This is a genomic window from Cellulosimicrobium sp. 4261, from assembly GCF_040546915.1.
GTDB lineage: Bacteria > Actinomycetota > Actinomycetes > Actinomycetales > Cellulomonadaceae > Cellulosimicrobium > Cellulosimicrobium cinnabarinum.
The window spans coordinates 113,778-161,417 of the sequence record NZ_JBEPOQ010000009.1; the positions used below are offsets into that span (position 1 = coordinate 113,778).

34 protein-coding genes, 1 tRNA gene and 1 pseudogene are annotated in these 47,640 nt (G+C 74.1%); 14 read left to right on the forward strand and 22 right to left on the reverse strand.

The window, feature by feature from the left end; genetic code table 11:
• Positions 1–80: 80 nt before the first annotated feature.
• Positions 81–1,538: a resuscitation-promoting factor gene (locus tag ABIE39_RS12910; RefSeq protein ID WP_354052050.1), complete on the reverse strand. Its 1,458-nt coding sequence runs from the start codon at positions 1,536–1,538 to the stop codon at positions 81–83.
• Between the two features lie 341 nt (positions 1,539–1,879).
• The gene (locus ABIE39_RS12915) at positions 1,880–2,857 is read right to left on the reverse strand and encodes a WYL domain-containing protein (RefSeq protein WP_175008938.1); all 978 of its coding nucleotides are present in this window, start codon (positions 2,855–2,857) and stop codon (positions 1,880–1,882) included.
• A 126-nt stretch (positions 2,858–2,983) separates the two neighbouring features.
• Between ABIE39_RS12915 and ABIE39_RS12920 the strand changes: the two genes are divergently transcribed.
• Entirely contained in the window at positions 2,984–3,382 is a 399-nt protein-coding gene (locus tag ABIE39_RS12920) for a VOC family protein (RefSeq protein ID WP_354052052.1), read from the forward strand.
• 32 nt (positions 3,383–3,414) lie between these two features.
• Here ABIE39_RS12920 and ABIE39_RS12925 read toward each other — a convergent pair whose 3' ends face one another.
• From ABIE39_RS12925 to ABIE39_RS12945, 5 genes are all read right to left on the reverse strand, one after another.
• Complete coding sequence (locus ABIE39_RS12925; RefSeq protein WP_031316670.1) at positions 3,415–4,581, reverse strand: resuscitation-promoting factor; 1,167 nt, start codon at positions 4,579–4,581, stop codon at positions 3,415–3,417.
• Positions 4,582–4,758: 177 nt separating this feature from the next.
• On the reverse strand, positions 4,759–5,745 hold the full coding sequence (locus ABIE39_RS12930; protein WP_354052054.1) for a TatD family hydrolase: 987 nt from the start codon (positions 5,743–5,745) through the stop codon (positions 4,759–4,761).
• Between the two features lie 2 nt (positions 5,746–5,747).
• The gene (gene metG / locus ABIE39_RS12935) at positions 5,748–7,541 is read right to left on the reverse strand and encodes a methionine--tRNA ligase (protein WP_175008940.1); all 1,794 of its coding nucleotides are present in this window, start codon (positions 7,539–7,541) and stop codon (positions 5,748–5,750) included.
• Between the two features lie 143 nt (positions 7,542–7,684).
• Positions 7,685–8,926: an aggregation-promoting factor C-terminal-like domain-containing protein gene (locus ABIE39_RS12940; RefSeq protein WP_175008941.1), complete on the reverse strand. Its 1,242-nt coding sequence runs from the start codon at positions 8,924–8,926 to the stop codon at positions 7,685–7,687.
• A 401-nt stretch (positions 8,927–9,327) separates the two neighbouring features.
• Entirely contained in the window at positions 9,328–10,581 is a 1,254-nt protein-coding gene (locus ABIE39_RS12945) for a PQQ-dependent sugar dehydrogenase (protein ID WP_354052057.1), read from the reverse strand.
• Positions 10,582–10,793: 212 nt separating this feature from the next.
• On the opposite strand from ABIE39_RS12945, the gene ABIE39_RS12950 reads away from it, so the two are divergent.
• A complete protein-coding gene (locus ABIE39_RS12950) occupies positions 10,794–11,603 on the forward strand; it encodes an SDR family oxidoreductase (protein WP_114553889.1) in 810 nt (269 codons plus the stop codon).
• Here the strand turns inward: ABIE39_RS12950 and ABIE39_RS12955 are convergent.
• Both ABIE39_RS12955 and ABIE39_RS12960 read right to left on the reverse strand, forming a co-directional pair.
• Positions 11,587–12,771 carry an aminotransferase class I/II-fold pyridoxal phosphate-dependent enzyme gene (locus tag ABIE39_RS12955; RefSeq protein ID WP_114553888.1) on the reverse strand — a complete coding sequence of 395 codons (1,185 nt, stop codon included), beginning with the start codon at positions 12,769–12,771 and terminating at the stop codon, positions 11,587–11,589. The two genes, ABIE39_RS12950 and ABIE39_RS12955, sit on opposite strands and share 17 nt — an antisense overlap.
• A 126-nt stretch (positions 12,772–12,897) precedes the next feature.
• Positions 12,898–13,362: a winged helix DNA-binding protein gene (locus ABIE39_RS12960; protein WP_114553887.1), complete on the reverse strand. Its 465-nt coding sequence runs from the start codon at positions 13,360–13,362 to the stop codon at positions 12,898–12,900.
• A gap of 85 nt (positions 13,363–13,447) precedes the next feature.
• Here ABIE39_RS12960 and ABIE39_RS12965 point away from each other — a divergent pair, with 85 nt between their 5' ends.
• Positions 13,448–14,047, forward strand: a complete 600-nt coding sequence (locus ABIE39_RS12965; protein WP_114553886.1) for an isochorismatase family protein — start codon at positions 13,448–13,450, stop codon at positions 14,045–14,047.
• A gap of 48 nt (positions 14,048–14,095) precedes the next feature.
• Here the strand turns inward: ABIE39_RS12965 and rsmI are convergent, their stop codons facing one another.
• The gene (rsmI, locus tag ABIE39_RS12970; protein WP_114553854.1) at positions 14,096–14,986 is read right to left on the reverse strand and encodes a 16S rRNA (cytidine(1402)-2'-O)-methyltransferase; all 891 of its coding nucleotides are present in this window, start codon (positions 14,984–14,986) and stop codon (positions 14,096–14,098) included.
• 34 nt (positions 14,987–15,020) lie between these two features.
• Here rsmI and ABIE39_RS12975 point away from each other — a divergent pair, with 34 nt between their 5' ends.
• Positions 15,021–16,787, forward strand: a complete 1,767-nt coding sequence (locus ABIE39_RS12975) for a phospholipid carrier-dependent glycosyltransferase (RefSeq protein WP_175008944.1) — start codon at positions 15,021–15,023, stop codon at positions 16,785–16,787.
• Positions 16,788–16,800: 13 nt separating this feature from the next.
• On the opposite strand, the gene ABIE39_RS12980 is transcribed toward ABIE39_RS12975, so the two are convergent.
• The 3 genes from ABIE39_RS12980 to ABIE39_RS12990 all read right to left on the reverse strand — a co-directional run bounded on the left by ABIE39_RS12980 (position 16,801) and on the right by ABIE39_RS12990 (position 21,785).
• Positions 16,801–18,471, reverse strand: coding sequence for a hypothetical protein (locus tag ABIE39_RS12980; RefSeq protein WP_354052061.1), 1,671 nt, complete (start codon positions 18,469–18,471; stop codon positions 16,801–16,803).
• 94 nt (positions 18,472–18,565) lie between these two features.
• Entirely contained in the window at positions 18,566–20,050 is a 1,485-nt protein-coding gene (locus tag ABIE39_RS12985) for a beta-N-acetylhexosaminidase (protein ID WP_354052063.1), read from the reverse strand.
• A 106-nt stretch (positions 20,051–20,156) separates the two neighbouring features.
• On the reverse strand, positions 20,157–21,785 hold the full coding sequence (locus ABIE39_RS12990; protein WP_175008946.1) for a hypothetical protein: 1,629 nt from the start codon (positions 21,783–21,785) through the stop codon (positions 20,157–20,159).
• 186 nt (positions 21,786–21,971) lie between these two features.
• Between ABIE39_RS12990 and ABIE39_RS12995 the strand changes: the two genes are divergently transcribed.
• Entirely contained in the window at positions 21,972–22,487 is a 516-nt protein-coding gene (locus ABIE39_RS12995) for a DUF4190 domain-containing protein (RefSeq protein WP_074808066.1), read from the forward strand.
• Between the two features lie 256 nt (positions 22,488–22,743).
• Complete coding sequence (locus ABIE39_RS13000) at positions 22,744–22,902, forward strand: hypothetical protein (RefSeq protein ID WP_209829465.1); 159 nt, start codon at positions 22,744–22,746, stop codon at positions 22,900–22,902.
• 101 nt (positions 22,903–23,003) lie between these two features.
• Here the strand turns inward: ABIE39_RS13000 and ABIE39_RS13005 are convergent.
• From ABIE39_RS13005 to ABIE39_RS13025, 5 genes are all read right to left on the reverse strand, one after another.
• Positions 23,004–23,076 (reverse strand) — tRNA-Ala (locus ABIE39_RS13005).
• A gap of 64 nt (positions 23,077–23,140) precedes the next feature.
• Complete coding sequence (locus ABIE39_RS13010) at positions 23,141–24,373, reverse strand: hypothetical protein (protein WP_175008947.1); 1,233 nt, start codon at positions 24,371–24,373, stop codon at positions 23,141–23,143.
• Between the two features lie 61 nt (positions 24,374–24,434).
• Positions 24,435–25,085, reverse strand: coding sequence for a GNAT family N-acetyltransferase (locus ABIE39_RS13015; RefSeq protein WP_021479886.1), 651 nt, complete (start codon positions 25,083–25,085; stop codon positions 24,435–24,437).
• A gap of 156 nt (positions 25,086–25,241) precedes the next feature.
• Positions 25,242–27,698: a glycoside hydrolase family 94 protein gene (locus tag ABIE39_RS13020; RefSeq protein ID WP_354052066.1), complete on the reverse strand. Its 2,457-nt coding sequence runs from the start codon at positions 27,696–27,698 to the stop codon at positions 25,242–25,244.
• 74 nt (positions 27,699–27,772) lie between these two features.
• Positions 27,773–30,013, reverse strand: coding sequence for an NTP transferase domain-containing protein (locus ABIE39_RS13025; RefSeq protein ID WP_354052068.1), 2,241 nt, complete (start codon positions 30,011–30,013; stop codon positions 27,773–27,775).
• Between the two features lie 180 nt (positions 30,014–30,193).
• On the opposite strand from ABIE39_RS13025, the gene ABIE39_RS13030 reads away from it, so the two are divergent.
• On the forward strand, positions 30,194–30,826 hold the full coding sequence (locus tag ABIE39_RS13030) for a 5-formyltetrahydrofolate cyclo-ligase (RefSeq protein ID WP_034654285.1): 633 nt from the start codon (positions 30,194–30,196) through the stop codon (positions 30,824–30,826).
• A gap of 64 nt (positions 30,827–30,890) precedes the next feature.
• Here ABIE39_RS13030 and ABIE39_RS13035 read toward each other — a convergent pair whose 3' ends face one another.
• A complete protein-coding gene (locus tag ABIE39_RS13035; RefSeq protein WP_502914868.1) occupies positions 30,891–33,434 on the reverse strand; it encodes a penicillin acylase family protein in 2,544 nt (847 codons plus the stop codon).
• Between the two features lie 289 nt (positions 33,435–33,723).
• Between ABIE39_RS13035 and ABIE39_RS13040 the strand changes: the two genes are divergently transcribed.
• The 3 genes from ABIE39_RS13040 to mscL all read left to right on the forward strand — a co-directional run bounded on the left by ABIE39_RS13040 (position 33,724) and on the right by mscL (position 35,580).
• On the forward strand, positions 33,724–34,032 hold the full coding sequence (locus ABIE39_RS13040) for an FmdB family zinc ribbon protein (protein WP_175008951.1): 309 nt from the start codon (positions 33,724–33,726) through the stop codon (positions 34,030–34,032).
• A gap of 195 nt (positions 34,033–34,227) precedes the next feature.
• Positions 34,228–34,953 (forward strand): SAF domain-containing protein, encoded by a 726-nt coding sequence (locus tag ABIE39_RS13045; RefSeq protein ID WP_354052070.1) that lies wholly within the window; start codon positions 34,228–34,230, stop codon positions 34,951–34,953.
• A gap of 138 nt (positions 34,954–35,091) precedes the next feature.
• A complete protein-coding gene (gene mscL, locus ABIE39_RS13050; protein ID WP_354052072.1) occupies positions 35,092–35,580 on the forward strand; it encodes a large conductance mechanosensitive channel protein MscL in 489 nt (162 codons plus the stop codon).
• 41 nt (positions 35,581–35,621) lie between these two features.
• On the opposite strand, the gene ABIE39_RS13055 is transcribed toward mscL, so the two are convergent.
• Positions 35,622–35,876, reverse strand: coding sequence for a hypothetical protein (locus ABIE39_RS13055; protein ID WP_354052073.1), 255 nt, complete (start codon positions 35,874–35,876; stop codon positions 35,622–35,624).
• Positions 35,877–35,903: 27 nt separating this feature from the next.
• A complete protein-coding gene (locus tag ABIE39_RS13060) occupies positions 35,904–39,941 on the reverse strand; it encodes a PDDEXK-like endonuclease domain-containing protein (RefSeq protein WP_354052075.1) in 4,038 nt (1,345 codons plus the stop codon).
• Between the two features lie 769 nt (positions 39,942–40,710).
• On the opposite strand from ABIE39_RS13060, the gene ABIE39_RS13065 reads away from it, so the two are divergent.
• Positions 40,711–41,784: a hypothetical protein gene (locus ABIE39_RS13065; protein WP_354052077.1), complete on the forward strand. Its 1,074-nt coding sequence runs from the start codon at positions 40,711–40,713 to the stop codon at positions 41,782–41,784.
• 85 nt (positions 41,785–41,869) lie between these two features.
• Here ABIE39_RS13065 and ABIE39_RS13070 read toward each other — a convergent pair whose 3' ends face one another.
• A complete protein-coding gene (locus ABIE39_RS13070; RefSeq protein ID WP_255437211.1) occupies positions 41,870–42,499 on the reverse strand; it encodes an ANTAR domain-containing protein in 630 nt (209 codons plus the stop codon).
• A gap of 294 nt (positions 42,500–42,793) precedes the next feature.
• On the opposite strand from ABIE39_RS13070, the gene arr reads away from it, so the two are divergent.
• From arr to ABIE39_RS13085, 3 genes and pseudogenes are all read left to right on the forward strand, one after another.
• Positions 42,794–43,204 carry an NAD(+)--rifampin ADP-ribosyltransferase gene (arr, locus tag ABIE39_RS13075; RefSeq protein WP_354052079.1) on the forward strand — a complete coding sequence of 137 codons (411 nt, stop codon included), beginning with the start codon at positions 42,794–42,796 and terminating at the stop codon, positions 43,202–43,204.
• 478 nt (positions 43,205–43,682) lie between these two features.
• A complete protein-coding gene (locus ABIE39_RS13080) occupies positions 43,683–45,431 on the forward strand; it encodes an ATP-dependent nuclease (protein ID WP_354052081.1) in 1,749 nt (582 codons plus the stop codon).
• A 1,060-nt stretch (positions 45,432–46,491) separates the two neighbouring features.
• Positions 46,492–47,546 (forward strand): annotated as a pseudogene (locus ABIE39_RS13085) (IS3 family transposase); the annotation flags it as partial.
• Positions 47,547–47,640 lie beyond the last annotated feature (94 nt).

The following is a 47,640-nucleotide window of genomic DNA, read 5'->3' on the forward strand; positions in this document are numbered from 1 at the left end:
AAGGGCGGGGCGCCGTGCGCCCCGCCCTCCGCGGTGTTCGTCGGTCCGCCGTCAGGCGGCCGCGTGCGTGCCGTGCGGGCTCAGAGGAGCCCGAGCTTGCGCGCGCACGCGGGCCACTGGCCCCAGCCCGAACGGGCCTGGAGCGCCTGGGCACGCTGCGTCTGCTCGGCCGCCGAGGCCTCCGAAGGGAGGCCGGAGCCGCCCATCGCGCGCCACGTGGACAGCGAGAACTGGTACAGGCCGTAGTAGCCGTTGCCCGTGTTCGTCGCGGGGTTGCCCCCGGACTCGCACTGCGCGAGGGCCGACCAGACGCCCGCCGGGGCCGACCCGAGGTCGGCGGCCGGGGTCGGCGCCGGGGCGGACGAACCGCCCGACGACGAGCCGCCGCTCGACGACGAGGACGACGAGCGCTGCGACGCAGCGGGCTTGGGCTCCGGCTTGGGGCGCTCCTTGGTGCCCTGCACGAGGATCTTGTTCACCGGGGGCGTCGTGACGCCCTCAGAGACGAGCTCGCGGGACTCCTCGACGCCGTCGACCGTCGTGACGCGGTGCACCGTCGTGTGGACGCCCTCGGCGCCCTCCTGCTTGACGACCGGGTCGAGGTCCTTGAAGCGGTCGGCGTCCTCCTCCGTGACCGTCTCGAACGGGACGGCCTTGTCGGTGGGCACCTCCTCGACCTTGACGCGCTGCACGACGAGGGAGACGGGCGCGGCGTGCGCCGCAGCCTCGGCGTCCTCGGACGTCGCGACGGCGGCAGGCTCCTCGGTGGCTGCCGCGTCGGCGGCGGGCGCCTCCTCGGCCGGGGCCGCGGCGGCCTGGGCCGCCTCGACCTGCTCGGTCTTCTCGACGTGGACACGGTCGAGCTCGCCGAGCTGGACGCCCTGCTGGTCGAGGATCGCGTCGATCCCGATGCTCCCGTCGGGAGCGACCTTCGTCTCGCCGTCGACGACGACGTTCACGGGGCCGTCCGCGTCGAGGCGGATCGGGAGGGAGGCACGCTCGCCGGAGCGCGACGCCACGAGGCGCACGTCGCTGCCGCGCGAGGCGAGGGTCGTGAGCGCCTCGTCGGCGTCGAGCGACGTGAGCCAGACGGAGGACTGGGAGCCGTCGACCTGCACGGGCACCTCGCGCCCGTAGCGCACGACGACGTCGCCGCCGCCGCGCAGGGCCGAGTCGACGTCCGGGACGACGAGGTCACGGTCGCCCACGGCGACGTCCTGCTCGGCGAGCAGGCCCTCGACGGATCCGGCGAAGGTCGTGACGGTGGTGATCTGGCCGTCGACGTCGAGCTCGACGGTCTTGCGCGCCTGGCCGTAGGCGACGGCACCGGTCGCGAGGAGCACGACGGTGGTCGCGCCGGCGACGAGCGGCCAGCGGCGGCGACGGTGCGCGGTGGTGGTCGCGGGGCTCTGGGGGCTCTCCGCGAGGGTCTCGGTGGTGTCGGGGGTGATGTCGGCGCCCTCGGGGGCGCCGGCCGCGTCAGCGGTCCGGTGGAAGGGGTTCTTCACTCGGGTCCAGTCGTCGTGCGTCCCGGGCACGGAGGCTCGACGGCGCGTAGCACCACCCGTGGCCCACGGCGGACTGTCGTCCTCCGCGGCGGGCGCACACGTGCGACCACGGGTCTCGAGCGGCCGATCCGGCTGCCGGCGCCACCCTCGGCACCCCTTCCCCAGGGCCCGTCGACGGCGCACCGCTCGCGTCGGTCCGGGCACGTCCCGCCGGTCCGGGTGGACCGTCGGAGCACGCCGTTCACGCGCGAGCGACGATCGACCGTAACCGATCTGTTATCGAAGTCCAACCCCTGGGGGGATACGCTAGTGAGTTCTGTCCGTATTTCGCCGTGAATGTCGTGCGTCCTCCACGACTCCCGCACGCCGTCTCACGGGCCCTCCCCCTCCGCGCGCGCACGCCCGGCGCGCACGCCGCGCGCCCCGAGCCGGGCGAGGACGACCGCGAGCTCGGGCGGGTCCAGCACGGTGAGGTCCACGTCCAGGCTCAGCAGGAACCCCGCGACCTGGGCGAGCGACGTGCCGCCGGTCTCGAGCAGGCACGCGTCGGGGCCGTCGTCGGCGAGCGCGCCCGCGACCGGGGAGAGCCGCTCCGCCACGACGACCGCCGGGGCGTGCAGCCGCACCCGCACCGGCCGGGCCCACGCGGCCGAGCCGACGCCGCGCACGACGTGCGCGACGGCGTCGCCGCCCGGCACGGCGCGCGGCACGAACCGCGGGCCGCCGGGCGTGCGCAGCGCGAGCCGGTCCACGCGGAACGTGCGCCAGTCGTCCCGGTCGAGGTCGAACGCGAGCAGGTACCAGCGGCGCCCCACGTGGACGAGACGGTAGGGCTCGACGGCGCGGGACGTCGTCGAGCCGTCGTGCGCGCGGTAGTCGAGGCGCAGCCCCGTGCGCGCGGCGATCGCCGCCGCGACGTCCGCCAGCACCTGCGCCCCGACGGCCGGCCCGCCGCCGGGCGCGCTCACCACGGCGGCGCGCAGGGCGTCCGCCCGGGCCCGCAGGCGGGCGGGCAGGACCGTGTCGAGCTTGACCAGCGCGCGTGCCGCGACCTCCTCGACCCCGACGATCGACCCGGCGGCGGCGGCGCGCAGCGTGACCGCCACGACGGTCGCCTCCTCGTCGTCGAGCAGGAGCGGCGGCAGCGCCGCCCCCGAGCCCAGCCGGTACCCGCCCGCGGCCCCGGGGGCCGACCGCACCTCGTAGCCGAGGAGGCGCAGGCGCTCGACGTCGTTGCGCACCGTGCGGGTCGTCACGCCCAGGCGCTCGGCGAGCTCGGGCCCGGACCACGACGGGCGCGCCGGCAGGAGCGCCAGGAGGCGCAGGAGCCGGACCGAGGTGTCGAGCACGTCCCCATCGTGCCGCACCATGCGGAACCGCACGTTCCGCAGAGGGTCCTACGGTCGAGGTGTCGGCCCCGCCGGGGACGACGGGACGACAGCACCGGGCACCGCCCGACGACGAAGGAGACGACGATGCTGCGTGGGATGGCGACGCTGAACCTGTGGGCCGACGACCTCGAGGCCGCGTCCGCGTGGTACGCGGAGGTGCTGGGGACCGAGCCCTACTACGTGGTGCCCGGCGGGTACGTCGAGTTCCGGGTGGGCGACCGGCAGGACGAGCTGGGCATCATCGCCCGGTCGTGGTCGCCGCACCCCCAGCCGGGGACGCCGGGCGGCGCGATCGCGAGCTGGCACGTCGACGACGTGCGGGCCGCGTGCGCCCGGCTCCTGGCGCTCGGCGCGACCGAGTACGAGGGCGTCGTCGAGCGCGGGCAGGGCGAGGGCTTCGTCACCGCCTCGGTCGTGGACCCGTTCGGCAACGTCCTCGGGATCATGCAGAACCCGCACTACCTGGAGATGCTCGGGCGATGACGGGCCGGTAGCGGGGCGACAACGGGGAGCGGTCAGTACCAGCCCTTGGCCACGGAGTGGGACCACGCCGAGCACGGCGTGCCGTAGCGGCCCTCGATGTACCCGAGGCCCCACGTGATCTGCGTCGCCGGGTTGGTGCGCCAGTCGGAGCCGGCGCTCGCCATCTTGGAGCCGGGGAGGGCCTGCGGGATCCCGTACGCGCTCGAGCTCGGGTTGTCCGCGTCGACGCGCCAGTTGCTCTCCTTGGTCCAGAGCTTGTCGAGGCACACGAACTGGTCGTCGCCCCAGCCGCGCTGCGCGGCGAGGGAGCGGCCTACGGCGCGGGCCGAGCCGGGGTCGACCGAGACCGAGACGTCCATCGTCCCGACCTTGATGACCTCGTTGCGCGGCTCCGTCGTGACCGTGCGCGTGAGGACAGTGCGCGACACCTCCGCCCCGCCGAGCGTCTGCACCGAGTAGGTCGTGACCGCCTCGCCGACGCGACCGGACTGCACGACGACGCGGTGCCCCTGCGGGAGCGTGGGGTCCTCGCGCTCCTCCGTCTCGAACGGCAGGACCTCCGTGACCGTGTCCGCGGTGGCCGCCGCGCGGCTCACGAGCACGAGCATGCCGTCCACCGCCGCGGCGTCGAGCGGCGCGGACGTGCCGTCGCCCTCGGCGAGCACGATGCCCGCGGTCGCGAGGACCCCGCGCACCGTGGGCTCGGCCGTCGTGATGGGCATGACCGCGCCGTCCACCGCGACGTGGACCGTCTTGAGCGTGGAGACCCGGATCGGCTCGCGCCCGAGGGCCTGCGTGCGCGACACCTCGGTCACGGCACCCTCGGCACGCGGGCCGAGGTACGTGAGCAGCTCGCCCACGGTGCGGGCCGTCGTCGGGATCGTCTGCACCTGGCCGTCGATCTCGACGGTGACGTCGTGGCTCGTGCGCACGACGATCGTGCCGCCGTCGCGCGCCGGGTCGGCGAGCGCCGGTTCGACGAGGTCCTGCTCACCGACCGCGACGCCCTGGTAGTCGAGCACCGCGGCGACCGTGCGCCCGTACGCGGAGACCTGGTGCAGCTCGCCGTCGACGTCGAGCGTGACGTCCTTGTGGAGCGTGGCGAACGCGCCGGTGACCCCGACGAGGCTCGCGACGACGAGGCCCTGGGCCGCGAGGCGCTGCACGCGCCGCCGACCGGTTCCGTCAGGTGCGAGCACGCGGGCGGTCCCTTCTGCGGGAGGACGCCCGTCGGCGAGCGCCGAGGGCGAGGTGCGGGACGTCGTCGGCGCGGGGCGCACGACGCACGGACCCGACCGTAGCCGAAACGTGACCTGGGGCGAAACCTCGCAGCCCTCGCGCACCGGACGCGGTCCGCCCGCCCGGACGCGTCGTCGTCACCAGGGTCCGTAGACCGCGACGGAGGTCGCGGCCAGGCGCTCGCACACGTCCGCGAGCGGTCGGTCCACGACCTCGGCGACGGTACGGACCGTCGTCGGCAGGACGTACGGAGCGTTGGGACGCCCGCGGTACGGGTGCGGCGTGAGGTACGGGGCGTCCGTCTCGACGAGGACCTGCGCGAGCGGGACGGCGCGCAGCGCCGCCCGCAGCTCGTCGTTCGCGCGGAACGTCACCGGACCCGCGAAGGACAGGTACCAGCCCTGCTCCGCGCAGAACCGGGCCATCGCGGCGTCTCCCGAGTAGCAGTGGAAGACCGTCCGCTCCGGGGCGCCGTCGCGCGCCAGGACGTCGAGCACCTGCGCGTGGGCGTCGCGGTCGTGGATCTGGAGCGCGAGGCCGAGCTCCTTCGCGAGCGCGACGTGCGCGCGGAACGCCTCGCGCTGGACGGCCTCCCCCCGGGGGCCGGTCCGGAACAGGTCCATCCCGGTCTCGCCGATCGCGCGCACGCGGTCGTTCGCGCGGGCGATCGCCGCAATCTCCGCGACCGCGACGTCGAGCGGCACGTCGTGGTGCGGCCGCGGGTCGGGCTCGAGCCCGTCCGGGCCGACCTCCCGCACCCCACCGTGCAGCACGGCCTCGTTCGGATGGATCGCCACGGCCCCGAGCACCTTCCCCACCCCGGGGCCGAGCACGGGGTTGTCGCCCGTCACGGCCGCCGGGCGGGCAGCAACCCCATGCTCGGCAGACGCCGGTTCCCTCAGGAGGGCGTCGGTCCACCGCGCCGCCGGCAGGTCGCAGCCGACCTGCACGAGCCGGTCCACGCCGACGGCCGCCGCCCGGGCCAGGTGGTCCGCGACGGTCGGGGCAGGGGTGCCCTCGGGGAGGACGTGGGCGATCGAGTCGAGGTGCGTGTGGTTGTCCACCACCGGGACCGGCAGCGGCTCCGGGTCCGGCGGCCAGTCGCGCTCGCGCTGCTTGGCCACCGTCAGGCGTTCTCGCGCAGGCGGTCGAGCTCCTCCTCGACGATCGAGTCGTCGAGCTTGGTGAACACCGGCGTCGGCTTGCCGACCGGGGTGCCGGGCACGACGGCCTTCGGCTCCCACGTCGCCAGGCCCTCGGCGCGGTAGTCGCCCGTGATGACCGGGTAGTGGCGCGAGTCGTCGTCGAGGTCGGTCACCTCGTCGATGCGCGGCTGGGCGGCGAACGTGCCCGTGCCGCCGAACGCCTCGTGCACCTGCTGCGCCGAGTGCGGCAGGAACGGGGACAGGATCGTGTTGAGGTCGCTCACGGCCTGGGTCACGGTGTGCAGCACGGTCGCGAGCCGGTCCGGGTCGGTCTTGAGCTTCCACGGCTCGGTGTCCGACACGTACTTGTTCACCTCGCCGACCGTCTTCATGGCCTCGGCGACAGCCGCGCGCTGACGGTGCGTCGCGATGAGCTCGCCCACGCGCCCGAACGCGGTCGTCGTCGTCGCGAGGACGCCCTCGTCGATCGGCTGGCGCTGCCCCGGCTCCGGGATCGCCCCGAAGTTCTTGTGCACGAGGTTCGCCGTGCGGTTCACGAGGTTGCCCCAGCCGGCCACGAGCTCGTCGTTCGTGCGGCGCTGGAAGTCCGCCCACGTGAAGTCGACGTCCTGCGTCTCCGGCCCGGCCGACGCCACGTAGTACCGGAACGCGTCCGGCTGGTAGCGGGCCAGCATGTCGCGCACGTAGATGACGACGCCGCGCGACGACGAGAACTTCTGGCCCTCGACGTTGAGGAACTCGCTCGACACGACCTCGGTCGGGAGCTGGAGGTTCCCGTACGGGCCCGGGGCGCCGCCCTTGCTCCCCCGGCCGTCGTAGCCGAGCAGCTCGGCCGGCCAGATCTGGGAGTGGAACGTGATGTTGTCCTTGCCCATGAAGTAGTACGACCGCGCCTCCGGGTCGTTCCAGAACGCGCGCCACGCGTCCGGGTCGCCGCTGCGCCGCGCCCACTCGATCGACGCCGAGAGGTACCCGATCACCGCGTCGAACCACACGTACAGGCGCTTGCTCGAGTTCTCCTCCCACCCGGGCAGCGGGACCGGGATGCCCCAGTCGATGTCGCGCGTCATGGCGCGCGGGCGCACGTCGTCGAGCAGGTTGAGCGAGAACTTCAGGACGTTCGGGCGCCACGCGGTGCGCGTGCGCAGCCAGTCCCCCAGCGCGTCGACGAACGCGGGCAGGTCGAGGAAGAAGTGGTTCGACTCGACGAACTTCGGCGTCTCGCCGTTGATGCGGCTGTGCGGGTTGATGAGGTCGATCGCGTCGAGCTGGTTGCCGCAGTTGTCGCACTGGTCGCCGCGCGCGCCGTCGTAGCCGCAGATGGGGCACGTGCCCTCGATGTAGCGGTCGGGCAGCGTGCGGCCCGTCGACGGCGAGATCGCGCCCATGGTCGTCTGCTCGACCATGTACCCGTTCTTGTGGACCGTGCGGAACATCTCCTGCACGACGGCGTAGTGGTTGCGCGTCGTGGTCCGCGTGAACAGGTCGTACGACAGGCCGAGCTGGTGCAGGTCCTCGACGATGACCCGGTTGTACCGGTCCGCGAGCTCCTGCGGGCTCACGCCCTCCTTGTCGGCCTGGACGAGGATCGGCGTGCCGTGCTCGTCGGTGCCCGAGACCATGAGGACGTCGTGACCCGCCATCCGCATGTGCCGGCTGAAGACGTCCGACGGGACACCGAAACCTGCGACGTGGCCGATGTGGCGCGGCCCGTTGGCATACGGCCACGCCACGGCCGAGAGGATGTGGGTCATGGTGCCCGATCCTAGTCGGGCCGCGCCGCGCTCCGCGGCGTCGTCCGCCCCCCGGAGTTCGAGCGACGCCGAGAACGGGGTTGCCGACGTTCTCAGCTCCAGAACGTCGGCGACCCCGTGCTCGGCGGAGAGAAAGCGCGTGCTCAGTACCAGTTGACGGCCTGCGAGTGCGACCACGCGCCGCACGGCGAGCCGTAGGAGCCGGCGATGTAGTCGAGGCCCCAGGCGATCTGGGTCGCGGGGTTGGTGGCCCAGTCGGCGCCCTTGCTCGCCATCTTCGAGCCGGGCAGCGACTGCGGGATGCCGTAGGCGCTCGACGTCGGGTTGTCCGCCGTCGGGTTCCAGTTGGACTCCTTGGTCCACAGGCTCTCGAGGCACGTCCACTGCGAGCCGGTCCACCCGCGCTCGGCGGCCATGGCCTGCCCGATGGAGCGCGGGTCCTTCGGGCGCTCCTTCGTGCCGGTCGCGACGACCTCGTCCACGGGAGCGGTCGTCACCTCTTGCGAGAGCTGCTCGCGCGACTCCTCGACGCCGTCCACGAGGGTGACCTCGAACGTCGTCGTGGTGACGCCGTCGGCGCCCGCCTGGGTGACGGCCGACTCGTCGGTGTACCTGGCGTCGTCGGGCTGCTGCACGGTCCCGTGCGGCACGGGGGTCGTCGTCTGCTGCTGCTCGACGACGACGCGCTGCACGACGAGCGACACCGCCGGTGCGCCCGGCTCGGGCGCCTCGACGCGCTGGACGCTCACGCGGTCCAGCTCGCTGAGCTCGATGCCCTGCTGGTCGAGGATCGCGGGGATGCCGATGCTGCCGTCGGGCGCGACCTTCGTCTGCCCGTCGGCGACCACGTTCACCGGCCCGTCGGTGTCGAGGCGCAGGTCGAGCGACGCGCGCTCGCCGGACCGCGACGCGACGAGGCGGACGTCGCCGCCGCGCTCCGCGAGGGTGTCGAGCGCCTCGTCGGCGTCGAGCGCGGTGAGCCAGACGTCGGACTGCGCGCCGTCGGTCTGGACGGTGACCTTCTTGCCGAGGCGCACCACGACGTCGTCGCCGTCGCTGAGCGCGGAGCCGGGGTCGGGCGCGACCTGGTCGCGCGCGCCGACCTCGACCCCGGCGGCGTCGAGCGCGCCGCCGACGGAGCCGGCGAGCGTGCTGACGGTGGTCGTCTCGCCGTCGACGTCGATCGTCACGGTCTTGCTGGCCTCGCCGTAGGCGACGGCACCGGAGCCGACGAGCGCGACGGCGGTGGCCGCCGTGACGATCGACCAGCGCCGCCGGCGCGTCGACCGGAGGCTCCGGGCCGCGCGGGCGGACCGACGGGTGGGGTTCTCGGGGCTCTCGGCGGTCGGCACCGCCTCCGGGGTGGTCTCGGGGGTGTGCGCCATGACGTCGGCCGTCTCGGGCGCGCGGGAACGGAAGGGGTTGTGCACAGTGGTCCAAGTCGTCGGGGGCTCCCGGGCACGGGGGTCGACGGCGCGCACGCGCCTCCGGGGTGCTCCGCAGCGTGGCGGGCGCACCCGGCTCGACCGGCCGATCCGGCGTCCTGCGGCCCTCGGCGCCCTGGGCGCCCGGGAGAGGCCGCGTCCCACGGCCGGCCAATACACCTGTCCCCGGTGAGCGGCTACGCGAGACACTCGACCGTAACCGATTCGTTATCGCACACCAAACCGCCTGGTCACCCCGCGCGTCCCCGACATCGGCCCTGCGGTCTCCCGATCGGCCCTCGGGAGGTCGATCCCGGACGCCCGGGCCGATCTCGCGGCCGGGCGCCGGGCGGTCTCGGTGCTCACCTCGTCGGCGTCACCGTGACGCGCAGGAGCCGGTCGTCCCCGTCGCGCGGGTCCCCCCGACCGTCCGTGCTGCCCGTCAGCACGTAGAGCACCGCGCTCCCGTCGGCACCGGGCGGCGTCGCCGGGTCGACGAGGACCGCGCGCAGCCGGCCGCGGTCCGTGAGCACCGCCTGCGGCGCGCCGAAGGCGGCGGCGTCGGTGCCGCCGTCGGGCGACGTGAACGGCACGCGCCACAGGCGCTCCCCGCGCAGCCCGGCGAGGTACGCGCCCTCGCGGGTCACGGCGAGCCCGCTCGGCGAGGCGTCCGACGTCGGCCACGTCGCCACCGGGTCGACGAACCCGGCGGCCTCCCCGCCCGTGCCCTCGACGTCGGGCCAGCCGTAGTTCCCGCCGGGCACGACGACGTTGAGCTCGTCGAACGTGTCCTGGCCGAACTCGGACGCGAGCATCCGGCCCGTCGCGTCCCACGCGACCCCCTGGACGTTGCGGTGCCCGAGGCTCCACACCGGCGAGGCCGGGTCCGGGTTGCCGGGCGCGGGGTCGCCGTCCACCGTGACGCGCAGGATCTTGCCCGCGAGCGCGCCCGGGTCCTGCGCCGCGCCGCGCTGCTGCGCGTCCCCCGTCGTGACGTAGAGGTGGCCGTCGGGCCCGAACGCGAGCCGTCCGCCGTCGTGCGTGGACGCCGCGGGCACGCCCTCGACGACCGGCGTCAGGGCGGAGAGCTCGCGCCCCGCGAGCGTCCCCCGCAGCACCTCGTTGCCGTCCGGCGCGGTCCGGTACACGAACACCTCCCCCGCCGCGGCGCCGCCCGCCGGGCCCACCGCGACGCCGAGGAGCCCCGACTCGCCGCGCGCGACCGTGCCGTCGCGCAGGTCGTCCGCTCCGGGCCCGGTCACCGGCTCGACGTCGCCCGTCGCCGGGTCGACGACGACCAGCCGGCGCTCGTCGCGCAGCGAGACGAGCAGCGTGCCGTCCGCGAGCGCCGCGAGCCCCCACGGCGCGGGGAGACCGGTCGCGACCTCGGCGACGTCGACGCGCACCTCGGGCACGACGAGCAGGCCGTCGGCGGCCGGCGCCTGCGACGAGCCCGACGCGTCGGGCGTGCCGGGTTCGGCCGGCGCGGACGTGGCGGTCGTGGCCGACGGCGCGGGGGCGGGCGCGTCGTCCGGCGCCCCGCCCGTGCACGCGCCCGCGCCGAGCACGACGGCGAGCCCGACGGCGAGCGCGGGCACGCCGGTCCGCGCGCGCACGGCGGGACCTCGACCTGAGGCCCGGGTCCTGTGGTGGCGTCGCACCCGCCCATCGTCACCCGCAGCGGCGGGTCGTGCCGGGCGACGATCGGCAGGGGCGACGGACCTTCGGCCCGCGCCACCGGTCCTTCGGCGGCCGTCGGGGGCCGGACGACCAGGCATGCTGGAGGTGTCCCCGAGATCCGGGGACGTGGGCGAGGAGGCGTGTGCACATGTCGCGGACGTACGTGGTGACGGGATCGGCATCGGGCGTGGGGGCCTGCGTGGCCGGGTTGCTGCGCGAGCGGGGCGACCGGGTCGTCGGCGTGGACCTGCGCGACGCCGAGGTCCAGGCGGACCTCAGCACCGACGAGGGTCGCGAGCGTGCGGTCGAGGAGGTGCTCGCCGCCACGGACGGCACGGTCGACGCCGTCGTCGCGTGCGCCGGGATCTCCGCACCCGTGCCGACGACGGTCGCGGTGAACTTCTTCGGCGTCACCCGGTTCCTCACGGGACTCCTGCCCGCGCTCGAGCGCTCGCAGGCGCCGCGCGTCGCCGTCGTGTCGTCGATGGCGACGCTCCAGCCCGTGTCCGAGGCGATCGTGGACGCGTGCCTCGCGGACGACGAGGAGGAGGCCCTGCGCGTCGCGGGCACGCTCGCCGAGCAGGGCCCGCAGGTCGGGTACCTCGCCTACCCGTCGTCCAAGCGCGCGCTGTCGCGCTGGGTGCGGCGCGAGTGCGTGACGCCGGCGTGGGCCGGGCGGGGCGTCCCGCTCAACGCCGTCGCCCCCGGGACCGTGCTCACGCCCATGACGGCCCAGCTCCTGTCGACCCCGGAGTCGGTCGCCATGGTCGACGCCGCGGTGCCGATGCCCCTCAACGGGCACCAGTCGCCCGAGTCGGTCGCGTCGCTCCTGCTGTGGCTGACCGACGTCGCGAACACGCACGTCACCGGGCAGACGATCTACGACGACGGCGGCGCCGACGCCGTGCTGCGCGGCGACGACGTGTGGACGGGGACGGTCCCTAGCCCAGTCGCGTGAGCCCGCGGCGCAGGCCCCGGACGGCCTGACCGATGCGGTGCTCGTTCTCGATGAGCGCGAACCGCACGAACTCGTCGCCGCCGGGGCCGAACCCGACGCCCGGGGACACCGCGACGTCGCACTCCTCGACGAGGTGCGTCGCGAACTCGATCGAGCCCATGTCGCGGTACGGCTCGGGGATGCGGGCCCACGCGAACATCGTGCCGCCGGGCTTGTGGATGTCCCAGCCGATGCGCTGCAGGCCGTCGTGCAGGGCGTCGCGTCGCGACTCGTAGACGGACGAGATCTCCCGGGGGAACTCCGTCGCCTCGTTGAGCGTGACGGTCGCGGCGATCTGGATGGGCTGGAACGTGCCGTAGTCGAGGTAGCTCTTGAGCTTCGCGAGCGCCCCGACGACGTCCCGGCGCCCCACGAGGAACGCGACGCGCCAGCCCGCCATGGAGAACGACTTCGTCATCGAGTACAGCTCGACCGCGACCTCGCGCGCGCCCTCGCACTCCATGATCGACGGCGGCTCGAACCCGTCGAACGTCATGTCGGCGTACGCGAGGTCGTGCACGAGCACGACGTCCTTGTCCCGCGCCCAGTCGACGAGGCGCTGGAGGTCTTCCTTGGTCGCGACGGTGGTCGTCGGGTTGTGCGGGAACGACAGCACGACGACGCGCGGCTTGGGCCAGCCGAGCTCCCACGCCTCGATGATGCGGTCGATGTACCCCGCGGCGTCGGTCCCGTCGCCGATGGGGACCTGGCGCGCGTCGGCGCCCGCGAAGTAGGGGCCCCAGATGTGGATCGGGTAGCTCGGGGTGGGGACGAGCGCGACGTCGCCCGGCTGCAGCAGCACCCACATGAGGTGGCTGAAGCCCTCCTTGGCGCCGATGGTCGAGATGATCTCCGTGTCCGGGTCGAGGCTCACGCCGAACCGGCGCTGGTACAGCCCGGCGACGGCCTCGCGGAGCTTCGGGATGCCGCGCGACGCGGAGTAGCGGTGGTTGCGCGAGTTCTGCGCGGCCTCGGCGAGCTTGTCGACCGCGACCTGCGGGCTCGGCAGGTCCGGGTTGCCGAAGCCGAGGTCCACGACGTCGCGCCCCGCTCGGCGTGCCTCGATCTTGAGCCCGTCGATGATCGTGAAGACGTAGGGCGGCAGACCGGGGATCCGGCGGAACTCCATCGCAGTGCTCCAGCTCTGTGCGGCGCTCCCGGGCGCGGGGGTGCGCACGGGTCGCGGGTCTCGCAGGGTACGCCTGCCGCCCGACGGCGCGACACCGCGTCTCGCGACCGGCTCACCGGCCGCGGGTCAGCCCGACCAGCCGAGGTTGCGCGCCATGCGCTCGAGCGTCGCGACCGTCCGCGCGTACTCCTCGCGGCTCACGCCCTGCGCGACGCGCTCGCGCGCGACCGACACCGCGTCGAGCAGGTCGTGGTACGCGTGGTTGCCCGCGACCGTCACGGACAGACCCTGGTCGCCGCGCGCGACCCAGCCGCGGCGCACGAGGTCGTCGATCTCCGCCGTCACGGCGCTCGCGCCGCCCGCCGCGGCCCCCGTGAAGGGTGACAGCACGCCGTCGACGCTCGTCTCCTCGCTCACGCCGTCGCGGATGGTGTTGAGCACCTGCCAGTGCCGGCGCGTGAGGCCCGAGTGCTGGAAGACGCCGTCGAGGTTCTCGTCGATGAGCCGGTCCACGAGCTTGAGCCAGTACCCGATGGGGCGTCCGGCGTCCGCGCCGGAGGGGGTCGTGGGCGGTGTCTGGTCCTCGGTCATGGGCTGCCTCCCGGTCGGATCACGGCTGGCCCCACTCTCGCACCCGCGCTCCCCCGGTGCCCGCCGGGGGTGGCAGAGTGGGCGCATGACCGAGAGCACCCCCGCGCCGCGCCGCGCGCTGATCGTCGTCGACGTCCAGCCCACGTTCTGCGAGGGCGGCGAGCTGGGCGTCGAGGGCGGGAACGCCGTCGCCGAGCGCATCGCCGAGCACGCGCGCGACCACCGCGACGCGTACGACCTCGTCGTGACCACCCAGGACTGGCACGTCGACCCGGGCCAGCACTGGAGCCCCGACCCGGACTTCGTCGACACCTGGCCGCCGCACGGGATCGCGGGCACCCCGAACGCCGAGCTGCACCCGGCGCTCGCCGACCTGGCGCCCGACGCCGGGGTGAAGAAGGGCGAGTACCAGGCCGCCTACTCGGGCTTCGAGGGCGTCGACGTCGCGGGCCGCCCGCTCGCGGACCTGCTGCGCGACGCCGGGATCGAGGCGGTCGACGTCGTCGGCATCGCCGAGTCCCACTGCGTGCGCGCGACCGCGCTCGACGCGCACGCGCTCGGCCTCGCGACGCGGGTCCTCACCGACCTCACCGTGCCGGTCACGCCCGAGCTCGGTGCCGCCGCGCGCGAGGAGCTCGCCGCGGCGGGCGTCGCGCTCGTGCCGAGCGACGCCGTCGGGCGCTGAGCACCGCGGGCGCGGGCCCGGCCACCCTGCGGGGCGCCCGGCCCGCGCTCACCCGCGGCGTGCGTCGAGCGCCGCGGCGTACAGGTCGCGCTTGGGCACCCCGGCGCCCTGGGCGACGTCCGCGACCACGTCCTTGAGCCGCTCCCCGCCGTCGACACGCGCCAGGACGGCGGGGACGAGCTCCGCGAGCGGCACGGGCCCGCGCGGCGGCGCCCCGCCGACCACCACGCAGATCTCCCCGCGCAGCTGCTCCTGCCCCGCGTGCTCCGCGAGCTCGGCGAGCGGACCGCGCAGCACCTCCTCGTACGTCTTGGTCAGCTCGCGCGCGACGGCGGCCGGCCGGTCCGGGCCGAACGCGTCGGCCATCGCGACGAGCGTCTCCGCGACGCGGTGCGGCGCCTCGAAGAACACGAGCGTGCGCGGCTCGTCGACGAGCGCCGCGAGCGCGCGTGACCGGTCCCCCGCCTTGCGGGGCAGGAAGCCCTCGAAGCAGAACCGGTCCGTCGGGAGCCCCGAGAGCGCGAGAGCGGTGAGGACCGCGCTCGGGCCGGGCGCCGTCGTCACGGGGAGACCGCGCTCGACCGCGCGGCCCACGACGCGGAAGCCCGGGTCGGACACGCTCGGCATCCCCGCGTCCGACACGACGAGCACCGTGCCGCCGCCGTCGACGACGTCGAGCAGGTCGTCGGCGCGCTCCGCCTCGTTGTGCTCGTGGAAGCTCACGACCCGCCCGCCCACCTGGACGCCGAGGCGACCCGCGAGCGCGTGCAGGCGGCGCGTGTCCTCCGCCGCGACGACGTCGGCCTCCGCGAGCAGACGGCGCAGGCGCGGGCTCGCGTCCTCCGCGTTCCCGATGGGCGTGCCGCCGAGGACGAGGTGCCCGGCCTCCCGCCGGGTCGTGGGCGCGTCGGGGCCGGGCACGTCGGTCGAGGAGGACATGGCTCCCAGGGTTGCACACGTGCGCGGCCCTACGATGGCCAGCGTGTCCCAGCCGCCCGCCGACGCGACCCCCGGCCCTCGTCCCCCGGCCGACGCCACCGACGCGCCGCCCGGCACGGGCGACGACGCCGAGCCTCGGCCGGTGCCCGACCTGCCGGTCGACGAGCACCCCGCGGGTCACGACGGTGCTCCGCCGTCGGCCGTGACGACGGACGACGGCCCCACGCAGAGCCACCGCGAGCGGCTCCTCCTCGCGCTGCTCGGCCCACGACGGCTCGCGCTCGGCGCGACCGCGCACGACCGGCTGTGGGGGTGGCTCGGGGTCGCGATCGTCGCCGTCGTCGCGGCGGTCCTGCGGCTGTGGAACCTCGGCCGGCCCGGAACCCTCGTGTTCGACGAGACGTACTACGTCAAGCACGCGTGGACGCTGCTCCAGGTCGGGTACGAGGCCGACTGGCCCGAGGAGCCGAACCCGGCGTTCGAGGCCGGGGACGTGAACTCGTTCCTGCCCACGGCCGACTACGTGGTCCACCCGCCGCTCGGCAAGTGGATGATCGCGCTCGGCATGAAGGCGCTCGGCGGGGCCGAGAACCCGTGGTCGTGGCGGATCGCGTCCGCCGTCGTCGGGGTGGTCGCCGTCGTGCTCGTCGCGCGCATCGCGCGCCGGCTGTTCGCCTCGACGGCGATGGGCATCGTCGCGGGTGCGCTCATGGCCGTGGACGGCGAGGCGATCGTCCACTCCCGCACCGGCCTGCTCGACAACATGCTCATGCTCTGGGTGCTCGTCGCGTTCGGCTGCCTCCTGCTCGACCGCGAGCAGGCGAGGCGACGCCTCGCCGAGCGCTGCGCGGCGATCCTCGACGCGGGCGGGCGCATCGGCCGCTACGGCCCGGGGCTCGGGTGGCGGTGGTGGCGGTTCGCCGCGGCCGTCGCGCTCGGGCTCGCGTGCGGGGTCAAGTGGTCCGGCCTGTACTTCCTCGCGGTGCTCGCGGTCGTCTCCGTGCTCTGGGACGCGACGGCGCGGCGCACCGCGGGCGTCGGGCGCTGGTGGGAGGACGCGCTCGTGCGCGACGCGATCCCGGCCGCGCTCGTCATGCTCCCCACCGCCGCGCTCACGTACGTCGCGACGTGGACGTCGTGGTTCCGGTCCCCCGGCGCGTACATGCGCCAGTGGGCCGTCGACCACCCCGGGGAGGGCGTCGGATGGCTGCCCCCGGCGCTGCGCTCGCTGTGGGAGTACCACCTGAAGATGTGGGACTTCCACACGGGGCTCACGTCCGAGCACACGTACGAGGCGCACCCGCTCGGCTGGATCCTCCAGTGGCGGCCCACGTCCTTCTACTGGCGCTCGTACGAGGCCGGCGAGGCGGGCTGCGAGGTCGAGCGGTGCGCGCGGGCGATCACGTCGCTCGGCAACCCCGTCCTGTGGTGGACGGCGGCGCTCGCGATCCTCGTCGCGCTCTACGCGCTCGTCCGGCTCAAGGACTGGCGCGCGCTCGCCGTGCTCAGCGGGCTCGTCGCCGGCTGGGCGCCGTGGTTCCTCTACGCCGAGCGGACGATCTTCACGTTCTACTCGATCGTGTTCCTGCCGTGGGTCGTGCTCACGCTCGTCTACGCGATCACGCTCGCGCTCGAGCGCACGGAGGGCCGGGCCGTCGCCCGGGCCCGCGTGCGCGTCGGGATCACGGTGCTCCTCACGACGATCGGCGCCGTGAGCGTGTTCTTCTACCCGATCTGGACGGCGTGGCAGGTGCCGTACTGGTTCTGGCGCATGCACATGTGGCTGCCCACGTGGATCTGACGCGCTGCCGGCCTCACTGGTAGCTGACGAAGTCCGGGGTCGGGCTGATCCCCCACGTCCGCTCGGGCGTGAGCATGGGCGCGTCCTCGTCGTAGAAGTTCTTCCAGCCCCAGAACAGCCCCGCCGGAGCGTCCCGGTGCAGCGTGGACCACGTGGCGGCCTTCGCCTCCTGGCCGCCCTGGCCGTCGGCGTGGACGACGGTCGCGAGCTCGGGGTGCGCGGTGTCGAGGCGCGCGCGGTCGGTGATCATCGACGTCCGGAACTGGTGCAGCAGGAAGACCTTCTGCGGGAGGTCGCGCTCGCGCACGAGGCCCGCGAGGTAGTCGCCGACGGCGTTGACCTCGTCCACCCCGACGGAGCCGATCTGGGCGAGGTGCACCTGGTCGGGGCCGAGGCGCCACTCCGGGTCGAGCGCGACGCCGACGTGCGGCTGCGCCACGAGGTCTTCGTACGCGCGCACCTGCGTGAGGAAGTCGGTGCGGCCCGGCTGGAAGTCCAGCACGACGTACACCCCCGCCTCGCGCGCGGCGTCCACGTAGGGGCGCGCGAGGTCGGCGGCACGCTCGTTGGAGTAGTTGCCGTCGGAGCCCGCGGAGCCGGAGGCGACCGTCGTGATGATCTCGAGCGTCGGGACCACGGGCTCGTCCGTGAACCCCTGGTACCAGGCGGCGTGCTCCTGGGCGCGAGCGATCGTCGCGGCGACGTCCTGCTCGCCGAGCACGCCGAGCACCGGTGCCCCCGGCGACCCGTAGAGCGCCACGTAGCGCTTGCCGGGCAGGGCGAGCTGCCCGCCGCCGGGCAGCTCCGTGCCCGTCGCGGCCGCCTCGACGCGCCACGCGAGGTCGTCCGGGCTGCCGAACGACGCCCCGAGGCCGACGGTCGCCGTCGCCCCGGCCGCGGCGACCGCCTGGACGGCCTCGGACGTGGTGCGGGGGTCGCCGCCGGGGGCGTCGACCACCGTCGCGCCCGACGCGCGGGCTGTCGCGGCCGCCGGTCGGGCCGCGCTCCCGGTCGCGGGGTCCGTGAGCGCGAGGACGCCGGTCGACGTCTCGGCGGTGCCCGTCGCCGGCACGTCCTGGACCGCGAGGTCGGCGGCGCCCGCGAGCGACTCCTCGTCGACGGCCCCGTCCGGCGCGACGGCCGCCGGGTCGACGTGCACTGCGGTGACGTCGCCGAGACCGGGGACGCTCGTCCCCTCCGGCGCGACGACGACCGCCGCGGCGGCGTCGAGACGCGCCAGCTCGTCGGCGAGCGCCGCGTCGTCCCCGGCGACGAGGACCGGGGCGACGACCCGCTCGGCCAGCGCCCCGGCGACGCCGACCGCGACGGCGTCCTCGGCGACGTCGGCCGGCACGACGACCGCGACCGGCGCGGTCGTGAAGAACGTGCGGCTCGCCGCGAGGGCGAGCGCGGCGGGGTCCTCCTCGGCGAGGGTGACGACGCCCTCGGGCGCCGCGGCGCGCGCGCCGTCGGCCTCGACGGCAGGTGCCGCGGTGCTCGCGGCGGGGTCCGGGTCCCCGCCCGTGCACGCGGCGAGCGCGGTCGCCAGGGTGAGCGTGGCGGCGAGCGCGACCGCACGACGGCGGGCGCCGCGCCGACCCGTGCGGGTACCGGGACGCGCGGTGGAGGAGGGAGATCCGGTCGGGTCGTCGTGGCGGGAGGCGGACAGGGTCACGAAGGCCATCGATCGATGGTCCGTCAGCGGTCACCCGCCTCGCGACCGCTGGCGGGGTTTTCCCCGGTGACGTCCGCCACCCCGCGGGCGTCGCCCGCCTGCGTCACCAGTCGACCTGCTCCGAGGGGTGGAACGCGGTGCCGGTGCGTCGCCACGCGTGCGCCTCGCGCGCGACGCGGCGGCGGTAGTCGTCCCAGTCCTTGCGGTCGGGGGCCGTCCACGCGACCTCCGCGACGGCGGTCAGGCGCGGCAGGAGCATCGTGAACAGCGCGTCGAGCGTGGGGATGCGCTCCGTCCAGACCGCGGCCTCCACGCCCTCGATCGCGTCGGCCGGCATCCCCGGGACCGCCTGCTCGGGCTCCCAGTCGTACGCGTCGCGCACCTCGACGAGCCCCGCCCAGTCCTGGCCGAGCGGGAAGTCGGCCGTGTACTTCATGTCCAGGTAGACGCGGTTCGCGGGCGACATGATGACGCGCGCTCCCGCCGTGGCGGCGTCGACGAGGTACGTGAGGTCCATGGGGTGGGTGTCCCAGTACTGCACGAGCGTGCCCGGACGCAGCGGTGCCTTCGCCGCCTCCTGCCACGCGACGGGCTTCTTGCCCGCCTCGAGGATCAGCCGCTCGCACAGCTCGACGAACCGCGCGTACTCGGCAGGCTCCATCTTCAGCACCTCGTCACCGCCGAGGTGCACGTGCTCGCCGTCGGTCGCGTGCGCGAGGTCCGTGAAGACGTCGCGCAGGAAGGGCTCGGTGGCCGGGAGGTCGAACGTCAGGCGCGAGAAGCCCACCTCGATGCCGGAGTAGGCGTCCGTGGGGACGCCGTCGGGCATGAGGTCGCCGTACACGTGGGTCGCCGCGTTGATGTGGCCCGGCACGTCGATCTCCGGCACGACACGCACGAAGCGCTCGGCGGCGTGGTCCTGCAGGGCGCGGAAGTCGGAGAGCGAGAGGTGGCCGCCCGTCCCCCCGGACGTGTCGCCGCCCGAGGACAGCTTGGCGAGCTCGGGCCGCGACGGCGACTCGATGCGCCAGCCCTGGTCGTCCGTGAGGTGCAGGTGCAGCACGTTGAGCTTGTACGCCGCCACGACGTCGACCACGGCCCGCAGCGCGTCCAGCCCGAAGAACGTGCGCGCCACGTCCACGGAGAGGCCGCGCCAGGGGTAGCGCGGCGCGTCGTGCACGACGACGTACGGCACCCGCGCGGGCGCGCCGTCGCCCGCCGGGACGACGAGCTGGCGCAGCGTCTGCACCGCGTGGAAGAGCCCCGCCGGCCCGGGCGCCGTGGCGGTCACCCCGCCGGCGTCGACGACGAGGCTGTAGCGCTCGGGGCTCGTGGAGCCCTGCGGACCGGCCGACCCGTCGACGCGCAGCACGAGCGCGGTGCGCCCGCCGTCAGCGGCGGACGGGCCGGCGGCGGGGTCGTCGTGGGTCGCGGTGACGCCGTCGAGGCCGGAGAGGAGGCCCGCGGCGAGGTCGGCGAGCCACGGGGCGGCGCCGTCGAGCCCGACCGCGTGGACCTCCAGGGCGCCGGCGGGCACGTGGCCCTCGCCGGGCTCGACGTGCAGGGGCTGGGGGATGATCGAGACCATCAGGTACCTCGTCGTCTGGGTCTGGTCGAATCGATTCGGCTTTTGCGAGCGCCACACCCTAACCCGCCTGCGCGGGACCGACCAAGTGCCCGACCGGGCGGACCCGTCAGCGCGACGGCGCCACGTAGCGCGGGCTCGGGTCGAGCGACAGGACGCCCTCGACGTCCCGCGCCGGGTCCGCCGAACCCGTGGTCCAGCCGCCCACCACGCCCGCCGGCACGTCGTCGAGCAGCGTCCCCCACTCGCGCGCGCGGGCGCCGAAGCCCGACTGCGAGGTCGGCTGGAGCACGACGGCGGCCTCGCCCGCCCCCACGTCGAGCGCGGCGGCGTCGAGCACCGCCTCGGCGTCGGGTCGCTGCACGACGACGAGCTTCTGCGGCAGGCCCTGCGTGCGCACGACCTCCCCGACGGCGTCGATCGCGGCGCTGAGCTCCGCAGCGCCCACCGTGCCCGCGCGCGACCCCTCCCCTGCACGACGCGCGTCGACCGCGAGCGCGACGCCCACGGTCGGGCGTGCGAGCACGTCCGCGTACTCGGCGACCTGCTCGTCGAAGCTCGCTCGGCCGGGCTCCAGGCGCAGCACCACGAGCACCCCGGCGGCCGCCGCGGTGTCGACGAGCGGCACGAGCTCCTCGGCGGGGATCTCCGTCGAGTAGTCGCGGTCCGCGCCCGGGTTCGACGACGCCCGCGTGGCCGGCACCTCGAGCACCGGGACCACCACGTCCTCCGGGGCCGCCTCGGCGTACGCCGCCGCCGCCTCCTGCGCGCGCGTGACGGCCTCCGACGCCGAACGCTCCCCCACCGCCACGAGGCCCGACGTCACGGCGTCCGCCTCGACCGCGACGTACCGGACGCCGTCGGCGAGGACGAGCTGGGAACCGCTGGGGAGCAGGTCGCCCGCCTCGGCCGACCGCAGCCGCCACGCGAGGTCGTCGGCCGTGCCGAAGCCCTCGCCGATGCCGACGACCGCGAGCGCCTTCGCGGCCGAGATCGCGTCGACGACCTCCGCGGACGCCCGCGGGTCGCCCTGCGGCACCTCGAGCGGCACGGCCCCCGCGGCGCGCGCGGTCGCGATGGCCGCGGACTGCGGCCCGCCGGGCGTCGCGAGGCTCCCGGGCTCCGTGAGGGCGAGGACCTCGGTCAGCGTCTCCGGCTCGCCCCGCTCGGGCAGCGCGGAGCGGACCTCGTCGAGGTCGCGCTCGTCGAGCGTCCCGTCGGGCAGGAGCGCCCCGACCTCGAGCAGGACGCGCTCGACGCCGTCGACGTCGCCCAGGGTCGCTCGCGCGGGCTCCTCGCCCGCGTCCTCCTGGCCGGGAGGCGCCTCCGCCTCGCCCACCTCGACGACGGCGACCGTGCCGAGCCGGCTCAGCTCGGTGCGCAGCCCGCCGTCCGAGATGGCGCCGCCCACGAGGAGCACGGGCGCGGCGAGATCGACGGCGGCCGCGGCCGCGGTCGCGCGCGCGGCCTCGTCGTCGGCCGTGGCGAGCACGACGACGGGCGCGTTGGTGAAGAACGCCTGGCTGCTCGTCAGCGCGAGCTCCGCCGGCTCGGTCGAGCCGAGCACGAGGACGCCGTCGCTCGGCTCCGCAGCGCGGGCGACGAGCCCGGTCTCGCCCGAGGACGGCCCGTCGGCCTTCGCGGTCTCCGCGGCACAGCCGCCCAGTGCGACGACCGCACCGAGCGAGAGGACGACGGGGAGGGCGACAGGGACGAATCGGACCTTCCGAGTGTTCACATCCCCATCATCGCGCACCCCGCGTGCCACGCAGACCGAGGGATGTGAGGGACTCGTGATGGTCGGACCCGGCCCGCGTGACCCGCACCACCTGCGCCGGTCGCCGGACGCGCGCGGAATCACAGGGCGCGCGGCGGCCCCGACCGGCATACTGGGCAGGCCCTGACCGAACGCCGAGGAGATCGCATGTCGACCCCCGACCAGCCCGACCAGAACCCGCAGCAGCCCGGCGGGACGCCGTCCGGCCCGCCCGCCTACGGCGCGCCGCAGTCCGGCGAGCCGCAGCAGCCGCCGCAGGCCCCGCAGTACGGCGCCCCGCAGGCCCCGCAGTACGGCGCCCCGCAGGCGCCCCAGTACGGCGCCCCGCAGGCGGGCACGCCGTCGTACGCCGCCCCGGGCCAGGACCCGGGCAAGACGATGGGGATCGTCGGCCTCGTGCTGTCGTTCCTCGGCTGCCTCTCGATCGTGGGTCTGATCCTCAGCATCGTGGCCTTCAACAAGTCGAAGAAGGCCGGCTACAAGAACGGCCTGGCGCTCGCCGGCATCATCGTCGGCGCGATCGTGCTCGTCCTGACGATCATCGGCTCGATCGTGTTCTTCAGCACCGTCGGCGCCGTGACGCAGGAGGTCCTCGACGCCTGCTCCGGCGTGCCGTCCGGCACGGTCGTCGAGGTGCGTGGCGAGCCCGTCACCTGCCCCTGACCTCCCGGCGGCGACGCCGCTCCGCGAAGGCCCTCACCGCTCGGTGGGGGCCTTCGTCGTGCCCGCGGCGGCAGCGGCGGCCACCGGCTCGCTGTCGGCGGACGTCCGCGGCGCGCCGCCCCGCCGCGCCGTACCGACCGCGCATCCCGACGACGCCCGCCTCCCCCGGCGCCCGGTGCGGCTGCTTGCCCCTGCCGCGCATCGCGCGAGACCGCAGACGACGCGTGGGCGAACGAGGCCGACGCGTATCGCCGACGTGGCGTGGGACGCCTGGCCCCGGGAGCTGCGCGCGGCGACCGGGGCGAGCCGGGACGCGAGCTTCGACCTGGACGCCGCACCGACCACGCGTCCGCTGCAGGCGACCGTGCACGAGCTGGCGGTCACCGACGTCGTCCGTGCCGTCCAGGTCTCGTGAGCCGCGCCGCGGAGCAGCCGGGACGCCCGACGACGAGCGCTCCGCGACATGCGGAAGGCCGCCGGTCAGGACTCTTGTCCTGGCCGACGGCCTTCCACCGGTGGAGCTAGGGGGATTCGAACCCCCGACCTTCTCATTGCGAACGAGACGCGCTACCAACTGCGCCATAGCCCCTCAAGCGAGGAACAGATTAGCACCCCGAGGGCGGGGTCTCGCAAACCGGCCGCCCCCGGGGGGTCTACTGGCCCGCCGCCCGACGGCGCGCCAGGATCTCGTTGAGGTCGAGACCGAGCGTCTCCGTGGAGGGCTTGCGCTCGTCGCCCGCGGCGGGCGCCGGGGCGCCCGACGGGGCAGCGTCTGCGACGGCCGCGACCACGGGCTCGACGCGGGCCGACCGCGTCGGCGAGACGACGTCGTCGTCCGTGAGCGGGGCGGGCTCGCGGCGAGGAGCCGTGGGCTTCATGGTGTACGTCGGCGGGGGCACGGGCACGGGGTCCCACGCGCGGCCCGTCGGGACGCGCTCCGCGTCGACGACCTCGGCCTCGACGACCGGGGCCGTCTCGCGAGCGGTGGTCGGCTCGTCGGACGCTGGGGCGGGCTCCTCGGAGGCCGGGCCCTCGGTCGCACCGGACGCGGTGACCCGCTCGCGGGACGACGCGGCGGGCGCGCCCGCGTCGGCCGACGCCGCGGCGTTGGCCCGCGCGAGGTCCTGCGGCGTGACGCGCGGGATCATCTGCGTGCTCACCTGCGACCCGTGGACGGCGCGGCCGGTGACGCGCGGCCGCGCGCCCCGGGGTGCGGGCGGTGCGCCGAGCACGGCGCCGCGCGCCGCGCGGGCCGCGGCACGACGCTCGGCCAGCCACGCGGCGTCGGACCGCTGCGCGGCGAGCACCGCACGACGGCCGAGCACGAGCACCAGCCCGAGGAACGCCGTCGGGACCACGCCCGCCCACCACGGGACGAGCCCGAGCGCGACGACGACCCACACCCCGACGGTCGCGAGGAGCAGCACGACCGTGAGCGTGAGACGACGGCGTGCCGCGGCGGCGCGCCGCTCGAGGAGCTCGAGGCGGGACTGCTCGGAGGCCGGCTGACGGCGCGGCGGTGCCCCGCGCGAGGGTGACGCGCTGACGGTGCTCCCCATGGCGTGCGTTCCCTCCTCGTCGTGCGTCCGGTCCTCGGACCGGCCCTGCGTCCCCGTTCCCGTTCCCCCGAGCAGGGGGCGCCCTCCGCCACCGGCGGGACCGGAGGCGATCGCCGCGGCCGTCGTGACGCCGTCGAGCCGGGCGTCCCAGCGGTCGAAGCCCCCGCCGCCCGGGCCGGCGACGGCCAGGACGCGCAGGGAGCCGGAGAAGCGGTCGTCCGTGCGCGCGTCCAGCAGCTGCTGCCGGTGACGCACCCGGTGCGGGACGTAGAAGCCGACCCACAGCAGGAACACCGCGAGCGCGACGATCCCCGAGGCCGATTCCACATCACGACCGTAGGCGAGGCCCGCGGCCACGCTCCGCACGCGCCCCGGCGTGTCGGGCGGCTCAGATGCTCTCGCGGCGCGTCGCCTGCCAGCGCGCGAGGAGCCCGTCCGGGACCTCCTCGCTCGTGACGGCGAACGTCCGGTGGTCGCGCCACTCCCCCTGGATGTGCAGGTACCGCTCGCGGACGCCCTCGTCGCGCAGGCCCAGCTTCTCCACGACGCGCAGGCTCGGGCCGTTCTCCGGGCGGATGTTGATCTCGATCCGGTGCAGCCCGAGGATCGTGAAGCAGTAGTCCGTGGCCATCGCGACGGCGGTCGGGATGACGCCGCGGCCCGCGACGTGCTCGCTTACCCAGTAGCCGATGCTCGCACCGCACAGCGAGCCGTACGTGATGGACGACACGGTGAGCTGGCCGACGAGCTCGCCGTCCAGCTCGACGGCGAACGGCAGCGAGGACCCGGCGCGCGCCTGGGCCGACAGGACCCGGACGTACTCCGCGAACGTGGGCGGCCCGCCCGGCGTGCCGGGGCGGGGCGACGTGCCCTCCCACCGCTCCAGCCAGTCGGCGTTGCGGGCGCGCAGGCGCATCCAGGCGTTCGCGTCCCGACGCCGCAGCGGGCGCAGGACGACGGACCCGCCCAGCGTGTCGTCCCGCAGCGTCACGGGCCACGGCTTGGCGACGGTCCAGCCGCGGGCGATCTTGTGGGTCATGCGGCGGTGTACCGTCCTCGGCCTGTCGGTGGGCGTGGCGACGAGGACAGACGGTGCGCCCGACCCTCGGTGCACAGGGTGACACCACCGGGCGCCCGCGCGCCACCGACCGGTGACGCGGGCACCCGGTGGTGTCACCCGTGCGCTGTCCCGCGATCAGCCCAGCGTGACGACGACCGTCGCCTCCGTGCCCGCGGGCAGCGCGGGGATCGGGCTCGCCGGGTCGTGCTCGACGCCGTCGACCGTCACCGAGCGCACGCCCTTCGACACGTGGTCCGGGTTGCGGACCTCGATGTCGTAGACGGCGCCGCGCCACTCACGACGCACCTCGAACCCGTCCCAGTCCTTCGGGATCGACGGGTCGACGACCAGGCCGTCGAGCGCGAGGCGGACGCCGAGGACGTACTTGGTCACGGCGGTGTACATCCAGCCGGCCGTGCCCGTGAGCCACGGGTTCTGCGCCTTGCCGAACCACTCGTGGTCGCGGCCGTAGAGGAACTGGACGTACGCGTACGGCTCCGCCCCGCGGACCTCGATGTTGTCGTTCTGGTGGTACGGCAGGATCGCGTCGTAGAACTGCACCGCCTCGTCGCCGCGCCCGAGCATCGCCTCGGCGATGATCGGCCACGCGTTCGGGTGGGAGAAGATCGCGGCGTTCTCCTTGATGCCCGGGTAGACGCGCGTCACGAAGCCGACGGTGTCGTCGACCTTCGTGAACGCCGGCCAGTTGAGGTGGTTGCCGTACTCGGAGCCCAGGAGCTCGCGCACCGCGTCCATCGACGCCTCGCCGCGCTCCTGGGTCGTGATCCCCGCGATGACGGGCCAGGCCTGGTGCTCGAGGAAGATCTTGCCCTCGTCGTTCTGCGCCGAGCCGATCTTCACGCCGTCGCGCGTGTAGCCGCGGATCCACCAGCGCCCGTCCCAGAGCTGCGCGTCCGCGACCTTCGCGATGCGCTCGCGCTCCGCCGTGAACCGGACGACGTCCGCCTCGGCCCGCTCGTCGCCCGCCGCCGCGAGCGGCTCCGCGACCTCGAGGAACGCGCCGATCGCCCACGCGTGGAGGAACGTCACGAGCGACGTCTCGCCGCCGCCGAGGTTGAGGCAGTCGTTCCAGTCGGCGCGCAGACCGAGCGCGACGCCGTTCTGGCCCACCTGCTCCGCGGAGAACTCGAGCGCGCGGACGAGGTGGTCGTAGACGGTCGCGGGCGTGCCCTCGGCGAACGGGATCTCCAGGTCGAGGAACGCGCGGTCGCCCGTCTCCTTGACGTACTCCACGACCGACGGCACGAGCCACAGGTGGTCGTCCGAGCACGTGTCCTCGAGGCCGTGGATGAGGTCCTTCGGGTCGACCGTCGGGACGATCGTGGGCGACGGGACGTCGGGCAGCTTCTCCGCGTCGGGGTCGAACGCCTTGGGGTCGAACAGGTGCAGGCCGTAGCCCGCCTCCGTCTGGGCCCGCAGGAGCTCGACGATGCGCTGCCGCGTCTTCGTGGGGTTCGAGTGGATGACGCTCATGACGTCCTGCGCGGTGTCGCGGTAGCCGAGCCCGGCGCGCCCGCCCACCTCGACGAACGACGCGAACCGCGACCACACGACGCACGTCTCCGCCTGGAGCAGCGTCCACGCGTTGATCATCGTGTTCATGCCCTCGTGGGGCGTGCGGATGCGCAGCTTGTCCTGCTTGGCGCGCCAGAAGTCGCGCAGGCGCTCGCGCTCGTGGTCCACCGCCGCGACGTCCGAGTACTTCGTCTGGATCGCTCGCCCGACCGCGTCACGCGAGCCGTAGCCGAGCATGAAGACGAGGCGCTTGGTCTCGCCCGGCGCGAGCGTCACCTTGTGCAGCAGCGCGCCGCAGTGGTTCTGCGTCGTCGCGCTCGCGTTGGTGCCCTCGCCCCGCTCGATCGCGATCGGGTTGCTCTCGGTGCGGTACGGGCCGACGAAGCTGTCGCGCAGCGAGTCGTACGACGACGGCGTCTCGCTCGACGCGAAGTAGTGGTACGTCCAGGGCTCGTAGTAGAAGTCGTACTCGATGATCCCGTCCTCGTACGAGGAGCCGGACGCGTAGAGCGACATCTGCAGGTTCTGGTTGTCGATCGTGATCGTGTGGAACGAGAACTCGACGTACGACCCGACGGTGAGCTCGCGCACCTCGTCCGTCGTGTTGGTGACGCGCACGTCCCACAGCTCGACATCGTCGTCGAGGGGGATGAAGACCGTCTGCTCGGCGTCGATGCCCTTGTACTCGGAGCGGAACGTCGTGTAGCTCAGGCCGTGGCGCGTGGTCCAGCGCCCCGCGCCGCCGGCCGGGTCGAGCTCCTCGTCCGGCCCGACGAACGGCTTGCCGACCGGCTGCCAGGACACCGACCAGTAGTCGCCGTCCGCGTCGTCGCGCAGGTAGACGTAGTGGCCGGGGCGGTCGAGCGGCACCCCGTTCTGGCGGAAGCGCGAGATGCGCCCGTACTGCGAGCTCTTGTAGTACGAGTACCCGCCGCCGTGGTGCGACAGGACCGTGCACATGTCCTTGGTGCCGAGGTAGTTCGTCCACGAGACGGGGACGTCGGGGCGCTCGACGACGTACTCGTCGTGCGTGGTGTCGAAGTGGCCGTAGCGCATCGTTGCTCTGGTTCCTGTCCTGGGGTGGGGCTGGGGGCTGGGTGCCGCGGGGGTGCCGGGTGGGGGCGCGGGCGTCAGACGCCGGCGGTGACGAACCCCTGCAGCCACTCGAGGAGCTCGGCGGCCTTCTCGGGGGTGTCTGCCTCGACGAACATGCGCAGGACGGGCTCGGTCCCGGAGAACCGCAGGAGCGCCCAGTTGTCGTTCTCGAGGAAGATCTTGGTGCCGTCGAGGTGGGAGACCGAGACGACCGGGTACGGCCCGACGTGCGTGAGGGGCTGCGCCTCGAGCCGGCGCGGCACCTCGACGCGCATCTCCGGGGTGGCCGGCACGCCCGCCTCGAGCGTGTACAGGCGACCGGTGATCTCGTAGAGCATCGCGCGCAGCTCGGAGATCCGCTTGCCCGTGCGCGCGAGCATCTCGGCCACCAGGGCGCACGCGAAGATGCCGTCCTTGCCGAGGATCCAGCCGCGGATCGTCAGGCCGCCCGACGACTCGCCGCCGAGCACCGCGCCGATCTCCTCCATGCCGGCCGTCACGTGCTTGAACCCGACCTTGACCTCGCGCGACTCCTCGCCGAAGTGCGCCGCGAGCCGGTCGAGCAGGTGCGTCGTCGCGAGGTTGCGCACCACGCCGCCCTTCTCCCCGCGGACCTCGTGCAGGTACCAGTACAGGAGGAGGAGCAGGTCGTTCGTCGAGATGTACTCGCCCGTCTCGTCGACGATCCCGATGCGGTCCGAGTCGCCGTCCGTCGCCATGCCGAGGTCGTAGCGGCCGCCGCCCTGCTGGATCATCGTCACGAGCGTGCTGAGGCGCTGGAGGTCCGGTGCCGGCGCGACGCCGCCGAACAGCGGGTTGTGCGCCGCGTGGATGAACTCCGACCGCACGCGCATGTCGGACAGGATGGTGCCGAGCGTGAGCTGGCTCGTGCCGTACATCGGGTCGACCACGACCTGGAGGTCCGAGCCGCGGACCGCCTCGACGTCGATGATCCGCTCGATCGCGTCGACGTACGGGTCCGTGAGCGACCGGTCGACGACGACGCCCGTGCGGCGGGCCACGTCGATGTCGAGCGTGATGACGTCGTCGACCGAGAGCGCGTTCGCCTCGTCCTGGTAGCGGTCCGTCTCGTCGTCGAGCGGGAGCGAGCCGTCCTGGCGGAACACCTTCATGCCGTTCCACTCGGGCGGGTTGTGGCTCGACGTGACGATGATGCCGTAGGCCGCTCCGAGGTAGGGCGCGGCGAACGTCACGAGCGGGGTCGGGACGTCGTCGGGCAGGAGGGTCACCGCGATGTTGTTGCCGGCGAAGACCTCGGCCGCGGCGATGGCCGACTCGCGCGAGAGGAAGCGGCGGTCGCCGCCGATCACGACGCCCTTCGCGTCCAGCCCCCGGCGGATCGTCTCGTTCGCGATGGCCTGGCACAGCCGGCGCACGTTGGCGAGCGTGTAGCCCTCGCCGATGACCGCGCGCCAGCCGCCGGTGCCGAACACGATCTTCGTGTCGGTGTTCTTCTTCGGCACGAACAGGCGCTTGAGGACGATGTCCGCCGCCTGGGCGAGCTCGTCCGGGGTGTTGATGCCGCGGACCTCGTCCACGTCGACGCTGCGGTACGACGAGATGCGCTTGCCCGCCCCGATGACGCGGCGGGCGAGCTCGGTGAGCCGGTGCTCGCCGTCGGCCGCCATGCGCTCCAGCTCCCCGAACAGCAGGCGGGGGGCCGCGACGTACGCGCCCACGTTGATCTCGGTGCGCGGCTCGGGAGCAGCGTCCGCGACCTCGGACGACTCGAGGATCGCCGTGATCTCGCCCCCGGCGCGTACCACGCGCCCGTACCCGTCCGGGTCGTCGACGACGGCGGAGAGCAGCGACAGGTCGGCGCCCGTGAGGGTGTGCCGCGTGAGCAGCCCGAGGAGCGACTCGGAGCGCAGCAGCGGCGTGTCCGCGTAGGCGACGAGGACCGGCTCGTCGACGCCCGGCCCGAGCACCGACGCGACCGCCTCGCGCGCCGCGAGGACCGCGTCGCCCGTGCCGAGCGGCGACTCCTGCTCCACGTAGACGACGTCCTCGCCGAGCAGCTCGCGCACGGTCGGGTCGTCGGGCGACACGACCACGACGATGCGGCCCGCGTCCACGACGCGGCGGACGTTCGCGACCGCCAGCTCGACGACCGTCGCGTCGCCGAGCGGCCGCGACAGGAGCTCGCGCGACGCGTCGTCGTGGCCTGCGGCGAGCACGACGGCGGCGCGGCCCGTCCTCGGGTGGGCGCCCCCTCGCGGGGTGGTCGCGGTGGGGTTCGCGGTCGTCGCGGTCATGGCGTCCTCACTGTCGGCACCTCTGTCGGACGGCGACCCATTTGTCAGGAGTCCGAACTACTGGCTCCCTCCGATCATAGGCACCCGGGACGCGTGCACGGAACCCGCTCCGGGCGTCCGGGGCCGAAGGTCACCCGCGCGGCGTCGGCGCGGAGGCGCGCGCCGGGTGACAATAGGGACATGAGTGGCCCGGTCCAGCCATACCCCCTGCACGGAAGCATCGAAGCCGAGGACGCGAAGGAGATCCTCCGCAAGGCCATCCGCACCCACCGCCAGGCGCGGTCCGAGCGGCTCCGCAAGGAAGCGGACGCCGCCATCGCCGACGTCGTCGAGACCATCCCCGAGGTCGCGGCCGCCACGTGCGTCGCGACCTACGCCGCGCGTCCGGGCGAGCCGGGCACGTCGGCGATGCTCGAGCGTCTCGCCGCGCGCGGCGTCCGCCTGCTGCTGCCCGTGCTCGGCGCGGGGCTCCAGCGGGACTGGGCCGTCTACGACGGCCCCGCCGACCTCCAGGTCCGCGCACCCGGGCGGCCTCCCGAACCCGGCACCCCGACCCTGGGCCCGGAGGCGATCGCCGAGGCCGACGTCGTCGTCGCCCCCGCGCTCGCCGTCGACTCGCGCGGCGTCCGGCTCGGCCAGGGCGGCGGGTGGTACGACCGCGCGCTCGAGCACGTGCGCCCCGGGACGAAGGTCGTGGCGGTCGTCTTCCCGGAGGAGGTCTACGACGCGAGCGACCGACCGCTGCCCGTCGAGCCGCACGACCGCACGGTCGACGCCGTCGCGACACCCCTCGGGTGGCGCTGGCTGCCGTAGCGGCCCGTGCCGTCCTCCCCCGGGGCGATCTCCGCCCCCGGGGAGGCTCCGAGCCCCGACGCCGCTACGGGACGAGGGTGAGCTCGTCCTTGCTCGCCTCGGCGACGGCCTCGGTGGAGAACGGCCACGTGTAGGTCTCGCCACGGGCCCAGGTCGAGAGCTGGTCCGCGTAGTGCTTCGACGCCGGGTGGCCCGAGGTGCCCGTGACGGTCACCCACGTCGAGCGGTCGAGGTCGCCGAGGTCGACGACCATGCGCATCGACGGGCCGGCCGTCACGTCGAACGACCCGGACGCGGCGTCCCACGCGGTCGCGTTGACGATCGACGAGCCACCGGGCATGCCCACCGGGGCGGGGTTGACGAAGTCGCGCACCGGCCCCGGGATCGACTCGCCGCCCAGCACCGGGTGCTCCAGGGCGAGCACGTGGATCTTGCCCCACGCCCAGTCCGACGGCTGCTTGCTCTGCTCGACGGTGAGGTCGAGGCGCGCGGAGACGAGCGCCTGCGTGAGCACCTCGTCGCGCGTCTCGACGACGCTGACCGTCTGGCGGTCGTCCCAGAACGGGTCGGTCGGGTTCTCCAGGAGGTTCTGCACGACGGCGAGCCAACGGCTCCCGCCGCTCGGGCGCGCCGACTCGGGCAGGTCGTCCCAGAAGGTGAGCTGGAGCAGGTTCCGCCACACGGCGGCGAAGTACGCCGCCGCGGCGGAGTCGGTGTCGGTCCGGTAGTCCCAGCCCGCGAGGAGCTGCTGGCCCTCGGCCGCGAAGTCGTCGTCGATCTCCTGCTCGAGCAGAGGCTGCACGAGCACCTCGGCGTACGGGCTGCGGTCGTCGACCTGGACCTCGTTCATCGTGTCGACGTCCACGGTGCGCCCGGCCGCGATCTCGGCCTCCAGGAGCTGACGGATGCGCTGCGAGCGGTACCCGTAGTCCCAGTCGGTCGTGAGGAACGGCGCGACGCCGTCCGGCAGCACGGCCTGGTTGGCGGCCACGATGAAGCCCTCGGCCGGGTCCACGACGCGCGGCATCTCCTCGCTGGGGACGTAGCCCTGCCAGTCGTAGCGCTCGTCGGACCCGTCGCGCGGCCACGTGCCGTCGGAGGGCACCTCGGCGTCGGGGACCGCCTGGCGGACGGGGATCTTGCCCGGAGCCTGGTAGCCGATGTGGCCGTCCGCGGTCGCGAAGACGATGTTCTGGGCCGGCACCTCGAAGAGCGCGGCGGCCGCCTGCATGTCCTCGGCGTCCTGCGCGAGGTTGAACGCGAAGACGGCGTCGGCCGTGCGGCCCGGCTCGAGCGCGGTCCACTGGAGCGCGACGGCGTACTCCCCCAGCCGCGTGTCCAGCGCGGGCGTGTCGACCGCCGCCTCGGTCGCCGGGATCGCCTCGGAGACGATCGGGCCGTGGAGCGTCGAGCGGACCTCGATCTCGATGTCGTCGCCCCCGGCGACCCGCAGCGTCTCGGTGCGGGTCTCCAGCGGGACCCACTCGTCGCCGCGGAGGTAGGTGTCGTCGCGCACGCGCTCGACGAAGAAGTCGGTGACGTCGGCACCCATGTTCGTCAGGCCCCAGGCGAGCTGGGCGTTGTGCCCGATGACGACGCCGGGGAATCCCGCGAACGAGAAGCCCGCGACGTCGAACCCGCACGCCGGGGAGACCTCGTTGCAGTGCAGCCCCACCTGCGCCCAGATGCCGGGCGCCCCGAGCGCGAGGTGCGGGTCGTTCGCGAGGATCGGCTTGCCCGACGCCGTGTGCTCGCCGGACACGACCCACGAGTTCGAGCCGGTGCCCTCGCCGCGGCCGATGAGCACGGGGACGGCACCGAGGGCGCGGTCCGCGGCCTCGAGCGCGGCCTGGAGGTGGTCGGAGCCGTACTCCGCACGGGCCTGCGGACCGAGGTCCAGCGCGACCTGCTGCGGGTTCTCCAGCTCGCCGGGGTCGAGGATCGGCGCGTTGAGCTCGGACGGGTAGGCGGGGAACAGCTCCGCCACGCGCGCCGCGTCCTGGATCGTCCCGTAGGCCAGCGCGCGGTCGAGCTCGTCGTCGTAGTTGCCCCGCAGGTCCCAGGCCATCGCCTTGAGCCAGGCGAGGGAGTCGACCGGGTCCCACGGCTCGGGCTCGGCGACGTCGACCTGGAGGCCCAGCACCGTGTACTCGAGCGCGATCTCCGACGGGCTGCGGTTCTCCAGGTAGGCGTTCACGCCCTCCGCGTACGCCTGGAGGTACGCCTTCGTCTCCGGGGAGACGACGTCCCACTCCTCCTCCGCGACCTGGCGCCAGCCGAACGTGCGCGTGACCGTGTCGGCGGCGATCGCGTCCGGGTTGTCCCCGACGAGCTCGGCGAGCCGCCCCGAGGTGACGTGGCGGCGGTAGTCCATCTCGAAGAAGCGGTCCTGCGCCTGGACGTAGCCCTGGGCGCGGAAGAGGTCCTCGGGGGTGTCGGCGTAGATCTGCGGGACGCCCTGGGCGTCGCGCAGCACGGTCACCTCGCTGCCGAGCCCGGGCACGGAGATCTCGCCGGACGCCTGCGGCAGCGGACGCCGGACGGTGACCACGACGAACGCCGCACCCGCGACGAGCGCGACGACGAGCAGCGCCGCCACGCCGATCAGGACGCGCCGGCGCGCGGACCGGCGACGGCGCCGCGGCGGGGCCGACGCCTCGCCCGGGGTCGCGGGGTCGGCACCGGTGACGGGGTCACCGGCAGGGGCCTCGGCGGGTTCGTGCGCAGACACGGATGCGAGACTACCCCGGCCCTGCCCGGGCGCCGGTCCGCGTATGATTAGCACTCGGAAGTTTCGAGTGCCAGGCGGTGTTGACACCGTCGACCAGGCCGAGACCGTCCCGATCCCGACCCGCCGGTGGCCGCCTCGACGGCCGTCTCGTGAACGAGGAGAACCCGTGCCCACCTACGCGTACACCTGCACCGCCTGCGGTCACGCCTTCGACATCCACCAGTCGTTCAGCGACGACGCCCTCACCGTGTGCCCCGAGTGCTCGGGCCGCCTGCGCAAGGTGTTCTCCTCGGTGGGCGTGACCTTCAAGGGCTCCGGCTTCTACCGCACGGACTCGCGGTCCGGCGGCAAGACGTCGACGGCGCCCGCCGCCTCGACGTCCAGCGCGTCGTCGTCCTCGTCGTCGGGGTCGTCCTCGTCGTCGGGCGGCACGAGCTCGAGCGGCACGTCGAGCAGCTCCGCCGCGTCGTCCTGACCTGACGCGGCGCCGTCGGGCTGCTCGCCCCGGGCTCGGCCGGCTGCTCGGCCGGGCCGGCGCCGACGCCCCACCGCTGCGCGGCCGACCACAGCGGGTCGGTCGGCGCACGGTGCGCGGGTCCCCGCGCCGCGTCGTCCACAGGTCGTCGCGCATCGCGTCCGCCGGCCCGCCGCGCGCGGCTACGGTCGCGCCATGCCTCTCTCCTCCCGCCCGCCCGGCCCGTCGACCCGCCCCGGTCGCACCGCCGCGCGGCGACGCCTGCTGCACGGCCTGTGGTGGCGGTCCCGGTACGTCGTCGCGGCGCTCTGCTGCGGGCTCGCGGCGTCGGTCGTCGTCGGCGCGCTGCGGCCCCCGCCCCCGCCGACGACGACCGCCGTCGTGACGGCCCGCGCCGTGCCGCCCGGCACCACGCTGACGGCACCCGACGTGCGGGTGGACCACGTCCCGGCCTCCCTCCTGCCCGCCGGGGCACCGACCCGGGCCGACGACGTCGTCGGGCGCCGCGCGACCGTCGCCCTGCCGGAGGGCACGCTCCTCCAGGACGGCCTGGTCGCCGGCGGGGAGCTCTCCGCCGGGGCGCCCGACGGGACCGTGGTCGCACCCGTCCGGCTCGACCCGGGCGTCGCCGCGCTCCTCGGGCCGGGCGACCGCGTCGACCTGCTGGCCGCGGGCGACCCGGCGCTCGCCCCGGTGCCGACGGACGTCGCGGACGCGGGGACCGCTCCCCCGCATGATCCGTACCTGGCCCGCGCCGCGGTCGTCGTGCCGGCGCCCGAGCCCGACGACGGCGGAGGGCTGCTCGGCACCGGTGGGTCGGGCTCCGACGTCGTGACGCTCGTCGCGGTGCGCCCCGAGGAGGCCGTACGGCTCGCGGCCCGGACCGGCCACGCCCCGGTCACGGCGGTGCTGGTGCCCTGAGGACGTCGCGGGACCGGCCGGACCCGACCCCGCCGGGCCGAACCGTTGCCCCGTGCCCCGCACGTTGGCAGGATCGCGCGTGCACGCGCCGTGGCACCGTCGTGACGCGCGATCGTCGACAGGAGAGGGAAGCAGCACATGAAGGGCGTGTTCCAAGGGTTCAAGGAGTTCGTGCTCCGCGGCAACGCGATCGACCTGGCGGTCGGCGTCGTCATCGGGGCGGCGTTCTCCGGGGTCGTCACGGCGATCGTCGAGGACTTCATCAACCCCCTCATCGGGGCGATCTTCGGCAAGCCCGACCTCACCGGCCTGTGGGACATCACGCTGCGCGCCGGAGACGCGGCGAAGGACATCCCGCCCTCCGTCATCTCCGTCGGCGGGGTCCTCAACGCGATCCTCCAGTTCCTCATCATCGCCGTCGCCCTCTACTTCGTCATCGTCCTGCCGATGAACAAGCTCGCGGAGCGACGCAAGAAGGACGAGGAGCCCGAGCCCGAGGCGCCGGCCGAGGACGTGCGCGTGCTCCAGGAGATCCGTGACCTCCTCGCCGCCCAGGCGGGCGGCGGACCCGGCGCGGCAGCGGGCGGGATCGCACCCGGAGGGCCGACGCCCCCGCGCCACCTCTGACGCGGCCGGCGCTCACGAGCAGGTGGTCGCCCGGCGGGCCGTCAGTGGCGCCCGTAGTGGGGCGGCACGTCGCCCAGCAGGCGGTCGTCGTTCTCGCCCGGCGCGCCGCGGCGCGGCGCCGCCTCGTCGCCCCATCCCTCGGCGCGCTCGTCGGCGCTCGTTCCGGGCACCACCGTGCTCTCGGTCCCCCGCCGCACGACCCGGCGCGGACGCCGACGGTGCCCGGTCTCGGGACGGTCGCGCGCGTCGTCGGGCAGGTGCTGCGGGTCGGGGCTCGGGTCGGCGGTCGTGCTCACGCCTCCCATGGTCCCACCGGCGGGCTGCTACAGGTCCTCGTCGCCGTGCTGCTCGTCGTCGTCGAGCACCGGCACGACGACGATCCGGTCACCACCGCCCGTCTGCGCGACGCCGCCCGTCTCCGGGAGCCGCGCGTCGCGCACGGCCTGCACGACCCGCCGGATGCGCTCGGCCTCCTTGGCGGGGTCGAGGAACGCCGCGGCGGACCAGACCTGCGCGACCGTCCAGCCGATGCGCTCGAGCCGCTCGGCGACCTGCCGGTCGCGCACGCGGACGCTGCGCTCGGCGACGTACGCCGCGTCGTCGGTGAGGACGGCGACGAGGAGCTCGCCGGGCAGGTCCGGGTGGCCGACGACGAGCGGGATGCGGTCGCCGTCGCCGATGCCGTAGTCGGTCTCGACGACGAGCCCCGCGCGCCAGAGCCGCTCGGCGAGGTCCAGCACGAGCCGGTCGGGGCTGCCGCCGAGGTCGACGCCGTTGCCCAGCGTGACCTGGTCGGCGGCGCCGCTGCGCTGCTCGGCCAGGTCGAGGACCTCGGCGAGCAGCCGGGCGCCCGCGCCGCGCAGGCGCTCGGGGTCGAGGTCGCCCGCGGTGAAGCACGAGACGACGTGGAGACGCCGCCGCGTCGCCCCGACGGCGTCGAGCAGCATGGCCTCGGCGCCCGGGGTGTTGAGGATGCCGAACCGGTGCAGCACGCGGCCGTGCGGCGTCCGCCCGAAGCCGACGGACAGCACGATCGTGTCGCGCACGAGCCCGGCGACGCCCGAGACGTCCGCGACGACGACCGGCTCGGCGCGCGCGCCGGAGAAGAACCCGGCGAGCGCCGGGTTCTGCCGGACCTCGACGAGGAGCGCGTCGCGGATGCGGTCGGCGTGCAGGGGCGTGACGGTGACGATCGCGAGGGACTCGTCCGGCCGGGTGAGCGCGTGCTCGATCGCGACCTCGACGACGCGATCGACCTCGGCCTGCGTGCTCTCGACCGCGCCGGACGCCGTGTCGGGCATCCCGGCACCGTCGACGACGTCGAGCTGGACGAGGACCTCCGCGCGCGGCAGCGGCGACGGGCGCAGGACCCCCGCATAGCCGTGCTCGGCGAGGAACGTGGTGACGAACGGGTCGCGCCGCGAGCCGTCGGCGAGCAGCTCGACCGTGGGCAGGAGCTCGGCGAGCTCGCGCACGGTGTCCGTGGACGCGGCACGCGGGTCGCCGACGGCGACGACCTGGCGCCCGCGGGCGAGCGCCGACAGGACGAGCTCGACGGGCGTGTGCTCGATCGCGTCGAGCACGACGAGGTCGACGGTGCGGGTCGCGGGCACGAGGTGCGGGACGAGCGTCGGGGTGGCGACGAGCACGGGACGCAGCCGGCGCAGCACGGCGGGGTGCTGCTCCGCCGTCTCGCGCAGGCTCACGAGCCGGCCCTCGAGCAGCTCGGTGAAGAGGGCCTCCGCCTCGTCGCGGTGCTCGCGCATCGCGGTCCCGAGGTGGTCGCGGACGGCCGCCCGGACGGGTGCCGCGAGGGACGCGACGTGCGCGCGGTCGAGCTCGCGGAACCGGCGCGCGAGCGCGTCGAGGCCCGCGCCGTCCTGCCCGGCGAGCGCCTGGTCCTGCGCGAGGATCTGCTCGAACACCGAGCTCCACCAGGCGAGCTCCAGCTCGGGGCCGACCTCGTCGGCCTCGACGCGGCGCGCTGCGAGGTCGGTGAGCAGCTCGCCGAGGCCGAGGTCGGTGAGCCGGTGCTGGATCGCGGTCCGCGCCGGGAGCGCGTCGAGCGCGGCGGCGTCCTCGGCGAGCGCGTCGAGGCGGGCGGCGAGCGCGTCGAGCGGCACGTCGAGCAGGCCTCCGCCTGCGGGCGTGCCCGCGAGCACCGGCTCGAGCTCCTCGACGTCGATGCGGACGGCCTCGTGCGTGTCCTCGATGGCCGACAGCCCCTCGGGCAGCACGGGCCAGCCGCCGCGGGGGCACTGCTCCTGCCAGACGGCGCGCTGCGCCTGCACCTCGACGAGCGCGGCGTGCAGGTCGGGCACGCGGACGCCGGGCCGCACCATGTCGCGTGCCTGACGGCGCAGCCGGCGACGCGCGAACCAGCCCATCTCGATCCCGTGCTGCTCGCGCCACTGCTTCGTCGCGGTGGCCTCCACCATGTCCTGCGCGGTGCGCTCGAAGATGAGCGGCTGGAACACGTCGAGCGTCCCGCGCATCCCGCCGAGCATCGTGAGCTGGTCGCCCCACTGGCGGAGCGTCGTCGCGGTGGTGAGCCCGGTGCGCTCCGCGACCTGCTCGACCTGCGCACGCAGCTGCGGCAGCGTGTGCACACGCAGCCGTTCGACGCGCACGAGGGCGTCGTGCGCCTCCTGCGGCGTCGTGAGCGCGGCGCCGTGCCAGGGGGTCGACGTCGCGCGCGCGGTGAAGGCGCCGAGCATCGCGGCCTCGCGCAGCTCCGCGGCGACCCGCTCGCGCTGCGGCCCGACGCCGAGCACGACCTCCGTCGAGAGGCGCACCCGCGTGTCCGGTGCCGGTCGCTCGGCGGTGAGCCGGGCGAGCGCCTGGAGCGCGTCGTAGGCCGACACGCCCCACGGGTCGCGGACGAGGTGCAGCGCCTCGATGTACCCGGCGAGCCGGGCGCGCGCGCCGAGCAGGGCGTCGCGCGTGCGCACGAGGTCGTCGTCCTCGACCGGCTCCGGCTCCGTCGCCATCGCGGCGAGCAGCCGGTGCGAGGCGGTCTCGCGCCACGTCGGCTCGGGCGCGACGTCGAGCGCGAGCCCGCCGAGGCCCAGCGCGTCAAGGCGGGCCAGCAGCGCGTCGGCGGCGCGGCGGTGGCCGGGGACGTAGAGGACGTGGCGTCCCGACGCCGCAGCCTCCGCGACGACGGCGGCGAGCGTGCCCGCGACGTCGGACCCGGTGGGGGCGTCGACGAACAGGTGCGAGCCGCTCGCGAGGACGTCGACGACGTGCCGCTGGGACGGGTCGAGGTCGCCCGCGCCGCGCTCGAGCACGGGGTCGGCGTCGCCGACGCGCGGTGCCGGGAGTTCGGCCCGCAGCGCGGCGGCGGACCGCTCGTCCCCGGCGAGCGCGGCGACGACCTCGTGCCGCTCGAGCGCGGGCGCGAGCTCGTCGAGGTCGTCGACCAGCACCTGGCCCGGGTGCACGAACGTGCCGACGAGGACCCGGTGGGTGAGGTCGAAGTCGTCGAGGACCGCCTGCCCGAGGGCCGCGATCCGCCGGGTCGCGTCGCCCGGGTCGAAGCCCGCGCCGGTGAACGTGGACCGCGCCAGGGTCACGGGGTCGAGCAGCGCTCCGTGCGCACGGAGCGTGCGCGCGAGGAGCGGGTTGATCTCGGCGGTGGGCTCGAGCGTCAGCTCGTAGTCCGTCTCGCCGTCGCCGCGGGGCGTGACGGTGAGGGGGCGCAGCAGGACGGGCGCGCGCACCGTCCGGGGCGCGGGCTCCTCCTCGGGGCCCACCACGCCGTCGGACCGGTCGCCGGGGTGCGCGAGCTGGGTGTCCTCGGCGTCGGGTGCCGCCGCCGCGGGCTCCGGGTCCGTCGGGGCGCTCGCGTCCCCGTCGCCGGGCACCACCGTGGGCGCACGACCGGCGACGCGGGCGAGCGCGGCGACGTCGTCCTCGGCGAGGGGCGCCGTCGGGCTCTGGGTCCAGGTCGCGACGCCGATGGCGAGGTACGTGGGGGCGACGCCGTAGCGCTGCGCGTGCTCGGCGGCCCGCACGACGACGGCGCGCGCCCGGCGACGGGCGGCGGGCAGGGAACCGCCCTCGCGGAAGAGGTTGGACAACCGGGTCGGCCGCCCCGCGAAGAGCTGCGCGACGCCCGAGGGGTGCGCGGCGGTGAGGTCGACGACGGCGTCGCCGAGGAGAGAGACGTCGGCGAGCGACGACCCCCCGGCGAGCTCGACGAGCCCGGCACGCCAGCGGGCGACCGCCTCGTCGACGAGGTCGGACGTCGTGGGCTCGGGCACGAGCACGGGGCGCGACGGCGTCACGTCGGCGGGCTCGGCGTCCGGCTGGTCGGTTCCGCCGGGAGGGGTCGAGGGCAGCCGAGCAGGATCGGCCACGCTCCGGGCGGCTGAGCTGGTGCGGGCTGCGGCATTCACCCTCCGACGCTAACCGGCCGCCTCGCGCCGCTCGGCGCGGCGCGCCGGGGAGGCCGCGACCCGCTGCGCCGCACGACGACGGGCGGCGACCCCAGCGGAGCGGGGCGGCACCTGGACGACGAACGGCCCCGGATCACGAGAATTCGTTTTCCGAGGCCGTCGTTCCCAACGATTCCGAGAGGAACTCCCGGAGAAGTGTGAAACAGCGCGCACCGCGCAGGGGGCAGGCGATGCGCGCTGTCGAGAACTATTTTGCACGGCCGGGACAGCAGGCGTCAACACGGCCCGGAGCGCTGGACGCTCGATCACCGGACGAGACGCGGAATGGCCTGAGAACGACCTGGACGAGCGTCCACGAGAAGCGCGGAATTCCGGGCGTCCGGACCCCTCGTCGCGGGAGGAGGAAATGTGGTGCGCATCACATCACGGCTCGCCGCACGGGGTCGGACCGACCACGACGACCCTCGGCAGGATACGGCCCTCCCCCGCGGTCCGGCGCGGCGGAGCGCCGCGCGAGCCCACCGGTCCGGCGTCCGGCACCGTGACCGGCGACGTCACAGGATCTTCCCGGATCCTCTGAGGACCGGGCACGGCCCCCGTGAGCGAGGTCCACACGGGCGTCCTACCGTGGAGGGACGCCCGTGGCCCGACGCCGGTCCCTGGCGCGCGGCCGTCACGGCCGGTGGCGGCGGGCGGACCAGCCCGTCCGACGACCGGAAGCCAGCACCACGTGACCACGCCCTCCGACAGCCCCCGCCTCGACCGCGACGCCACCCGCGTCCCGCGCGACGAGCCCGGCCCCGACGCCGGGACCCCCGCGGGACGGACCACCGCGGAGCCGGCGCCCGAGAAGGAGCGCGAGGCCCCCGCCCGCCTCTCGCTCACCCAGGTCATCGCGAGCGCGCTCGCCGCGGTGAGCACCACCGTGCTCCTGTCCTACTTCGGGACCGCCGGGACCATCATCGGCGCCGGCATCGCGAGCGCCCTGACCGTCGTCGCGAACTACGTCTACACGCGCTCGATCCAGAAGACGCGCGAGCAGCTCGTGCCCGTCGTCGGCAAGGTCGTGCAGGCCACGGCGGGCACGGGCACCACACGTACCCGCACCACGACCGCGGTCGCGTCGGTCCCCCGCGGAGCGGTCGAGCCGGATGGGCAGGCGGACACCGTCGAGACGGCGGTGGCCACCGCCGTCGGCTCGGGCGGGACCGGCGACGAGGTGGCCCAGGCGGGCGAGGCGGACGACCCCGCGGGTGGCCCGAACCGCTGGCTGCGGCTCGTGGACCGGTACGGGCGCGGCCGCGTGCTCACCGTGACGGCGCTCGCGCTGTTCGTGGCCGTCATGGGCGTGGTCCTCGTGGTCGAGCTCGTCATCGGCAAGCCCCTCGCGGACGCCGTCCGCGGCGTCGAGGGATCGGGGACGACGATCAGCCGCGAGCGCACCCCGAGCAGCGAGGACCCGGCGACGCCGGCGCCCAGCGCGCCCTCGCAGGACCCGGCGACCGTCCCGACGCCGGGCCCGAGCCCGTCGCCGTCGACGGCGCCGTCCGACGAGCCGTCAACGACCCCCGCTCCTGCACCGGAGCCGACGGTGGATCCCACACCCGAGCCGACGCCGCCGGAGACGCCCGCGCCGACGCCCTCGCCCGGCCCGGGCGAGGGCGCCGGAGGCACGGGCGGTTCCGGCGGCGCCGGCGGAACCGAGTCCGAGGCGGAGACCGGGGCGGATGACGGGAGCACCGGGACCGCGCCGACGCCGTCGACGCCCGGCACCGGGCACGTCCCGGCGCCCGCGTCGGCCTAGCCGACCCAGGCAGCCGGACGGCGGCCGCACGCGAGAGAGCCCCGCAGTCCCGTCCGGGAGTGCGGGGCTCTGCCGTCTGCGGCGCCTACCGCAGGATCGCGTCGATGCGCTCGGCACAGTCCCCGCCGGCGCGTCCCGCCTCGTCGACGACGACGGACGCGAGCTCGCGCAGGCGGACGTTCTTGTCGTTCGAGACCTGCTTGAGGCGGGCGAACGCCTCGTCGGCGCTCACGCCGTGGGTGGCGATGAGGATGCCCTTGGCCTGCTCGATCGGGCCGCGGCCCTCGGCGGCCGCGGTGATGTCCCGGCGCGCACGCTCCTGCGCGCGCCCCGCGACCGTCGTCGTGATGTCGACGAAGTAGCCCAGCAGCTCGACGACCTCACCCGACTCGCGGTCCCGGCGCCCCTGCCCCACGAGGACGACGTACCGCTCGACGCCGTGGGCGTCCATGATGCGGTGCACGCTCGAGAAGGGCTCGCCCGTGGCCTCGGCGTGGTCGAGGACCGCACGGACGTGCTCGCGGTCGGCGGGATGCTTGTGCGCCAGGACGAGCTCGGTGGTCGGCACCACGTCGCCCGGCTCGAACCCGTGGACCCGGTACGTCTCCGACGACCACCACCAGGTGCCGGTCTCCAGGTCGAGGCGGTACTGGCCGATCTTCTGGCCCGTCTCGCGGGTCAGGGACGGGTCGATGGCATGGTCGTCTACGGACATGTCGGTGCTCCGTCTTCTCCAGAGGATGAGGAGCCAGGTCCAGACTCAACCCTTCGACCGTACTCCCGAACCGTGAAGTCCGACAGGTGGCGAGCACGGGGAGACGGTTCTTAGGGTGTCCTTGCGGCCGAGGTGCCGCAGGGGGCACCGGCCCGTGAAGAAGCCCGCAGCCGGTGCACCTCTGACCGACCAGCGCTCGACCAGAGATCGAACGGCGGCCGTCGCCCAGGCGGGCTCCGCGTGCGCCGCACCGGGACGCGCACGACCGGCCCCGGTGCTGTCTACGCTGAGCGGGTGAACCACGTGCCGGACGAGGGACCGTTCTTCCACGGGACGAAGGCCGACCTGCGGGCAGGTGATCTGCTGACCGCGGGGTTCCGGTCGAACTACCAGCCCGAGATCGTCATGAACCACGTCTACTTCACCGCGCTCGTCGGCGGCGCCGCGCTCGCCGCCGAGCTGGCGGCCGGCGACGCCGCCCCGCGTGTCTACGAGGTCGAGCCGACCGGCCCGTTCGAGGACGACCCGAACGTCACCGACAAGAAGCTCCCGGGCAACCCCACGCGGTCCTACCGGAGCAGCGCGCCCCTGCGGGTGGTCCGTGAGGTCGCCGAGTGGCCACGCCTGAGCCCCGAGGAGCTCGCGAGCTGGCGCGCGCGCCTCACGGCTCTGCGGACCGAGGAGCGCGGCGAGATCATCAACTGACCAGAGCGTCGTGCGGATGACGACCGGGCCGACGTCCCGCAGCACGCGCACACCTGCCAGGGTCGGTGACGGGCGTTCGACCTCTGTCCTGCTCGGTGCGCCTGGCCAGATTCGAACTGGCGACACCCGCTTTAGGAGCGCGGTGGTCTAGATCGCGTCGTCGCAGGTCAGCGCACATGTGCTATAGCAGCGGGGGAGGTTTGGGGGAGCCCGAGAAACGCCAGACGTTTCCGCAGGTCACAGGGCTACCTAATGCCGTGGGTATCGGGTAGATACCGCTCTCTTCACCAACCCCGCATAACAGACGATTCTCGTAGACACCCCCATCTCGCCCATATGTCTGCAACCGGCACGGGGTGTCTGGTCATGGTCTGGCAAACGGGGTGCGCGTGTCAAAGTCAGAGCATCATCGCAAGGGTCCGGGTGAAAGACTCGACGCTGCGAACAGAAGCCACCTCGGCCCTGCTTGAATCCCAGCATGGTTGTTTTCGTCGATACCTCGAGGCCAGAACTCCCGGCGGTGACCCTTACCTGGGGTGATGTCTACCCCGGGAGCTCCAAGGCCGGTGACGCGTTCTTCGAACCTGACTGGGTCCCGGAGGTCCAGTTCCTGGTCGGGCGCAACGGCAGCGGCAAGACCCGCATAGCCAAGGCGATGACTACCGCGATGCGCGTCGCGGGGAGAACGGTTCACTATCTGTCGGCAGACCGACTTGCGGGGATCAGCGCGTACGCCTACGCCACAGGTGGCGCTGGAGGTTACCCGCAGGAGTACAAAGGGGCGGGAACCGACGACTGGGCGAAGCAGCAGTCGAAACAGGCCGCCGAAAGCTGGGGCACAGCCAACGACACGCTTCACGTCCTGCGCGAGCAGCCGGACACACTCCTTCGCCTAGCAGCCCTCGTCCGGCGGGCCTTCGGGCGTCGCCTACGCCTGGCGGAGAAGTCCGGGTTCCTGGACCCCGTGGTCGAGCTCGACGGGCAGCAATACAGCCTTCTGCGGGAAGAGGGGCACGGCCTGCGCGAGCTGGTCATCCTGCTCACAGCCGTCTATCGCACCGACTGGGAACTGCTCCTAGTGGACGAGCCGGAACTCCACCTGCACCCGTCGCTGTCGCGACTTTGGCTCCAAGAACTGCAAGCCGAGTGCCGCAGCTCTGGTCGCCGCGCGGTTGTCATCACCCACGAGCCGAGACTCCTAACCCCGACGACCTGGGACGACATGACCGCGATCTGGGTGACCCAACCCCAGAAGGAGCCGACCCGGCTCGGCGAGAAGGTCCCTGTCAGTCGCAGGGCGGACGTCGAGCAGTCGTTGTCCGAGAATCCGCAGCTCGTAGGCGACCTGGTCTTCAGCCCGCGACCTGTCCTCGTCGAAGGCGTCGGTGACGTCGCAGCGTTCACAACCACCGCCAGCAGAGTGTGCGCGAGAGAAGAGGCCGCGCAGACAGACTTCATCGCCTGCGGCGGGAAGAGCAAGATCCCCCTGTGGTTGCAGATCGCCCGGGATGCGCACCTCGACGTGAGGGTCATCGCAGACCTGGACGCACTGTTCGACACAACCGTCAGGGCGGCCGTCGACCCGCTGCCACTGGTCAGGCAGGCGTACGCCGACGACCTTCATCTCACCACGGCGAGCACCCCCAGGGCGCTTCAACCCGTAACTGAGGCGATCGGCCAGTCTCAGCATGTGCCAGTGAACGACACCGACCGCGCCCGTGCTGCTGCTGCACTTGACAAGGAGTCCCCTGGCGGCAGGCGCCTGAGTGCGGTCTTGGGTGTGTGGCGTCGTGCGGGTGTGTGGTTGCACCCCGAGGGGGCCATCGAAGATGTGCTCGGTATGCCCGAGCACGCGAAGAGCGTGAACGAGCTACGTAATGCGGCGGCAGCATCCGACGCACTGACGGAAGCGGTCACATGGGCAGTGCACCGCAATGGCGCGGACGTCGACCTGTTCGAGCTGTTGACGCTCGAGGTCGAGCGGGTGGGCACCGCGCTTCTCGCCGAGCTTCGTTACTCACCGGAGGCCACGTTCGATCACCCAGTCGGGCCCACTGCCGAAACTGACGAGCGACTGGTCTCCGTCGCGCACGTCAAGGAGGGTGTTCACCGGCTGACCGTGCGCTCCCCCGCCCGGTACAAGGGCTACTGGGTGGAGATCGACCGGGGCACACCTGTCGCAGAGTGGAACCTCCAGCCACCAGTCGGCGACGGGCCGAGTTCGTAGTTCGCGAAGACTCAAACGGGGTTGTCACCGCTCAGACTGTTCCACCCCTTTCCGTGCCGGTCGCGCCTAATCCCTCGCTGGCGATCGATCCAGTCGCGCCACGCAAACCTTCCAGCAGCTGGCGCCTGGTGGGATGTGGAGCCGTGCCCGATCCCCGCTCTCGCACGGGGTAGTCGGAGTACCGGGTGACCGCTTGCCACAAGGTGGTCCCCGGAGCCACGACGATCGAGTGAGCTCCGCCCAACCCTCTGTCGCCCCACCATGTTTCTGGTGTTGGATTATCGACCGCGGCAAAGAGGCGCGCACGGGCATCTTCTGTCAAGGGCGCCCGCTCCCCTAGCGCTTCGACGTTTCCGAGTCGCCCTGGTAGTGGGGGACCCGCATTCGGCCCGGTGGTTGCGGCGTCAAGGTCAGATGCGACCTCACTGAGCTCGTCGTTTCCTAGGGGCACCCCGCCTTCGTGCATGAGCCGGAGAGATTGTTGCCGTTCGTCTTCCCGACGGTGCTGTTCCTCTACCTTGGCTGCGGCAGCATGTGCATGTTCTAGGGCTACCTGCGACTTCCATCGCCCGTCTGGCAATTGCCTGTCGGGTGGTGCCAGACGGTGCCTGCGGGACTCGTCGCTGTACGGACCCCAGCGGTCCCACTCGGCGAGATTCACTCCACCGAAGGACGCGTGCTCCTTGAACACCGATTGGCGAACTCTCCCAGCGCCTCCGCTGGGCCTCTGTCAGAGCCAACCCCGAGAGGTACGCCTCAACAACTTCATGTCTTCTGGTGGTACGTAGGTCTTCCGCAGGTGCGAGCGAGTTTGCGTGGACCGACGCGGCGCTTAGCCTGTTCGTGCCGAGGTCTCGGTCTTCGAGGTCGGCCAGCACACCGGCCGGTTGCGGGGTGCCACCCTTGATGCGCTGCTTGCCGCCAGGCTTCGTCTGGTACTGGTTGCTGCCGACACCACCCATGATCTATCGCTCCTTGTCTGCACCCGCACGGTGAGGGTGCTCACCTACATGAACCGTCACGGGTTCTCTGCCGCTTCCTTGTGATGAAGGATGGCGAGATGCCGAAGAAGTATGACCCCGAGGTCAAGGCTCGGGCGGTGCGGATGGTGCGTGAGCACATGGGCGACTACGGGTCGGTGACGGCGGCGTCGGTCGCGGTCGGCGCCCAGCTCGGGATCGCGCGGGAGTCGTTGCGCCGCTGGGTGGCGCAGGCCGATATCGACGACGGTGCCCGACCGGGTGTGACGTCGGCGGAGTCGGAGGAGATCCGCCGGCTGCGGGCGGAGAACAAGCGACTGGCCGAGGCGAACGCGATTCTGCGTGCGGCCTCGATTTTCTTCGCGGGAGAGCTCGACTCCCGCGGCCGCTGATCATGGGGTTCATCGATCGGATGAGACGCCAGGGCTTCGCGGTCGAGTCGGTCTGCACCGTCCTGCGTGAGCAGGGAGTGCAGGTCGCCGCGAGAACCTACAGGTCCTGGGCGGTGGCGCCACCGGCAGCCCGGACGGTGTCCGACGCGGCCGTCGTTGACGCGATCCGTTCGCTGCGCGTGGACGCCCAGGGGCGGGCGACGCCGGAGTCGCTCTACGGGCGGCGCAAGACGACCGCGATGCTGCGCCGCCAGGGTCTGGTGGTGGCGCACTGCACGGTGGACCGGTTGATGCGTGAGCACGGCTGGAACGGGCTGCGACGCGGCCGGGCGCACCGCACCACGATCCGGGCCAAGGACGGGGTGCGGGCCGGGGACCTGCTCAACCGCGACTTCCGCGCGCCGGCGCCGAATCGGGTCTGGGTGGCCGACTTCACCTACGTCCGGACCTGGGCCGGGTTCGCCTACGTCGCGTTCGTCGTCGACGTGTTCGCCCAGCGCATCGTCGGGTGGCACGCGATGAGCACGCGCCCGACCGACCTCGTCCTGGTCCCGCTGCGCATGGCCTGCTGGGCCCGTGACCAGCAGCAGCACCCGATCGTCGCGGGGCAGCTGACGGCGCACTCGGACGCCGGGTCTCAATACGTGTCCGTGCGCTACACCGAGCACCTGGCACTGCAGGGAATCGCCGCGTCGATCGGCACCGTCGGGGACGCCTACGACAACTGCCTGATGGAGTCGATCGGGACTGCTGCAGGAACGGTTGACACGGGGTTAGTGGTGATCATGCCGCAAGGGCGGCGTTCTGGGCGGTGAAGGCGAGCTCGTACTCGACCGG

What these genes read in the sequence shown, in the direction of transcription:
- ABIE39_RS12920 (WP_354052052.1), top strand. Translation starts at nt 2,984, where the DNA reads ATGCTGCGTGGGATGGCGACGCTGAACCTGTGGGCCGACGACCTCGAG.
- metG (WP_175008940.1), bottom strand. Translation starts at nt 7,541, where the DNA reads ATGACCCACATCCTCTCGGCCGTGGCGTGGCCGTATGCCAACGGGCCG.
- ABIE39_RS12940 (WP_175008941.1), bottom strand. Translation starts at nt 8,926, where the DNA reads ATGGCGCACACCCCCGAGACCACCCCGGAGGCGGTGCCGACCGCCGAG.
- ABIE39_RS12950 (WP_114553889.1), top strand. Translation starts at nt 10,794, where the DNA reads ATGTCGCGGACGTACGTGGTGACGGGATCGGCATCGGGCGTGGGGGCC.
- ABIE39_RS12955 (WP_114553888.1), bottom strand. Translation starts at nt 12,771, where the DNA reads ATGGAGTTCCGCCGGATCCCCGGTCTGCCGCCCTACGTCTTCACGATC.
- ABIE39_RS12960 (WP_114553887.1), bottom strand. Translation starts at nt 13,362, where the DNA reads ATGACCGAGGACCAGACACCGCCCACGACCCCCTCCGGCGCGGACGCC.
- ABIE39_RS12965 (WP_114553886.1), top strand. Translation starts at nt 13,448, where the DNA reads ATGACCGAGAGCACCCCCGCGCCGCGCCGCGCGCTGATCGTCGTCGAC.
- rsmI (WP_114553854.1), bottom strand. Translation starts at nt 14,986, where the DNA reads ATGTCCTCCTCGACCGACGTGCCCGGCCCCGACGCGCCCACGACCCGG.
- ABIE39_RS12975 (WP_175008944.1), top strand. Translation starts at nt 15,021, where the DNA reads ATGGCCAGCGTGTCCCAGCCGCCCGCCGACGCGACCCCCGGCCCTCGT.
- ABIE39_RS12980 (WP_354052061.1), bottom strand. Translation starts at nt 18,471, where the DNA reads ATGGCCTTCGTGACCCTGTCCGCCTCCCGCCACGACGACCCGACCGGA.
- ABIE39_RS12985 (WP_354052063.1), bottom strand. Translation starts at nt 20,050, where the DNA reads ATGGTCTCGATCATCCCCCAGCCCCTGCACGTCGAGCCCGGCGAGGGC.
- ABIE39_RS12995 (WP_074808066.1), top strand. Translation starts at nt 21,972, where the DNA reads ATGTCGACCCCCGACCAGCCCGACCAGAACCCGCAGCAGCCCGGCGGG.
- ABIE39_RS13015 (WP_021479886.1), bottom strand. Translation starts at nt 25,085, where the DNA reads ATGACCCACAAGATCGCCCGCGGCTGGACCGTCGCCAAGCCGTGGCCC.
- ABIE39_RS13020 (WP_354052066.1), bottom strand. Translation starts at nt 27,698, where the DNA reads ATGCGCTACGGCCACTTCGACACCACGCACGACGAGTACGTCGTCGAG.
- ABIE39_RS13025 (WP_354052068.1), bottom strand. Translation starts at nt 30,013, where the DNA reads ATGACCGCGACGACCGCGAACCCCACCGCGACCACCCCGCGAGGGGGC.
- ABIE39_RS13030 (WP_034654285.1), top strand. Translation starts at nt 30,194, where the DNA reads ATGAGTGGCCCGGTCCAGCCATACCCCCTGCACGGAAGCATCGAAGCC.
- ABIE39_RS13045 (WP_354052070.1), top strand. Translation starts at nt 34,228, where the DNA reads ATGCCTCTCTCCTCCCGCCCGCCCGGCCCGTCGACCCGCCCCGGTCGC.
- mscL (WP_354052072.1), top strand. Translation starts at nt 35,092, where the DNA reads ATGAAGGGCGTGTTCCAAGGGTTCAAGGAGTTCGTGCTCCGCGGCAAC.
- ABIE39_RS13070 (WP_255437211.1), bottom strand. Translation starts at nt 42,499, where the DNA reads ATGTCCGTAGACGACCATGCCATCGACCCGTCCCTGACCCGCGAGACG.
- ABIE39_RS13080 (WP_354052081.1), top strand. Translation starts at nt 43,683, where the DNA reads ATGGTTGTTTTCGTCGATACCTCGAGGCCAGAACTCCCGGCGGTGACC.